The following is a 52791-nucleotide window of genomic DNA, read 5'->3' as shown; positions in this document are numbered from 1 at the left end:
GGCCTTACATCGTCCGATGACACGGCCGGTCGTTCGCGTTGACATTGAACCTAGCCAGACCCGAACGGCGCGGTCAAGCCTTGAAATAAGTGCCTTCCCAACCTGGCTGAAAAAGGAGGCCGGAGGGCGCGTATGCGGAAGCGTGATCCCGCTGCGCACGGGCCAGGTCACCCACCTGTGCGGAACGGCCCCTGAAGCGGGGACGTCAACGCGCGCTGACCTGAAAGATCACCGGCCAGGCCGGGGCCCGTCGCCGCTCGCGCAGGCTGTCCTGCTGCCCGTCATCACCACGCGCTCCGCCCATGTAGACCAGCTGCAGCTCGCGGACCTGGTGGCGGCCGCGACCACCGCCCTCATAGCTGGCGCGCACCCGGAGAAAGGGTGCATTCGACCGCCTGGGTAGGGTCCGCGCCGGCCACGTCCGAACCCATCGGGTGCCCGCCTGATAGGTCAGCGCCGTTCAGGCTCGCGCCCGTCAAGTTCGCGCGGGAGAGGTCCGCGCCGAACAAGCACACGCCGGACAAGTTGGCGCCCGTCAGATACCCATCGACGCCTGCGCCCAACACCGGCGGAATCCTTCTCCTTCGACCGCCAGGGCGACCTGCTGGCCACCGCGGCCGACGACAACACGGTCAGCCTGTTCGGCGTACGGAATCCGGCCAGGCCGAGTTCCGTGGCGCGGATCGTCCTGCCCGGTGGCGGCGACCCAGTCCGATCTCGAGGACGTCCTCCAGCACGTCTGGGTCGCCGGCCCTGGCAGCCCCAGCCCCGGTGAAGTCCTCACCGAGCCGACCACCCCGCTCACCCGCGAGCAGGCCCAGGCCCTCGCCATCGATCTGTCCCGCCGCAGCACCCCCGCCGAGGGCGGCTTCTGCACCTTCCAGCCCGTCGTCGACGGCGGCGCCTGCCCCTGGAACCTCGACTGCCACAACTGCGACAAGTTCGTCCTCTCCGGCGCCGACCTCCTCTACTGGCGGCGCAAGCGCGAGCAGTGGCGGCTGCTGGCCGAGGGCGCCCCCGACGACGCGACCGCCGACTACCTGCACCGCTACTTCGAGCCCACTGCCCGTGCCATCGACGGCCTGGAGAGGCCCTGGCCGGCCTCAGCCTCCTCGAGGACGCCCTCGCCCTGGACCTGCGCAAACCCCAGGACTACTTCCACCGCGTGTGGTCCACGGCCTTCCGCGCCGCCGACCTCGCCGACGCGGGCGACGACGAGCAGAGCGAGTAAAGCGATACGTGCACAACCGACGGCGACGACCCCGAACAGGAACCTGCATGAACACCGCCACCGTTCCCGAACCCCGCACTGCGGCGGCCCAGGCCGCCCGCCGCCGCAAGACCGAAGCCGCCCTTGAGCGCGTCCACCAGGCCATCGCCCGACTTCGGCGTGAGAAGGCCCAGGTCGGTGTCGCCGCCGTTGCCCGTCGCGCGGACGTCTCGCGCACCTTCCTCTACGACAATCCCGACGCCAGAGTCGCCATCGCCACCGCGATGGCCGACGCCGGAGACCGCCGGACTCAGTTGCTCGCCGGCCAGGACGATGAGCGCGAGGCGACCTGGCGCGAACGCGCCCTGAACGCAGAGGACGCCCTCAAAGCGGCTCACGGCGAGATCATCGCCCAGCGGGCCCGCACTGGTGAACTCCTCGGCCAGGTCCGGGACTTGCAGGCCGAGTGGACAGAGGAAGCCATCCAGCGGATTACCACCGAGAACACCACACTCAAGCAGCGGGTCCGTCAGCTCACGGCCGACAACCGAACGCTCGACGAGCGGCTCAAGGCCGCCCGCTCCAACCTCCGCTTCCAGGACCGCCGCGTCGCCGACCTCGAGGCCCGCATCGCCGATCCGGGAACAGCGACCTGATCCTGTCCAGCCGAGGCCCGTGGATGTCAGTGCTGCGGGCCATACTCGTGCCGCGGCGCCGCCCGGGCGCCGCAGCACGAGGGGAGCGACATGGCTGAGGTGCTGGTCTTCCACCATGGACACGGGCTGACCGCCGGCGTTCGCGAGTTCGCCGAGCAGTTGCGACGGGCCGGACACACCGTCCACGCCCCAGACCTATACGAGGGGCAGGTATTCGACAGCCTCGAGGAGGGCGTCGGCTACGCCGAGAACGCCGGGTTCGACACGATCACCGCGCGCGGAACCGCCGCCGCCGAGGGGCTGCCTGCGGCGCTCGTCTATGTCGGCTTCTCGCTCGGCGTCCTGCCAGCACAGAAGCTGGTCCAGACCCGCCCCGGCGCAAAGGGCGCACTGCTGCTCGAGGCATGCGTCCCGATCTCGGAGTTCGGCGGCGCCTGGCCCCAGGGAGTCCCGGTCCAGATCCACGGCATGGACACAGATCCCTTCTTCGCCGGGGAGGGCGATGTGGACGCCGCCCGCGCGCTCGTCGAGACGGCGACGGATGCCGAGCTGTTCCTCTACCCCGGCGACAGCCACCTGTTCACCGACAGCAGCCTGCCGTCCTACGACGAACAGGCCGCAAAGCAGGTCAACCATCGGGTGCTCGGCTTCCTCGACCGCATCAAGTAGGGGCATCAACAACCTGCTCCTGTCCGGCTGACGACCTCGCCGCCCGTCCACCGTCCCGGTGGACGGGTCGTCCCACGAGACCACCCGGACGAGCTACAGCAACGATCCCAACTCGCCGTCACGGACATGTAGTCTATGAATCGTCGCAGTTCAGAGCCGGTATCCGAGCTCCTGCGGTCGGTAAAGCCGCGTTTACCGACCGCAGGTAGTGCCGCCCGTGATGTCCGCCTGGGCCTGTGACCAGGGCTTCGCGGGCTCGTTTACCGACCGTGTCCGGAGCGCCCGTCATGTTCCGGAGTCGGTACGGAGGACAAGTGGCGGCGAGTAGTGGTCGGGGACCTGAGGGTCCAACAGATCGACCGGAAGGACGGGCGGCGGTCGTGGACGATCGTGTGGCCCGAGGGCACAGTCCACAGTGAGGCGGACCGGTTCCTCCGCGAGCACGACGGCTCAGGGACCCAGAAGACCTACGCGTACTACCTGGTGGACCATCTGCGGTGGTTGGAGCGCGAGTGCCTGGCCTTCGAGAAGGTCGTCCTGCGGGACCTTGAGCGCTACATGGGCATCGTCGGCGCGGAGGTCCTCATGCCGCTCGGCGAGCCGTGGCGGATTGGCAAGCGCCCCTACGGCCGCTCCGCGCTGTCGACGGCGGCGGCCTGTCTGAAGGGCTTCTACCTGCACCAGTCCTCGCTCGGCGTCAACGGCGAGCTCGGCAGGAAGCTCGGCACCTCCCGGCTGCCCACCCGGGCCGACCGGCGCCGCGCGTTCCTGGGGCACGTGAAGTCGACGCTGCCCACGAACCCGCTCGCGCCGACGGGGCCGCACCGCCGGCACCCGAAGATGCTCCCAGACGGCGCGCGGGAGAAGCTCCTGGCGGTGGTGAACTCGGCTCGGGACCGGCTGGTGGTGACCTGGTTGGCCGACGGCGGGCTGCGGATCGGTGAGCTCTGCGGGCTGCATCTGGTGGACCTGCACCTGCGCGAGAATGCGGCCTGCGGCGAGTGCCGCACCCCGCATGTCCACGTCTGCCACCGTCCCGGCAACCCGAACCGGGCGGAGGCGAAGACCAAGCGCCCCTGGCGGGTCGAGCACGGCACCGTGACGGGTGGGCTGATCAAGCGGGTCAGTCCGGCGATGGTACACACCTACTTCGAGTACCTCACCGGCGGCGAGTATCCGCGCGGCACCGCCGGGCACAGCATGCTCCTGGTCCAACTGCACGGCCCCGGCACCGGCCAGCCCTGGGCGCCGGTCGGCGCCCGCCGGATGCTGGGCCGGGCGGGGAAACGCGCCGGCCTGGGCCTGGTGAAGCCCCACGCCTTTCGCCACAACTTCACGAGCGCGGTTCTCGACGCCTCGGACGGCAACCTGCTGATCGCCCGGGACGCCGGCGGCTGGGCGTCGGCCGCGATGGTCGACGAGGTCTACGGGCACGTCGACGTCCACGACCCGGCCTTTGACGCCGCGCTCCGCGCGGTCTGGGGTGAGGTCCGGTGAAGCGCACCAACTACCTTCGCCCGCTCTACGCCGAGCGCCCCGAGCGCGAGGAGCGCGACCGCCTGGAGATCCTGTCCGCGCTGATCGGCGGCCCTTCGTTCGACCCGCTGTTTCGCGCCGACATCGTGCGGATCCCGCGCGGCCACGGCGTCTACCGGTGGGAGTGCACGGTCGGCGGCTGCGAGCGGGGCCGGGGCAGCGGCGACCTGTGCTCCATCCACCGGCAGGAATGGGCCCAGGCCATGGAGCGCGGGATCGGCAAGGCCGCGTTCATCGCCGCCGCCCATCCGGTGGGCGCGTTCGCCTCGCGGGTGGACGAGGTCTGCCGGATCTGTCCGCAGCGTCCCGCCGACCGCCATGACCTGCGGCTGTGTCAGCGGCACCGCAGGCGCTGGCATCTGCACCGCGAGGAGTGCGGCGGAGACGCCGACTTTCCGGGATGGGTGAGTGACCAGCAGCCCTACCCCGGCTACGGCTCCTGCCAGGTGGTGGTCTGCCCCTCGCTGGCAGACTCCCCGCTCGGACTGTGTCCCGGACACGAGGCCCACTACCGCAAGCAGAACCGCCCCGGCCGGGCCGAGCTGCCCGACAGCTGGTGGCAGCGCTTCGAGCACGCCGGACAGCCCGTCCCGCTGACCTTCGGCGACCGCGGACAGTTCCGTGCCTGGTGCACCGCCGAGACCGCGATGCCCTGGCCCGGCCAGCTCAACCTGCGCGGGCTGCGTCCACTGGTGCGGGCCGAGCTGCAGTGGGGGCTGTTCATGCACACCCAGCGGCCCCGGGCGACCCGCTGGAACCTGGGTTGGATCCAGAAACTGGTGACCACCTGCCGGGCGGGCGACGTGAACTCCCTGATCGACCTGGACCTGGACGGCTGCACCCAGTTCACCGGCGGCATCGCCAAGGAGATCCTGCACGACCTTCGGCTGGTCTACTTCACCCCGGACCAGGCCAAGGAGAGCGGGTTCCTGGAGACCGAGCACTTCGGCGTCCGCTTCCCGCACCGCAACAGCCACATCGACCTGACCGGAATCCCGCAGCGCTGGCTGCGCGACCTGGCCTGGGACCACCTCGCCGAACTACTGCGGGGGCCACGCTGCCCGCGCACCGCTGGCGTCCTGGACGACCTTCGCCGGGCCGCGCTCGAACTCGGCGTGTTCCTGAGCCTGGACGCACCCGGCGGCGGACACGACCCGGCCGTCCTGCGACGCGAACACACCCAGCGCTTCGTCGCCGACCAGCGCCACCGCGAACGCGACGGCCTGCCGTCCCTGGCGGTCAAACGACCCGGCGGGGCCGCGAGCATCATCACCGTCACTACCAGGACCATCATCTTCAACGCGGCCCGCCGGCTGCTGCGGGAGGCGATGGATTGCGGGACGGCGGAACGCATCGGCCTGGGGCGGGAGTTCATCACCGCCATGCCCGTCGCCGGACCGTCCCCGATGCGGGCCCGCCGCCCGTTCCCCGACGAGGTCGTCCGCGCGCTGGCAGATGAGGGCAACCTGGCCCGCCTGGCCGACAGCGACGCCCTGGACCTGGGGATGCGCGACATCTGGGAGGCCACCGTCATCACCGGACGGCGCATCGGCGAGGTCCTCAAGCTGCGGTGGGACTGCGTGGGCCGCTACGGCGGGCTGGCAATGTTCTGGCACGACCAGACCAAGGTCGGGAACTTCGATGCGGCGATCCGCATCCCGGAGCGGCTCCACGACATCCTGGCCGAGCGTCAGCGCAAGACCCTGGACCGCTTCACCGCCGAGCACGGCTACCGCCCGACCGGCGCCGAACGTGCCGCGCTGGCCCTGTTCCCCACCACCCACCGCAACCCCGACGGCACCGTCTCGCTGACCCACCAGTGGTTCTACAGCCGCTTCCGGCCCTGGGTCGACGATCTGGACCTCGGCCACTACGTCCCCCATCAGGCTCGCCACACGCTGGCCACCAGCCTGCTGCGGGCGGGTGCGACGCTGACCCACATCCGTCGTTACCTCGGTCAGGTTTCAGACCGCATGGCGGAGCATTACGTGCACCTGACCAGCACTGATCTGGAGAACGTGCTCCAGCACGTCTGGGTCGCCGGTCCCGGCACGGCCCAGCCGGGCGAACTCCTGGCCGGGGACGCCACCCCGCTCACCCGCGAGCAGGCGCAGGCCCTGGCGATCGACCTGTCGCGCCGCAGTACTCCGGCCGAGGGCGGGTTCTGCACCTTCCAGCCCGTCGTCGATGGCGGCGCCTGCCCCTGGAACCTGGACTGCCACAACTGCGACAAGTTCGTCCTCTCCGGCGCCGATCTCCTCTACTGGCGGCGCAAGCGCGAACAGTGGCGACTCTTGGCTGAAGGGGCCCCCGACGACGCCACCGCGGAGTACCTCCACCGCCACTTCGAACCCACCGCCCGTGCCATCGACGGCCTGGAGAGCGCCCTGGCCGGCCTCGGGCTCCTCGACGACGCCCTGGCCCTGGACCTGCGCAAGCCTCAGGACTACTTCCACCGCGTGTGGTCCACCGCCTTCCGCGCCGCCGACCTCGTCGAGGCAGCCGGCGACGAGCAGGACCGGGCCGACGACACCACCGACGAACAGGAGCAATGCGCGTGACCACCACCGTCCCCGACCCGCGCACGGCCGCCGCCCTGGCCGCCCGCCACCGCAGCACCGACGCCGCCCTCGGACGGGTCCGCGACGCCGTCACCTGGCTCCGCCGCGAGAGGACCCAGGTCAGCGTCGCCGCCGTCGCCCGCCGCGCGAACGTCTCCCGCACCTTCCTCTACGACCACCCCGACGCCAGAGCCGCGGTCACCGCTGCCATGGCCGAGGCTGGCGAACGCCGCACCCAGATGGTCACAGACCAGGACGAGGCACGCGAGGCGACCTGGCGCGAGCGAGCCCTGAACGCCGAGGACGCTCTCAAGGCCGCCCAAGCAGAGATCCTCACCCAGCGCACCCGCATCGGTGAACTCCTCGGCCAGGTCCGCGACTTGGAAGCCGAGTGGACGAAGGAGGCCATTCAGCGGATCACCACCGAGAACACCACCCTCAAGCAGCGCGTCCGCCAGCTCACCGCCGACAACCGGTCCTTCGACGAACGTCTGCAGGCCGCCCGCTCCAACCTGCGGTTCCAGGACCGCCGCGTCGCCGACCTCGCAGCTCAGATCGCGGCTCCAGCGGGCTGATTGACCGGTGGCCGTCGCACTCCCGGGGCGGCCACCGGCCGTGGACCGCCCGGAGCCAGGGCAGAGCAGGAAAATCACCTGCACCCGATGGCCGACCCGCTTATCCTCCCGTCCATGCACCCAGACGACGATCAAGCCTTCGTTGCGCACGTCACGGACCGACTCGGCAGCCTCCCGGGTGTGAAGGCCGTCGCGTTGGGAGGCTCGCGGGCCACGGGCACGCATCGACCCGACAGCGACTGGGACTTCGCCGTCTACTACCGGGGCGGATTCTGCCCCGAGAGCCTGCGCGCCCTCGGCTGGCCCGGAGAGGTCTCCGAGGTCGGCGGGTGGGGCGGCGGGGTGTTCAACGGGGGAGCATGGCTCCAGATCGGCACCCGGCACATCGACGTGCACTACCGCGATCTCGACGACGTCGAGCACCAGCTCTCCGAGGCCCGCCAGGGCCGGTTCGGCATCGAAAGGCTCATGTTCCACCTGGCCGGCATTCCGACCTACCTGGTCGTCGCCGAACTGGCCCTCAACCAGGTACTCCACGGAGAACTGCCGCGCCCCGAATATCCCGAGGCATTGCGACGCCACGCACCTGAGCAGTGGTGGGGCACGGCCCAGCTGACCCTCAGTTATGCCCGCACCGCCCCTGCCGAGCACGGACACCTCACCGATTGCGCCGGGGCAATCGCCACCGCCACCTGCCAGACGGCACACGCGGTCATGGCAGCGCGGGGACAGTGGGTCACCAACGAGAAGAAGCTGCTCGACCGTGCAGGACTGCGAAGCATCGACCGAGTCCTGGCCAATCTGGCCCCCGAGCCACAGGTACTCACTACCGCCATCGACGAGACGGTGTCCTTGCTGAAACAGACCCTCGAAACAACATGACAGCAAGACCTGCCGTCGACGGTGAAGCGTCGGCGACGTCGGATGCGACCTTCGCCTGTCGCCAGCAGTCGAGCTCACCTGGCCCGCGCAGGTTCGCGCGAAGACGAGAACCGAGAACCACTCCAACGGGCGACATCGAAAAGGCGCGGCGCTTCGTCGCTGACATGTAGTCTATGCATTACCGCAGGTCAGAGCCGGAATCAGAGCTCCCGCGGTCGGTAAAGTCGATCCACAACATTTCGCAGACCACGCGGTCCGGCGCCGAAGTCTCCGACACCTTGAAGTACTTCTCCGGGCGTTATCTTGAGCCCGCCGATCTAGCAGGTTCCTGACCTGGTGTGTTTTGTGGAGGACAGCGTTCTCGACGGTCTCGTCAGCAGGGTCCGATGGCGGCGGAAGACTTCTTTCTCGGCGTGTCGTCGCGGCGGCCTGGCAAGTCGGCGGTGCGTCGTTCCCCGAGCGCGAGGGCGAGGGCCTCGCGCGACTCCCGGTTCTCGGCCTCCAGTTGTCGGTTGCGTTCGGTGGCCGCCTCCAAGCGCCGTAGAAGGGAGGCGTCGGAGGCTCGTTGCCGGTCGGGAACCGGCCGGGCCGCGGGGATCGACCTGCGGCGGGCGCGGAGTCTCTCGATCTCGGCTTTCAGGTCCGGGTGGTTGTAGAGCCAGGACCGGGAGACGCCTGCTTCGCGGGCGACGGTCTCGAAGGTGATCGCGATGCCGGTGGCATCCATCCGCCGCAGGGCTGCGGTCGCTCGTCGGCGGGTTGCCAGGGCTCGTTGCTGGGCTGCGGCGATGATCAGGTGGGAGTTGTCAACCGGCATTCTCAGTCTCCTGGTCGTCTTCCAGCTCGCCGATCATGCGGTCGAGGTTGTCGGCGACATGCTGGTTCATCTCGGTCATGCGGCTGTGACCGCAGCTCTTGGCGTTGTCGATCAGCGTCAGGGTGCGGGTGCGCTGTTCGCGGAGTTCCGGCAGGAACTCGGGTCCAGTGAGAAAAACTGGGCAGGTCAGGCAAGCGTTGGCGTGCGGGCAGGTCTTCTGAACGGGCAACCCGCAGTAGCCGTTGGGCAGGGTCTGGGTGGCGATGCCGTAACGCGTCTTGGCCCACTGGGCCTGGCCGAGCGGCCCGTCGGGATCGAGGATCACGCGTTCGCCCTTGATGTTGACCTTGGTTGCCTGTTCCCAGTGCCGCCGCACCGTCTGGTCGGTGATCTTGGCGTAATGCGAGGTCATCTTGTGTGAATCGTGGTCCAGGAGGACGCGGACGACCTCTTGCGGGACATCTCGGTTGATGAGTCGGCAAGCGAAGGTGTGCCTTGTGTCCGCAGAGGCCGTGTGCGGGTGACTTCGTGTGGCCATTGAGCAGGTCTGCTGTCGGAACCGCGTTCGCGACGGTGACAGCGGCGCGTGTTGCATTCCAGCACCGCTGGTGTGACGAAGCTCACTGCCGGTGTCTTGATGGTGGAAGCGCCGGGCCGTGCGCGTCCGCTGTGGCAGGGTCGGACCATGCCCTTTGATCACAACGACCACTATCACCGTCTGCTGTTGCGCCAGGTGCCGCGGAATTGCGGTGCGGCCCTGGACGTCGGCTGTGGGACCGGCCGGTTCGCTCGTCGGCTCGCTCACCTGGGCATAGAGGTCGATGCGATCGACCCGTCGGAGGAGGCCATCGCGGAGGCCCGCGCGCTGTCGGGACGGATAGCCGGTGACCGGAGCCCACGCTTCCAGCACGCGAACGCCACCGAAATCGAACTGCCCAAGGCGCACTACGACTTCATCTCGTGCCTCGCCAGCATCCATCACATGCCGTTCGACACCGTCGCCGCACTGCGTGACGCCCTCGCGCCCGGCGGCGTCCTCGTGATCTTGGGATGCTATCCGGAGAAGACCCGGCTCGACTGGGCTTGGAGCCTGGCGACCGTGCCCGTCAACGCCGTCGCCAGACTGACCGCCGCGGTGGCGGACAAGCTTCGCCCTGTCGGTGCGACCGGTCGAGAACTGGTGAAAGCGCCAGTCAGTCAGCCGACCATGCCCCTGGTCCAGATCCGTCGGGAGGCTGCGGTCCTGCTGCCTGGATGCGGCATCCGCAGGCTCCTCTTCTGGCGCTATCTGCTCGTCTTCCGCAACGGCGGCTGACGGGACTACTGCCCGCGCCCGTCTCAACTGCAGGTCCCGATCACTGTGGTTCGCGGTGCTGGGAGGCGGCTGACTCGGCTTGTTCCGGCGGCGGCCTCGCGGAGCCGGACGATCTCCTCGTGCTGTGCGGCGAGCCGGGCCAGGGCCTGGGTGCGAAACTCCGAGAGCTCGTCGTTCCTCTGTTCTGACTGGGCCAGCCGTTCCTTGAGCCTGTTGTTCTCTGCCTTGAGCCGGGCGATCTGGGCCTCGCGAGGGTCGGGGATCTCGCCGGCGCCTTGAAGTGCCTGGAGGCGGCGTTCGAACTCGACGCGGAGGTGCGCGTAGGGGCGAGTGCCGTAGAACGCGGTGCGGTCGACGGCGGCCTCGTTGGCGAGAGTCTTGATGTCGCACTTTCCGCCGGGCGGCATCTCGCCGCGAAGGAGCCGGTCCATGGCGGCTCGGATGCGGTTCTCGTTCTCGGTCCGCTGGGCTGCGGAGATTCTCATGCGGATTCCTCGTCCATGGTGCTGACAGCGTCGATCTCGGCGACGACGCGGAGGGCTCGGTCGTAGTCGGCCTGGAGCCGGGTGCGCTCGGTCTTGCGTGTGGTGCCGAGCTGGCCGAGGAAGATCTCGGTGCGTTCGGCGTGTTCGGCCCAGACTGGACGGTGGCAGGGGTGGTGGGTGGCCTGCGGGCAGCGGGCTGAGTCACACATCCCGATCAGCGGACGGTCGGCGGTAGGGGTGCCGGCCAGCTTGAGGCAGAGGGCCCGGGAGGGGTCGGTGAACCAGCAGTAGTTCGCGGGCCCGAGGTGAAGGACCTTGGCGCGTTTGGTCAGCAGGTTGAGGACGTCGCGGTCACTGCGCTGGGTCTTGGGTGCTGGTGCGGTTGTCGGGTCGAGCTTTTCGTCGATGCTGGAGAAGAACTCGGTGAGGCTCCGGGCGCCGGGAGGATGCCCTGCTGGTAGTTCCGGAACTCGGTCAGGACCAGGGTGAGGTTCCGGTCGCTCTCGTGCTTGTTGACCTCGGCCAGCAGCTCGGCCTGAGCTCCGCCGGGGCGGGAGGCATACCCTTCTGTAGTGGCCACTGCAATATGTTTCAGGTGCAACTTGGAGGCCAGCACGCCGCCCGGCCGGTAGGCCATTTCCAGGGCCAATCTGCGACGTAGCCGCCTCAGATTGACCTGTCCATCAGGGATGGGAGCGAGGCTGAGGCGGCGGCCTGCCGGGGAGTTGGTCCAGTTGCGGAACCACTTGTAGCGGACGGAGAAGGCGAACCGTCCGAAGAGCAGAGCGCCCTCTTGCCGGTCGTCATGGAGGTCTTCGGCGAGTTCGACGGCGCGATAGACGGGCTCGATGACGACCCATTCGTCGTCGATGCCGCCCAGCGGCTGCCCTTTGACGACCTTGCTGGCAAGGCGGTAGCGGGTGAGCCCGGGGGCGGGCTCTTCGAGGGGGCGTCGGCAGCCGATACGAAGCTCCATCAACTCGCTCGCGCGCATGCCGGAGGCCGCGGCCAGCACGATCATCGCGGCGGTGCGGACGATGCCGACCAGGGCGACGGCCTGGAGCCGGTGCAGCGGCTCCGTCCAGGGCAATACGGACGAGGTGTCCGCCATGGTGATCTCGGCGGCGTCTCGGGCGAAGACCTCCTTGACCCCGACCGACGCGACAGCGTTCTCCAGCGGGCCGCGGAGATGGTGCATCCATCGGGCCTCGAACTGGGTGATCCCGGCCTGACGGGCCAGCACTCCTGTGGCCACCGCCAGGAGGGGGTCATCGGCGGACCAGCCGCTCGCGAGCCGGTCGGCGACGTGGTGGTCGGCGAGCATCGGCAGAGGTGTGCACGTATCTCTGTACTCGTTCAGCAGCTCGGTGAACTCGGTCACCGGGGCCACGTGGACGGCCCGGAGCCCTGGGGCTTTGCGGGTGGAGAGCTTGTCAGTTTCCCGGATCTGCCGGCCGAGTTCAACGGCATGCGGCCCCAGGGACGACATGAGGAACAGGGCGGCGGCGAGCATCGGCTGCATGACAGCGTCGTCGACGGGCTGAGTCTTGTTCTCGGTCCGGCCGCAGGGCATTTCCGCGATGGCGGAGGCAGTCGCCCCGCCCCAGGGCCGCAGATCGGCAGGGACACGGTCAGCGGTGAACAATTCGCGGTAGTTGACCAGGTCGACCACGACCTGTGCGGCCCTGCGCCGGGTTCCCGGGCTGTTCTCGCCGACGACTTCGCCGTACTCGTCGAGGACGTAACGCCGGTGGGCCATGTAGGCGTCGCAGATGCGGGTGTCGATCTGCGCGAGGCTCGACACCTCGCCCGCGGAGAGCCATCGGCAGAATCGTATGAGCTCCTCCAAGCGGCCCGCGCAACTGCGCAGGTGCAGGGCGGTGCGATGGGCCCGGGGCAGCGGAGCGACCGTCGGGTGCCGCGGGGCGAGCATGGCCAGGACGAGTTCCTTGCCGACCAGCCGCCACCGTTCATCGGTGATCTCGATGAAGTCGAAGCGGCGGCTGCAGAGGGCGAGCTGGACGGGCAGGCCGACGACATCGGTGAAGTCCCAGATGTCGTCCTCGAACACCGGACGGACAGTCCCCTGAGGGAGAGTGAATCCGGCTTCGCGGCAGACATCGGCGCCGGCGAAGACCGCGGACCTGCCATCGAAGGCGGCGGCAGTGGTGAGGGCAGTCGTCACGCGGTCATCTCCTCGGCCCGCAGCAGCAGTTCATCGTCCTGGTCCTCGACGTGATGGGCCGCCGTGGCGATGACGGCAGGGTCGAAGCGGTCCAGGACCTGCTGAATGCGGGGGGCATAAGGGCCGAAGACAGCCATGAAGTGGGCGGCGGGCATCTGCTGCCACTGCCGGGAGAAGAACGCCTTGAGTCGCAGCAGGTTGCCCGCGTGCCGGGGAGCGAACACGGCCAGCGGGCAGAGCAGGCAGACCCAGGGCCGGGCCGGACAGGGCTTCCCCTTCGGTCCGTGCAGCCCGGAAAGCTGGTCCCCGCAGGCGGCGGTGAACACATCGCGCTGTCCGCCCACCAGCTCGGCGATCACGACATCGTCCAGGTTCAACTCCGCAACCAGGTGCGGGTAGCCATCCGCCAGCGCGGCCGCTTCCTCATCGGTGATCACCGTGGGCGGGTGAGCCCGGCGGAGCACGTCGTGCTGGGCGTCCTCAATGACCGTCTCGACGACGTGCCGCTGGGCCGGGGTGGTGGCGGTGAGGTAGTGATCGCCTTCGACGTCCGGGGTGTGGTTCGGATCGATCGTCGCCCGCCCGCTGCCCGTCCAGGTGCTTTTGTCCCGCATGGCCTCGTGGGTGGTACGAATCCGGGAACGATGAATGTTGAGAGGCAGTCCGTCGTTGCCGACGACCGCATGGCGAATAGCCCACCGTTGGACGGCGACCCGGTCGACCTTGCGGACCCGGCGATCGCCGCCGGCTCGGCTCACTGCCACCCAGAGTTTGCGGCGTTCCTCCGAAGTCACGAACGTCCGCAGCAGCGCGGAGTGCGCGAGCCACTGTTCCAGCAGGCGGACCGCGCGGCGGGGCAGATTCAGGCTCTCCGCCGCGGTGCGGCGTTTGATGTAGGAGAGCAGGACCGTCGACTCGCCGGCACAGTCGACGTCCTCGAGAACCAAGTCGGCGATGCCGTCGGGGACGATGCCGGAGTAGATGCCGAACAGCAGCCGGTAGGCGATCAGCACGTCCAGGTGCGGGAAGACCGCCTGGATCGCATCGTGGAAACCACCGCGGTTGCGGACCACCGCCGCCGAGATATCCAGGTGCCCGCCGAACTCGCCGATGCGAGTGGATCAGGGGGAGTTCGCCGCAGTGGTCGAGCCAGGGGCCGCGGGCGGTCAGGCGGGGGTGCATCCGGTGCCAGGCGAGGGTTTCTGCCATGCCGTAGCGGGTGGTGTCGCAGGAAGTGGCCTGGTCGGGAGCGTGCCAGGAGTCGGGCTTGGAGAAGGTGAGGACACCGCCGTGCTTGCGGGGCTGCCCGCCGCGCGGGGTGGAGCGCCTGGGGCCGGCGTCGCGAAGCATCACCCGGTCCGAGCGCAGCCGGCCGACCAACTCCACCGGAAGGTCAGCCAGGACGTACGCGAGGCGCGTGACGTCGTAGCCGGCGTCCATGACGATCAGGATGTCCGGGTCACCGACCTTCCACTGGCCGGCTCGCAGAAGGCGGGTGAAGACATCGCGGAGCTGGGCGGCGGTCACCGCCGTGGCGTCGTCGGCCGGGCCCAGCCGGACCGCGTCCAGCATGGCGGTCCACGATGTGCGCCCGGTTTCCAGGGCAGCGACAAAGGAGTAGGGCCAGCCGGGGATGAACTGGTCAGCACTGCGGCCCCGCCCGTAGACATGGCAGAAGAGCAGGTCCGGGCTGGTCGGGGCGTCGGGCCGCAGCCAGTTACTCACATCGACTGCCAGCACGATCCGCCCGTCGGCAGCACGGGGCAGCGGCGTGGATGCCAGCAATCTGCGCAGGCGACGTGGTTCCACCCAGCCGTGGTTGACCGCGTCGTACATCGCTCCGTGCCCACGCCGGTGCTCGGCCGTGAGGGTCAACTCGACGAGAGATTTCACCGGACCATCCGCGCAGAGGACCGCGTCGGTGAGCTCGAAGAGCGCATCCGCCCGGGTGTAGAGGCAGTCGTAGAACTGGACACGAAAGTGGGACAGCACGTCCAGCGCAGCATCAGCGGGACCTGCAGAGGCCAGACTCTTCACCAGCGGCCGTTCCTTCACGCGACGTTGCTTGACACCTCGAAGCGTGAAGAAACGGCCGTCCTGCTGTCTCGCAAAGGGACCAAGATCAGCAGGTCAGGTGACTCGGCGCGGTTAAACACCAAGCTCAGGATCATGAGCGCTGACAGTAGAAACACCACACAGCTCAGCGCAATGCACAAACTCCCAGGCCACCAGCCCAGTTGAACCCAATCGCCACACGGAAACTAAGCGGAGACAATGTGCCGCCATTGATGGGGTGTCAGGTGCACTGGCAGGCCGTGTTCGTCACGGATCTCGCAGGTCTTCAGCCAGCGGCCGAGCATCCGCCGGTAAGTGCCGTCCGCCAGCGGGAGGTTCCCCGAGACGTTGGCGCGTTGGCGGGGGAACAGGCAGGCCGTCCCGTCCGGCCACTGGTCCAGCACCCGGCGTTGTTGCTCGCGGATGGCTGCTTCGAGTTCCTCATCGATGGGCACGGCCGCCTCGCGCCTCATCTTGGTGTTGAAGTAGCGCAGGTAGGGGGCGTCCTGGCCGTCGTGGAGGAGGCAGTCGAAGTCGAGGGCCAGAGCGCTGGAGATGCGCAGTCCGCAGCGGGTGAGGATGAGGGTGACCAGTCGGCCCGCCGTGTCGGGCCAGCGGTCCAGATTGCCGGGTGCCTCGATCTGGGTCATGACGTACTCGGCGAGGCGGCGGTCGACTTGCTCGGGGACCGGCGGGACGTCGCCGACGTAGAAGGCTGCGGTGCCGGACAGGGTGTCCTCCCAGCCGTACTGCCGGATGTTCTGGAAGAACAGGTTGAGCGAACCGATCCTCGTCTTCTTCATGCCGTGCCCGCCGGCCTGTGACATCACGTGGGCGAGGTAGCGCTCCAGCAGCGGCCGGTCCACCTCCGCGAGCGCATCGACGCCGACGAACGCGAGGAAACCGCCGAAGCAGATGAGCGCGTCCACCCCGGCGCGGGCCGCGCCGATGCTCAGCCCGGACGTCAGCCGCAGCCGGGTCCATCGTTTGCCCAGCTCACGGAGCCAGAACTGGGGGATGTGGTCGAACCGCAGCCGGGCTCGCGGGCAGGGTCGCCCGGCCGGGGTGGTGATGCCGGGCAGCTTGTGGAGCCGCCACACATCTCTGGGGTACTCGATCTCCCAGCCAGTTCCGTCCCGCAGGGCCTCCAGCCCGTCACGGGCATCGAGGAGGAACAGGGCCGACTCGTCGGCCTGGGCCCCGACTTTCTGGCGCCACTGCTGTTCCGACAGGTCCAGCAGCGAGGTGACCCCGAGTGCCTTCACGCGTCGGACGGCCGGCATGACCAGGCGAGGGGCGGCGGTGCGGGAGCGGGCGTCGTGGCGGCATTGCAGCGCGTGCTGGATCTCCAGTTTCAGCTGCGGGGCCAGGTCTCGCAGATCGATGCTGGCGGTTCCGACCAGTTCGCAATCGGCGACGAAGTGGTCGAGGTCGGGGCGGCCGTGGCGGTGCCATCGATCTTCGTGTCCGGTGCAGAAGAGCTTGGTGGGATTGGCGATCCAGAGGTTGCAGAACGGCAGACAGCACTCGGACGTCACTGTGTCGCTTGGGGCCAGGTCGGGGGCATCCCAGGTGGCCAGGTCGGGTTTGCCCGCCCGGCTCCACCGGTCGCGGTGCTTGGAGCACAGGCCGTTCCTGGCTCCGCGTCCGTAGCGGCAGCCGTCGATGGCGCAGGCGGCGAGCGATCTGCGGCCCCGGACCGGTGGGCCGGGATCGGCGAGGAAGTCCGTCATCGGCGGGCAGCCGCGCTTGCGGAACCGGATGGCGTGGGCGTTGCAGAGTCCGCGCCGGGTCGAGGCCGCTGTCCGGTCGCAGTCCGTGACCGAGCACTCGTCGGCGATGAAGACGGGGTCGTCCGGAGCGGGGATGTAGATCTCGGTGCGGAATTCGGGGCGGACGACGGCCATGAGCTGCTCAAGCAGCCTCGTCCGTCCCAGTGGCCTCTCAGCGGGGACAGCCACAGCCGGACCTCCCGGCCGGTGAACCAGCCTGCGGCCTCCAGCGTCCGCCGGGCCGAAGACGTAGTCGGAGTCCAGGGCGCCGTACTCGCGGTGCAAGTAGTGCGAGTACAGACGCAATCAGCTCCGCGCTCGCCGGAATGCTGCGGGACCGGCCGGCCTTCGCGCGGGCGCGGTTGTCGTTCTGCCGCGGCACCACGGTCACCTGCCGTTCGGCGATCGCAATGTCGTCGTGCCGCAGGCCCAGGGCCTCGCCGATGCGGACCCCGGTGTCCAACAGCAGGGCGAACAGCAGCCGGTCCCGCAGGTGTTCGCAGGAGTCCAGGATCTTCTGGACCTGGGCGACGGTCAGGACGCGCGGGTGCTTCCGACCGTTCTTGAGCTTGATCGTCCTCGTCCGCTCGGGCTTGCCGGAGGCGATGTGCTGCAAGAACGGCTTGTAGGAGGTGGCCGCCGATCGATGAGGTCCGACCGGGCGCATCGTCACCAGCAGGTCGGCGACCGCGACGCCGCTGCGGGCGTGGAACTCGTAGAACGTGCTGACCGCGGCGAGCTTGCGGTTCACGCTGGAGGCCGTGCAGTGGTGCTCGACCGTCGGCAGCACCGCCACCGTCCCGTTCCGGGCCGGCGGCGGCAACCGCAGCCAGGCCACGAAGGTGGCCACTGCCTCCAAGTCCACTGCTTTCCAGTCCAGACCGCGGCCGTCGAGGTAGTACCACCATCGCCGTCAGGTAGGCCAGGAACGACTCGACCGGATCGACCGGCCGCAGATCGTCCCCCAGCAGCGTCCACGAGTCCGTCGTCGACCCGGGTGCCAGCACCCTCTGTACGCGCATCGCGCATCCACCCCTTCCGTGTTGGACGGCGGCAGATAACCGCATCCACGACGGGAGTTGGGGGAACTTCAGAGTGCTTCACACACATGAAGGACACGCTCGTGCGGGCTCAAGATAACGAGCGCATTCCCGCGACGTTCGTCTACGCGGGCATCGCTGTCGAGGACAGCGAGCTGATGGCCAGCACCCGCGGGGCCCAGATCGCGGGCCGCTTCACCCTCGTCCCCACTCGCCCGTTCCCTTACGGCACCGAGTGGAAAGGGCTGGTGGCAACCCTGGAGAACACTCTACTGCTGCACGATCACCCGCCCGGCAGCTTGGTCAAGCTCGACCGTTACCTCCACAACCGGACCGACGGCATGATCGGAGCCCTGTCCCACGCGATCCGAGGGGCCGCGATCGACGCGATCCTCAGCGGCACCGAACGCGTGACGAAGGCCGCTATCGACTCGATCCCGCTGGATCACGCCGCAGAGACTGCGGCCTCTCCGCTGAAGAAGACGGTCGGCGGGTGACCGAGGCCCAGGAACACCGGCTGCACCGGCTTCCCGTCCAGGTCAGGCCACGTCCTGGGGAACCAACCGACGCCTACATCCGGCGCCTGGCTCGCGCCAACCACCTCAAACCCAGCTACCTGCACGGTTTCCTCACCGGCTCACCGAACTGGTTCGGGAAACCCCGGCTCGAACGACTCGCAGCACTAACCGGACGCCCGCCTGAACTGCTGGAACAAGTCCTGGCCGATACCCACTCACCTCGCCGACGGCGCAAGCCGGGCCCGAATCCCACCCCGTCCAAGAAGATCGGCAAGAGAGAACTCTACCAACGTCTCCGACACGACGCTGAGGCGGAAGGGCTCTCGACAAGAGCCCTGGTCAGACGGCACAACGTCACCTGGCGGACCGTCCGAGCTGCCTTGGACGGCCTCGAACCCCGCCCACGCAAACCTCTCCCTCGCAGACAGACCGCCATCGATCCCGTTCAGCACCTCATCGACTCCATGATCGAATCCGGTCACGGCCGCCCCAGAGACATCTGGATGAAGCTCATGGACGAGCACGAGACCTCGATCTCCTACGCCATCATCAGACGCTACGTCCAAGATCGCACACCGCCCCGCCGTGGTCAGCGACCTCCCGTCTCAACCAATCAAGTCCGCCCAGGTCAAAAGCTTCCAGCCGACTAACTTCACTGCGACAGGTCAGCGGCGCCACTCAGGGGTGAACCACGGGTCGGGGTGGCGTTTGCCGGGTTCCGGTGGGGAATGGATGGGGTCTCTGGTGTCTTGTGAGGAAGGGTTGAGCTGTGGGGCGTGCGTTGATCGTTGTTGATGTGCAGAAGGATTTCTGCGAGGGCGGGAGCGTTCCGGTCAAGCGGGCCAGGCGGCGGCTATCGCCGATCTGGTCAGGCGCCAGGCAGGCAGTCGGTATGCGCACGTCGTGGCCACCCGTGACCACCACATCGATCCCGGCGGTCACTTCTCGGACCATCCGGACTTCAAGGAATCCTTCCCCGTCCACTGCGTGGTCGGCAGCGACGGAGGCACCTTCCACCCCGATTTCGCGCCGGTGGTCTCCAGCAGCGTCGACGAGGTCTTCTTCAAGGGAGCGCACTCCGCGTCCAAGAGCGGCTTCGAGGGTTCGGCGCAGGACGGCACGTCGCTGGCGTCCTGACTGCAGGCGCGTTCGGTCACCGATGTCGACGTGGTCGGTATCGCCACCGACCACTGCGTGAAGGCCACCGCGCTGGACGGGGTCCGGGCGGGCTTTTCCGTCCGTGTCCTGCTCGGCTACACCGCCGGCGTCGCGGCCGACAGCACCAAGGCCGCCCTGACCGAACTGCGCAGCGCGGGCGTCACCCTGACCGGCAAACCAGTCGTCCTGGCCTGAACTGGCTGGCGTGGGCGGACTCACGTGGGTCTGCAAAGCTGACACGGTCTTCTTCATAGGGCGCACGCTCGCGCTGGATCCGTGCCTCAGCGCTTGCGTTCAGGCACGGATTGTGAGTGTCCGTGAACGGGCGCGCAGGGTTCTCCTCTCCTGCCGCCGGCCCTTGACCTGCTGCCCAAGGGCCGACATCGCCGCAAACATCGAGCGGGTCAGCCGACGGCCGCCGACCGGAGAAGCACCTCCGTCCCGGCCGCCGACCGCCTTCCAGAACTTCCTGGACCAGCACGGGATCCCCCGGCCGAGGTCTTGGCGGTCCGCCAGAGACTGAACAGACCACAAAGATCCCCGACAGAGTCAAGCTGAGTGGATCCTGCCTGTGGCTGCTGCGTCGGCCCGTCGATTCGGTGGCCGCTACGCCGGCGCCGCCTGCAGGGCGATGTCACGGGCCAGGGTGAGGGCGCCCATGAGTTCGGCGCGCGGGCCCAGTGCGGCCCTGAGTACGTGGACCCGGTCGTCGAAGCCTGGTTGGGCCAGGCGTCCGATGGAGTCGCGGATGCCGTCGATGAAGGGGTCGGCCAGGCTCATCTCTCCGCCGATGACGACGGTCGCGGGGTCGAGCAGCGCGCACAGGTTGGCCAGGACCCGGCCGAGGGTTCGGCCCGACTCGGCGAAGATCTTGCGAGCCACCGGGTGGCCGGCGAACTCGTGCAGTCGTAGCGGCGGCCCGCACTCGCCGGGGCGCAGGTGGGCCAACTGCTGGAGTACCTGCTGGGTGGAGACGATCGTTTCCAGGCAGCCGCGGTTGCCGCAGCGGCACCAGGCCCCGTCCTGCGTGATCTGGGTGTGCCCGATCTCGCCCGCCGCGCCTGAACTGCCGTGTGCCGGGGCTCCGTTGATGATCAGTCCGGCGCCGACGCCGTCGGATGCCTTGACATAGATGATGTTGTCGTGGTTGCGGGCGGCGCCGTGCCGGTGCTCGGCCAGGGCGCCGAGGTTGGCGTCGTTGTCGAGGAAGACCTTCAGTCCGGTGCGCTCGCTCAGTTCGCCGGCCAAATCTAGACCCGACCAGTTGGCCAGGATGGTGGGGGATGCCATGGCCCGCCGCGATGCGTTCAGGGGGCCTGGCACCCCGGCGACGCACGTGGTCACGGGCCCGGTGGCGGCGCCTTGTGCTGTGGCGTCGGCCTGGACCTTGTCCAAAAGCTGGCGGATCAGGCGTGCAGCGGTGTCCAGGGCGGCGACGGGGTCGCCGTCGACGTCCGCCGCGCACCGCTCCTCGGCTTGGATGGTCAGGTCGAATGTGGCGACGGCGACCCCCAGATGCCGGTGGCCGAGGTCAAGCCCTACGACGGCGCCCGGGGAGTACTGAGGCAGCAGCCGACGGCCCGGGCGGCCGCGGCCGTTGCCCACTCCTTGCTGCTCGGTCAGCAGTCCGCTGTCGAGGAGTTCCTGCGCGACCGCGGCGATCGCCTGGCGGCCCATGCCCAGCTCAGCCTCCAACTCCGCGCGGGAGGCGCTCCCTTGCCGCCGGACATGGCCGAGCACCTCGTCCCGCATGGCACGCCTCACCCGATCCGCCGTGGTGTCGTGTGCCACCTCGCCCGCCCCTTCTTGTCGACGTAAAGCAATTATGTCGTGAAGGTACAAAAATAGAAGGGTTGACGTGCCGATATTTGCATTCCTAGCCTGATCCAGTCGGCGATCCCGGCTCCTCCCACGCGGCTCCTCCACGCGCAGCTCCCTGCAGTTATGCTCCGATGCCCCGTCAGTGACCCTCCTCCGGATGAGGTTGCCACGCGCACGACTGAATTCTGGCCACCAACCTCATTATTCGTCGCACGCATCGTCCACACACGCCGCTGCCTCTCCATCGAGTCCATCGAGCCGTCTCCATCAAGCTGAAGGAGCCGCCACGCACTTGATGCGAAGGCCCGTCGGGCTCGCCGTGGGGGGTGTCGCGCCGCCGGCAACCCTTGTCGCACTCACCCGATCCCAGCCGTTCTGCGGAGAACCCGAGGGGCCCCAGTGACTCAACCTCCTGCCACCACCAAACCGCAGCCGGCTCCCCGAGCCTGCCGACGCGAAGGCGGCACTGCTGACGGGCACCGGCTGACCGCCCCTCAATTCCGGTAGGACATCGCCACGTTCAAGGTCCCGTGAAGGACGACTCGACGTATGGCTACCGCTACCGGTCGGCGCCGCCGCGACCTTACTTCGCGGTGGCCTGCCCCCCTCCCCGCCCCCGGACCATGGTTGCCGTCATGGCTCGCCGGGTCGCTCCCCGAGCGGCACCGGCCGGCCGCGAGGCGCACCCACGTGTCCCCACCCTCGAAGAGGTGGCGTTCCGATGAATGAGCACGGCGAAGCCGTAACCGACACAGGAGTGATACGTGGTGCCCCGCACTGCAGACCGGCCTGGGCCCGGATCTCGGCCACGATCACCACCGAAGTACCGAAGACGATCCGTCTGGGCAACATCGCCGGATCCGGCGACGCGGGCCGCTTCCGCACCCGCACGCGGCCGGCGACCGTTCGTAGGCGGACCCGCGCACGTCGAATCACCGGCAAGGCCTGGATCGCGCCAGCGCTCGGGTGCCTGCTCCTGGGCGTGATAGCGGCGCCCGCCTCGTCCACGCCGCCCCCGAGAGACGGCGGCGACAGCTGGGTGATGAGCACGACCGACACGTCGAAGAACTACTCCCCGACATTCGTCGGCAACGGCTACCTCGCCGCGCGGGTTTCCGCCGCCGGCGAGGGCTTCAGCAGCACGCCCATCACGACCCAGTCAGAGCTCGCCGGCTTCTACGCCTCCACCGATTCGGGCAAGAACGAGGAGCGGGCCGCGCTGCCGACCTGGACGACACTCGGCTTCGGCCGCAGCGGCGGTGTCTACGGAATCGGGAAGTGGTCCTGCAAGTTCGGCCAGCTGTGCCCGGCCGCGTATGGGCAGATCTCCGGCGGAGCGTTCGTCGAGAACTCCCATTCAGGTGGCATCGTCGGCGGCTATCTGGCAGGCCTGAACAACGGCGGTCAGCCGACGGTCGGCGGTACCGACGTCATCCCGATCAGCAACGCGCCGGCCGGCCAGGCAACACTGGCCGTCCGGTACGCAAACGGGAGTGGCGGCCCGCAGACATTCCACCTCGACGTGAACGGCACACTCCAGCAACTGAGTGTGCCCGACACGGGCGGTTGGGACAGCTGGGGGGTGATGAACGTGCCGGTGACGCTGAACGGTGGTGCGAACACACTCAAGATCGTCGTCGAGCAGGGTGACGAGGCGCGGGTGAACGTCGACTACCTCGCCCTGTACCCCGACGGCTCCCAGCCGCCGACGGCGATCGCCCCCGCCACCGTCGGCACCAGCAGCAAGTACAAGCAGTCGCTGGACGTGCGCACCGGGGTGCTGAGCACATCGTTCGACTGGACCTCACCCGACGGCGACACGACCAGCTTGGACTACGAGGTCAACGCCAACCGCGCGGACGGCCACCTCGGCACGGTGAGCGTGCGAGCCGTACCGCACTGGAGCGGGACGGCCACCGTCACGGACGAGTTCGACGGCCGCGGCCTGAACCGCGCCTCCACCAGCAACCCAGGCGTCGACGGCAAGACCGCCACGCTTTCCGCGAACGTCGTCACCGACGGGAAACTGGTCACCGCCGGGCTGAACTCCGTGCTGCGCATCAACGACGAAGCCGTGCCGACCAAGGCGGTCTCCGCCACGGATGACGGCACCGTCGGGCAGAGCGCGGACTTCGCCGTCACGACCGGCCAGACGTACGAGATCACCAAGTACGTGGGCGTTGCCTCCAGCGTCGACACCGACCGGCAACTGCAGGCCGCGACCCCGCAGCAGTACGCCGCGGACACCGCGGCCCGCGCCGCCGGGAACGGCTACCAGCAGGCGCGCGCCCGCAACGACAAGGCGATGTCGCGCCTGTGGCAGTCGGATATCTCGATCCCGGGTGACAGCGCCATGACGGCGGAGATCCGGGCATCGATGTACTATCTGCTGGCGAGCATGCGCGCCGGGGTCGACTGGAGCACCAGCCCGGGCGGGCTGTCCTCGGACGGCTACAGCGGCCACGTGTTCTGGGACATGGAGACGTGGATGTACCCCGCTCTCCTCGCCCAGTACCCCGACATCGCCAGGGGCGCGGACACCTACCGGCAGAAGCTGCTGTCCGCCGCCAAGGCCGAAGCCGCGAAGATGTCCACGGCCGAGCACCCGATCAACGGCGCGAAGTACCCGTGGCAGAGCGCGCTGACCGGCAAGGAGACGACCCCGGACTGGGCCACCGAGGGCAAGCAGGAGATCCACATCAGTGCGGATGTGGCCCTGGCACAGTGGCAGTACTACCAGGCCAGCGGCGACACCGCGTGGCTGCGGGACAAGGCATGGCCGGTCCTGAAGAACATCGCCGACTACTGGGCCACCCGAGCCGTGCCCGATGCGGCCGGCGGCTATGACATCAACGACGTCAAGGGCCCGGACGAGTACCACGACAACGTCAACAACAGCGTGACCACCAACGCCGGAGCGCAAACCTCGCTGCGGATCGCGGTGCAGGCCGCCGGTATCCTCGGCCAGACCGCCGACCCGGACTGGAGCAAGGTCGCCGACGGCCTGAAGATCCCGGTGGACACCACCGCCGGCATCCACCCCGAGTACGACGGCTACAACGGGCAGACCATTAAGCAGGCCGACGTCACCCTGCTGCAGTACCCCTGGGCGGTGCCGATGTTGTCGAGCCTGGCTCAGAGCGACCTCGACTACTACACGGCGCACACCGACCCGAACGGGCCGTCCATGACGGACGCGATCGCGGCCATCGACGGCGCGTCCTTGGGATCGCCGGGCTGCCAGGTCTACAGCTACATGCAGAACAGCGCGAAGCCGTACCTGGCCGCACCGTTCAACCAGTGGTACGAGACCCGCAGCGGCGGAGCGTTCACCTTCACAACCGGCGAAGGCGGCTACCTGCAGGAGTTCCTCTACGGGTTCACCGGACTGCGCTGGGGAACCGACGCGGTCACCGTCAACCCCTTCCTGCCGCCCCAACTGCCCGGGGTCAACCTCACCGGCGTGAAGTGGCACGGCCGCACGTTCGACATCTCCGTCGGCCAGCAGACCACCCAGCTGACCCTGCGCTCCGGCCCGCCGCTCCCGGTACGCGTCGGCAGCAGTGGCGTGCGCCAGGTCGCGCCCGGCTCGGCGCTGCAGATCCCGACCCGGCACCCGGCCTCGACGGCCCAGCCCTCCAGCTGCGCCGGACCGATCACCTCGGCCGCCGCGAGCAGCCGCTGCGCGGACATCCACTGGGGCGACAGCAGCGACGGTACCCCGCTCGACCTCTACGACTGCAACGGAACCGCCGCGCAGAGCTGGACGCGCCCGGGCAACGGCACCGTCACGGCCATGGGCAAGTGCATGGACGTGAGCGGCGGATCCAGCGCCGACGGGACACCCGTGCAGATCTACACCTGCAACGGCAGCGCATCACAGCAGTGGACGTACGACCAGAGCACCGGTGAGCTGCAAGCCCTCGGCAAGTGCCTGGCCACCTCGGGCGGCGGCACGAGCAACGGCACCTCACTCGTGATCGACACCTGTGATGGCAGTACCAGCCAACAGTGGCACCTGCCATCCTGACACTCCAGCCATGACTCTGCGGCACCCCGACCCGGGTGCCGCACAGTCGTGTGTGCGGTTCGGCTCCGGGATACGTGAGCGGACGGCAGCGTACGTCTCCCCCGGTGTCGGACGACGCAACCCGCCGCGTGGCGCTGAGCAGTGCGAACAGCGCCACGCGGCATTGCCGGTCACCCCGGATCCGGAACTTTCAGACGCTTGGATGGCGGGGGTGTGACTTCGGCGCTGCACTGCTGGGTCGTGAAGGGGTTCGGGTGCTGAATACTCGCGCCGGTGCTCTTTCGGCTTGTCCGGCGCAGTAGCGGCGCCCTGGGCTGGTTGCCGGGGGCGTTTTGGGCTTCCCTCCAAGGTCGCGGCCGCGGCCTGGTACCCGCTCGCACGCACCGCGTGCGGGCCAGAGGGAGGGGCGCTCGACGGACACGTTCGCCGCGGACCTCGCCCGGGCGGGGCACGGTGAGTACCCGGCCGCCACTGTGGAGCAGATCGTGATGGGCTGGTGGGTGCCGCAGTACATCGCCCAGTCCCACCCGCAGCTGGGCCGACCCGGCCCGGTGCGCCCGTACATGCCCGCCTCCCTGCGCCGCGGACTGACGGTGGCCGTCGGACGGCTGGGATGCCGGCAACATGCGGGCGGTGCAGGACCTGGCGCGGGACGCGCTGAACGGACACTGAGCTTGATCTTTATCTACCAGAATCTTCCAGGCTTGCCGATGGCCTTGAGGGTCTCGGGGCGTTTGACGGTCTTGCCGACGTCGTAGCGGGGTACGCGGTGATTGTTTCTTGGCGCCGGGTGGCCGTCCGGGGCCGGTGCCGGTGGGTTTGGGAAGACGGGGCGGGCAAGCGAGATGAGCGCGTATGTTCCTGAACCCTCGGCGGACCCGGATCCGGGCCAGGGTGAGGCGGTCGGAGGCGGTGGGTTCCTCCCACGGCTGCGGAGGTCCTCGGTGAGCGGCCGGGCAAGTCGGAGTTGGGTATGGCGACGATCAGAATCCAGGTCCAGTGGTCCGCGGCCTCAGGGGTGCGGTGTTTCGGGGTGGTCCAGCCCAGGGTCTGCTTGGCGAAGCGGAAGGCGTGTTCCAGATCGCAGCGGCGGAGAAATGCCCGCCAGCAGCGGCCCACATCGACGGGGGCGGCGCCGGTCTTCGAGGACCACAACCACACCGGCGGCGCATCCCGTTCCTTGGACAGGTGCTCGACCTTCAGCCTGATCAACGTTCCCTCCACCAAGGGAGGTTCGCCCTCGTGGTCGAGCCAGGCCGAGCGGTGGGTGAGCCGGGGACGGACCCGGTCCCACGATTGGGCCTCGGCCTTGCCGTAGTTGCCCGTGTCGGTGGCTGTGGTGATCGCGGGCTCGGGCCAGGTCTCCTGCTTGGTGGAGCGGAACTCCGGTCCGTGCTTGGGCAGCCGACCCTTGACGCCGTGAATCCGCGGTGGCCTCGGCAGACGCATGACGCGGTCGGAGCGGACGCGACCGACCATCTCGACACGTGCAACACCATCGGCACAGCGGCGCAATGGTCGTGCAAGTGCTCCGTGACGGCTCGGAAATCGGGCCAACTCACAGTGGTGTAGTTCCGGCTCAGGAAGGACAGCCTATGACCGCGAAAATGATGCGAGACCCGCTCTACCCCGTCGACGAAGACGTCGTCGTCGTACACGGCATCGTCGAGCATGGTGACGGGCGTGGTCGCCGGCTCGGTTTCCCGACCGCGAACATCCGCGGCATCGACAACGTTCGACGGGACGGCGTCTACGCAGGCACCGTCCAGGTCGGTCCCGCGGGCGACGGGCCGACGTACGTCTCGGCGGTCTCCGTCGGTCACCGGCCGACGTATTACGGCAAGGACGGGCTACGCCTCCTCGAGGCTAACCTGCTCGACTTCACCGGCGACCTCTACGATCACGAGGTGCGCATCGAGCTGCACGTGCGACTGCGCCCCCAACACAAGTACGTCGACACCCCCACGCTGGTGCGGCAGCTCCGCCTCGACGTGGGGGCCACCCGGGCGTGGGCGCTGAGCAACGGCCTGCAGCACCTGCTGGCCGACGAACCCACAGGGCCGGACAAGCCGAATCGGTCGCGCGCTCGCCACCGGGTGACCCGAGCCGCCGTCGGCGACCACCGGGCCAAGGCCCGCGCTCGGGCGGCGCGGCGCACTGAGCTGATCGCCCAAGCAGTCCTCGACGCCCAGCCACACCAGCTCACCCACCAGTGGGTCGCGCTGTGCACCGGTATTCCCGTGGGCTACCTGACCTGGCACTTCCCCACGGTCGATGACCTGATCGCCCTGGCGCGCCAGTAGTCGACCCGGTGGCCGAGCCGGCGCCTGACCAGCGCTGCGGACTGTCGGCCCCAGCGGCATCCGGAGCGACAGCGCGGCATCACGCCCCGTGGCGGCCGATGGACCTGCTCTCCCCGCCCTGTTACAGCGGCGCAATGGGTCGGGAACCTCGCGGAAGCCGATGCGTGATTTCGATCGGCTCTCGTATTCCCCGTGACACAAGCAACGCGCTCCACGACCTCAGGCAGATTCCTCTCCCTCATGGCGGCAGCCGGGTGCACGATGAGCCTCACGGCCCCGTTGGAGGTCCTGTTCGCCGAGGACATCGGCTACGGACCGCTGCTCATCGTCGGCTTCATGCTGACCTCCTCATTCGGCGTGATCGTGATCGACATCTTCGGCACGCACTGTGTCCCGGCGCTGGACGCCCGGCTGACCCTGACAGCCGCTCTCGCCTTGTTCGGCCTCGCCTGCATCGGGATGGCCGTCGCCTGGACGGTGCCGATCATGATGGGCGTGCGACTGCTGCAGGGGTTCGGTGGCGGGATGATGCTCGGCGGCGGACTGCAGGCCGCCGTACGCGTACCTCAAGGCCCGCAGGGACCCCGGAACCCGGCCCGTGCGCTGGGACGCTTCAACGCGGCGTTCCTCTTCGGCGGGGCGGTCGGGTCGCCGGTCGGCCTGATCATCGCGGGCGTCGTCCATGGTGTGACCGGCTACCGGATCGCCTTCGGCATCACGGGCACACTGGCCCTGCTCATCGCCACCGGCGTGCTGTTCACGCTCCCCAGCCTGGCGGCCCCGGCGGGTTTTGACCGGCCCCGCATCGGCCTGCCGCGGTTCGACAAGGTGCCCGGCACGCTGTCGGCGCTGTTGCTGGCGATGGTCGGCGACTTCCTGCGTGGGGGCGTGCTGTTCACCGCGCTCCCGCTCGCGGGAGCCGCCCGCGGCTTCCCGATCCTCGGGATCGGGGTGGCCATCGGCCTGATGTCCTTCGTCGAGATCGTGATGCTGACCGTCGCCTACAGGCTGCTCGCGCGGCTCGGGCTGGCGGGACTCCTGCTCTCCGCCCTGGGGCTCGGTCTGGCGTGTGCGACCGTGCTCGCCGTGGACGAATCGCCGCTCGCATACCTCGCTGTCTCCGCCCTCTTCGGCTGCGTCCTCGCCGGTACGACAATCGGCCTGCCGCTCGTCGTGGTCGGGCTGGTCGGCGACTCGTCAGCGGGCCTGGCGCGGTTCCGGATATCGGCCGGCCTGGGGATGCTGGCGGGCTCGGCCGGGTGTGCCACGCTCGGCACCGCAGTCGGGGCCGCTCCCTTGTTCTGGGTGGTCACGGCCGTGCTTCTCGGCGGATTGGCCCTGGCCTACGACCTCGGCCGCATTCTCCACGTCGCCGAACCGGTTCAGGATGTGAGGCGAGTCGTTTGAGGATCTCGTCGGCGGTCTTGGCCGGCCCGGCACCGAGGCACCGGCCTGTCGCGTACCAGCTCGCGGAGATCTCCTCGCTCTCCGAGATCAGTTCCGCGGACTTCGACCTCAACAAGCCGCCGCCCGCCGACATAGGCATCAACGGTGAGTGGGACTCACCCGGGAGTTTCCTCGCCCGCGGCGACAGACAGAAGCCCGAGCCCCCGCAGACGTCGTCCACGCACCAGATGCTGCGCACAACCTGCGGGACTTCTGATGGCCTCCTGTGGCACAGGTCACTCGACCTGCGCCACAGGGGACGTTTCCAGCCGAAACTTTTGGCTGGTTTTATAGTAGCCAGTTCCTCCCATTCCGGCCCGATAGGGGGTCATCGTGACACTTCACGAACGCATCGAACCCGAGACCTCTGGGGGTGGGCAGTGAGACCCCAACCAGTGCGACCCGAAACGCTGTATCAGCGGAACCGGCAAACACCGGACCGCCTGAACAACTCGCTGCGCCGGACCTACGACCTGCTGCGCTCCACGCTGCAGAACGGTGAGAGAAGCGTGTCCTTGGTCGAGGGCGAGCTCACCGACGCACTCTCAGCCAGTCGCAACACAGTTCGGGCGGTGCTCCAGCAACTCGCCCGCGACGGGCTTGTCACGCGCAGCCCGAAGCGTGGCACGCGCTCCGAGCGCCAGTTCCTGCTCAAGATCAACGCCATCGGGCCCGTGAAGGACTACGGGAACCCCGACGAGCAGATCCACACGCAGCTGCGGACCCTGGAATACCAGACGCTCGGCTGCCCGCAGATGGTGCGCGAGCGGCTCCGCCTGCCGACGGACTGGTCGGTCCTGATGATCGAGAACCTCCTGGCCCAGGAGGACGCGCCGCTCGGGTTGACGGTGAGCTACATCGCGCTCGGTCCTGGCCTGTCGCGGGACATCGTGGTCGACGAGCCCGACCCGATCCTGTTCCTCGAGAAGCATTTCGGGGTGAGGATCGTGGGGAGTACGACGACGATCGGCGCGACCGCGGCCGATGCCCAGTCGGCCAAGCTCGTGGGCGTGGAGCTCGGGGCCCCGATGATCTTTTTGGAGGACATCCTCGAGGACGAGGCCGGCCGCCCGTGGGCGCTGTCCCAGTGCCGGATGCGGAGTGACCGGGTCGCCTTCTCGGCCTGCGCGCAGCGCAAGCAGACCGCCTGACCCCGACACGGACACATGTCGGCCGGCCCCCCGTTCGGGAGCCGGCCAACCGTCATCTCGCTACTCGTGCGCAACGGCGATGGACACCATCGCCGACCACAGAGCGGCGTACGGACCCCCCTGCGCGACCAAGTCGTCATGCCTCCCGTCTTCCACGATCGCGCCGTTGTCGACGACCAGGATCCGGTGTGACGCGCGAGCGGTCTGCAGACGATGGGCGATCAGGATCGTCGTCCGGCCCATCGCCACCTGGCCCATCGCGCGCTGCACCCGTGCCTCGGTCGCCAGGTCGAGGTTGGCCGTGGCCTCGTCGAGCAGGAGGATCGCGGGGTCGACCAGCAACGCGCGTGCCAGGCTCAGCAGCTGGCGCTGACCGGCCGACAGCGACCGTCCCTGTTCGCTCACCGGCGTGTGGTAACCCGCCGGCAGCTCCGCGATGAAGGCATGGGCGCCCACCGCTCGAGCCGCCCGCTCCACGAGCAGGTCCGGGGCCTCCGGTCGGCCGTAGGCGATGTTCGACCGGATCGTCCCGGAGAACAGGAACGGTTCCTGCGGAACGTAGCCGAGCTGGTGGCGGTAGGCCGACACGTCGAGGTCCTTGATCGGGATGCCGTCGATCCGGACCGTGCCGGCGATCGCGTCGTAGAACCGGGCGACCAGCTTCACCAGCGTCGACTTCCCGGCTCCCGTCGTACCGACCAGGGCGACGACCTGCCCTGCCGGGATGGTGAGGCTGACGTCGTCCATCGCGACCAGGCCGGTGCTCTCGTAGGCGAAGGTGACATCGTCCAGGCCGATTTCGCCGACGAGGCGGTCCGGGACAATCGCTCGCTCGGCCGCCGGTGTCCCCGTCGGCGTCTGGAGGAGCTCACGCAATTGGTCGACGGCCACCCGCGCCTGGAGCCACTGGTCGAAGACCATGGACAGTTGCTGGATCGGCGTGAAGAACTGGTCCAGGTAGAGCAGGAATGCGATCAGCAGACCGTAGCTCAGGTCCCCGTGCATCACCCGGGGTGCTCCGACCGCGAGGACGACGGCCTTCGCGATCGTGCTGAGCAGCTGGAGGAACGGGAAGAACCGGGCGATCAGCTCGACGGAGCGCTCCCGCGCCTCGCAGTAGGAGTCGGCGAGGAACCGGAACCGCTCGACGTTCGCGGGCTGCTGGCCGTATGCCTGACTCACCGCGACTCCGGCGAGGCTCTCCTGCATGTCGGCGTAGAGCACCGAGACGCGATGCCGCGCGGTCAGGTAGGTGGCACCGGAGGCACGTCGGAACCACAGCGTCGAGCCGATCAGGAAGGGCAGTACGACGGCGGCGGCCAGCGCGAGCCCTGGGTCCAGGAAGACCAGGGCGACTGCGATCCCGCCGCAGGAGAGCAGGCTGACCATCGCGGTCAGCAGGCCCTGCTGCAGAAGCTGGGCGAATGCCTCCACGTCGGAGGTCATCCGGGTCATGATCTTGCCAGCCATGTGCTGCTCGTAGTAGTTCAGCGACAGACGCTGGAGGTGGGCGAAGGTACGCACCCGCAGGCCGAAAAGCATCCCCTCGGCCGTGCGCTGGGTGAAGAAGATCATGACACGGCTGTTCACCCAGATCACAACCTGGACGGTCAGCAGCGCCAGGCAGGCCGTCACCAGGACGTGCGAGGCTCCCACCATGACGCCGTGGTCGATACCGTAGCGGATCAGGATCGGCGCTGCGATCCACGAGACGGCGTCCACCGCGACCATGAGGCCCGCGAGCATCAACGGCTTCGCGTAGGGCCGGAAGACGCTCGCCATCGTGAACTCGTCATGCGGGGCCATCGCCTCCGCGAGGTCGACGTCCGGGTCACCGGCCAGGGGTGGCAGGGCGTCGACAGCCTCGATCAGCTTGGGCGAGACGGTGGCGAGGCCGGCGAGAGTCGACGTGTCGCCGCTCATCCCCGGACCGTGTGCGCCCGACGCCGCCCGGGTCGCCGCCTCGCTGGTGTGGCTGCTGACCTTCGGCGCACCGGCTCGGTCGACGTCCTCCGGCCAGGCGTACGGGTCCAGCTCGCAGACCGTCGGTTCGGTGTCCGCCTCGAAGTCCGCGGTAGGTCCAGTGAGGAGCTCGCGGAACAGCTCGGACCGGGCGAGCAGCTCGTCGGTCGTGCCACTGTCCACGATGCGGCCGTGGTCGAGCACGATCACCCGGTCCGCCAGCAGCAGTGTGGAGTGGCGGTGGGCGATCATCACCGTCGTACGGCGCGCGAGCACCTCGTTGAGGGAGCGGTGAATGGCGTGCTCGGTCCGCGCGTCGATGGCGGACGTCGCGTCGTCGAGGAGGAGCACCTGCGGGTCGGTCAACGCCGCACGTGCCAACGCCAGACGTTGCCGCTGACCACCGGACAGCGTGAAACCATGCTCACCGACGAGAGTCCCGTAACCCTCCGGCAACCCCGAAATGAAGCCGTGCGCGTGCGCGGCGACCGCGGCGTGCTTGACCTCGTCGTCGGTCGCGCTCGGACGCCCGAAGGCGATGTTGTCGCGGATCGTCGTGGCGAACTGGAAGCCCGTCTCGAAGACGATGCCGACGGCCGCGCGCATCGAGGACAGCGTGTAGTCGCGGAGGTCGCGGCCGTCCACGCGCACGGACCCCGACGTCGGGTCATAAAACCGCGCAAGCAGATGGGCGAGGGTCGACTTGCCCGATCCCGATGCACCGACGACAGCGACATGCTCCCCCGGCTCGATGCGTAGCGTGACATCGTGCAGGACAGTTTCCCCGCCCGAATAGGCGAAGTCGACGTGGTCGAATTCCACCAGTCCCACCGCCCGCTCGAGCTCCACCGCATCCGGCGACTCCTGCACCAGCGACTCGATCGACAACAGCTCGGCGATGCGCTGCGCGCCGGCCCGCGCCTGCTGACTGGTCACCATCAGGCCGGACAGGAACCTGACCGGAGCGACGAGCTGGAGGATGTAACTGGCGAACGCGAGGAAGACACCGAGCGAGATGTGATGCCTCATCACCAGCCATCCCCCCAGCGCCAGTACCGCCAGCTGGGTGAGACCCGGAATCGCGTCGAGGGCGGCACCGAAGGCCGCTGAGATGCGTGCCGTCCGCAGGCGTGACTGGAATAGCTTGCGCGCCTCGCTGTTCAGCGCCTCCTGCTCCTGGTGCTCCTGGCCGAACGCCTTGACGACGCGCACACCGGTGACGGCTTCCTCGACCACGCCGGCCACCGAGCCCTGGAACCGTTGGTCCATCCAGCTCGCTGGGAACGATCGGCCGCGGAACCGCATCGCGACCAGCAGGAAGACCGTCACCGACACGGCCATGACCAGCGCCAGGAGCGGCGAGAGGAAGACCGTCACGACCAGCGAGACGGCGAGAAGGGTGACGTTGCCGTACGCGACGCCGAGTTGTTGGAGGAACATCTGGATCAAGGTGAGGTCCGAGGTGGCGCGCGACATGATGTCGCCGGTCCGCAGCTCGTCGCGCCGGGAGGCATCCAGGTACTGCAGGTGGGCATGAACTCTGCACTGCAACTCCCGTTGCGCGCGTACGGCGGCACGGCCACCGATCCTTCTCCGCAGGTAGTTCCCGAGGAAGCTGGCCACACCCGCGACGACCAGCAGCGTGATCCACATCCGGCGGGACCGGTGATGGGTGAGGATCGTGTCGTCGACGATGACGCGCTGGATCAGCGGGATCAGGCCGAGCAGCGCCATCGCGACGACGGCCCAGCCGACTCCCCACCAGATGCCCAGGCGGATCCGCGGGTCGAGCACTGGCGCGAGCAACCGCATGGTCCCGGTCGCTGACGCATCCACCCGCTCGGAAGGTGGCCTCTCCTCGCCCTCGGGACGCAGCTCTTCCGGTTGGCGGAGACCAATTGGACTTGTCATGCCGCCCATCAGAGGCCCGGCGCAATTCTTCGGGAATTCAGCCGGGTTGCCGCCCGATTGCGCCTGGAGGACCGGTGAAGATCTCGCCGAGGGGCCGTCTGCCAGGTGGCCGGGCGGCCCCCTTGACCATACGGCGGCCCATTCCCCGTCGCCACGAAGAGCGGTCCGGCCTCGCCGCACACGCGGCGGGGCCGGACCCCAAGATCTTCAGCAAACTCCTGCACAACGGCCGACATCCGTTGAGCTCAGGCTGCGACCCGTGGATCAGCGGCAGCTTGCAACAAGTCGACCACGATGTTCGCCAGCACGTAGAGAAGGCCGATCACCAGCGTGACACCCGCGATCGTGTTGAAGTCACCTTGTCCGATGGCCTGCGAGATGTAGAGCCCGATCCCTGGCCGGGCGAAGATCATCTCCACCACGATGCTGTTGCCGATCATGCTCGCCAACTGGAGGCCGAGCAGTGCCAGTACCGGCCCCAGCGCGTTGCGCAAGGCGTGCTTGATCAGAATCGTCTTCTCGCCCAGCCCCTTCGCCCGAGCCGTCCGGGTGTACTCCGACTTCAACGTCGTCTCCAGACTGCTGCGCAGCACGCGGCCGACCGAGACGGCCGGGGTGATGGAGATACAGAACGCCGGCAGGATCAGGTGCTTGAGGTCGTCGAAGAACAGATCGGGCCGCCCGCTGAGCCAACTGTCGATCATCAGGAAGCCGGTTGGACCGGTGGGCGCGTCGTACGACGCTGTCTGTCCGGTGACCGGCAGCACGTTCAGCCAGCGGTAGAAGATCAGCATGCCGAGCAGGCAGGCCAGGAAGACGGGGACCGAGGCGCCCGAGATCATCACGATCCGCAGGATCCCGGAACCGCGCCACCTCTGCGCCGTGGCCAGGCCCATGAAGAACCCGATCACGATGATCAGGATGAACGCCATGAAGACCAGCTCGAGAGTGACCGGGAGGAACTTCATCATGTCGCTGGAGACCGGCGTGCGAGTGACGGTGGACGAACCAAGGTCACCGCGCACGGCATGCCCGATGTAGTGCAGGAACTGGATCGGCACCGGCTTGTCCAGGCCGAGCTTGTGCCGGGCTGCCTGGTAGACCGCGGGAGACGCCTTGTCTCCGACGAGCGCGACGACCGGGTCGACCGGCGCCACCTTCTGAAGGGTGAATACCACGAGCACCAGGGCGAAGAGGACGGGGATCGCGCCGACAACGCGGCGGCCGAGGACCAACAGCATGGTCTGCTCCAATCTCGTTCGACGGCAGTCAGCGGTCGCGGATCCGGTCGCGGAGTGCTTCGCCGGCGAAGTTGCTGACGATGGCGATCGCCGAGACGGCCGCTGCCGGGAAGATCGGGATCCACCACGAGGTGAAGATATTCGTCATCCCTTGGGCGGCCATCGCGCCGAGCTCCGGGGCGGGCTGAGGTGCCCCTAGGCCGAGGAAGGACAGGCTCGACAGCATCAGCACCAGTGCGGAGATGTCGAGGCTGGCCGTGATGATGGTGACGGGGACCGCGCCCGGCAGCAGGTGCCGGCTCAACTGCCTCCACCAGCCTGCACCGGCGAGCCGGGCCGCCTCCATGTGCGGCGAAGCGCGGAGCTTGCGGATCTCTGCGCGGACGATGCGCGTGTAGAGCGGCCACCATACGATGGAGATGCCGACAAGCGTGTGGAAGTACGACGGCCCCATGGCCGCGACGACCGCCACCGCGAGGATGGGGCCGGGAAGCGCCAGGAACACATCCGTCACGCGCATCAGGACGCTGTCGACGATGCCACCCCAGGCTCCCGCTATGAGACCGATGAGTCCGCCGAAGATGACGCCCCAGGCCACCACGGCGAGCGCCCCCCACCAGCTGGTCGACATCCCGACCACGACGCGGCTGAAGACATCCCGACCGACGGTGTCGGTCCCGAACCAGTTCGACACGCTCGGCCCGGTCAGGGGTGTGCCGACCGGGACCAGGGGGTCGTGGGGCGCAATGAGCTTGGCGAAGATCGCGATGAGGAACATGAGTCCGAGGGCACCGAACGCGATCCAGCTCGACACGGACGTGCCCTGGAAGTACTGCCGGAGCGCGGCCCGGGCCTTGCCTCCGCGCGACGGCGCCAGGCCACTGGCGGCATAGGGTTCTGCGACTGCCATCAGGTCTCCTCGATACATGTCGAGCCGCGTTGCAGTACACGGTCAGTGCACACAGCCGCGGTGTCACCGGCACATCGCGGACGTTGCTTGTTCATTGCGCGATGGACTCGTGGATTTCGTGCGCCGCACTTCATTCTCGCCGCCGCGGCTGGCCCGCCCAGCGGAAAGCCGGTGATCGCGAGCCCATCAAACGACACCCGCGGCTGGATCGGTTCCAGGAACCCCAACCCCACGCCGTTCACCTGGACCAGGACCGCCGACGAAATCCTCGACTCCCTCACCGAATACCTCACCGAGATCAACCCGACCGCCAGCGACAGGCAGGGCTCCGTCAAGTTCCGTGAGTGTGCGTTGCGTTGGTGATCGCGCCTGGTAGGGGCGGGTAGCAGTACAGGTACGGGAGTTCGTGATCATTGTGGTGACTAAGCGAGATGATCATGAGGGTGTCCCGTGCCTGCCGTTGCATCTTCCCCCATCCCTGCCGTGTTGGCGAAGCTGGGTCCGCTGGACGCCGACCGGATCGCTGACCTGCGCCCCTACCTCGAATCGGTGCCCGATCCGCGCGCACGCCGGGGCCGCTGGTACTCACTGACGGCGATCTTGCTGGTGTGCGCCTGGGCGGTCATCGGTGGCGCGAAGAGCATCGACGAGATCGCCGAGGCCGGCGAGCGGGCGTCGATCGCACTGCTGACGGCCCTCGGGATCCGCCGTCACCTGCTCGGCTGGCGGCGCAGCCCGAAGCCGGTCACCATCGGACGCGTCCTTCAGGCGCTGGACGGCGACGCCCTGGACCAGGCGTTGGGCGCCTATCTCACCGACCGGCACCGCAAGGCCGCGTCAGCCGGCCCACCCGCGGCCCCGCTCCGGCGGGTCATCGCCGTGGACGGCAAAGCGCTGAAGGGCTCGGCCCGTCTGGATGCGCCGCGCCGTCACCTGCTCTCGGCGGTCACGCACGCACCCGTCGCCACCCTCGCCCAGGTCGAGGTCGGGGCGAAGACGAACGAGACGCGGCACTTCAAGCCGCTGCTGGCGCCACTCGACCTCGCGGACACCGTGGTCACCTTCGATGCCCTGCACTCGGTGAAAGCCAACATCACCTGGCTGGTCGAGACGAAGAAGGCCCACTACATCGCGGTCATCCAGACCAACCAGCCCACCGCGTATGCCCAGCTCAACGCACTGCCCTGGACATCGATCAAGGTTCAGCACACCGCCTCCCACACCGCCCACGGACGGCGCGAGTCCCGGTCGATCAAAACCTGTTCCATCGCCGGCAACCTCGGCGGGATCGCCTTCCCCCACGCGGCCCTGGCCATCCGGGTGCACCGCCGCCGCAAGCCCGCTGGCAAGCCCGAGAGCCGCGAAAGCGTCTACGCCGTCACCAGCCTCGACAGCCACCAGGCCGGCCCCGCCGACCTCGCCGCCGCCATTCGCGGACACTGGGGAATCGAAAATTCCTCCCACCACATCCGAGATGTCACCTTCGCCGAAGACGCCTCAACCGTTCACGCAGGGAACGCGCCCCGAGCCATGGCCAGCTTCCGCAACCTCGCCATCGGCACCCTGAAGCTCCTCGGAGCCGACAACGTAGCCAAGACCACCCGCGCCATCCACCACGAACCCGAACACGCACTCACGATCCTGGGCATCACCAACAACCCCCGCACCTGAGGAACTTGAAGGAGCCCTGAGCGACAGGAGCACCGACTAACGCGTGGGAATTCAGGCGCAGGACACCAGCAGGCCGGGGCCGGGCTCAGAACTCGTGCAGGGTCTCGCGCAGGGTCGACTTGGTGTACTCGGTCCTCACCAGGCCACGCCGCTGCAGCTCGGGCACCAGGCCATCGCAGATATCAATGATGTACTTCCGGTTCATGTCCCAGCCCGGTTTCATGATCAGGAAGCCGTCACCGCCGATCTCCTCCATCGCCTCGGCCATCTGGTCGGCGACCTGCGCCGGTGTGCCGACCATCTCGATGCCCTGCTTGGCCATGTTCAGCGCGAGCTCCCGCAGGGTCTTCTTGCCGGGGGTGCCGTCGCCGCGCATGAACCACTCCAGCGAGCCGCGCTCGCCGTTGGTCGTCAGACCCTCCGGCAGCGGCTCGTCGAGCGGGAACTTCCTGAAGTCGATCTCGGTGTTCGAGGAGATGCTGACCAGCATCTTCTCGACGTACCGGTCCGACGAGGTCAGTCGCTCGACTTCGGCCCTGGCTTCGGCCTGCGTCGGGCCGATCGTCGGCGAGATGCAGAACATCAGCTTGATGTCGTCGGGGTTGCGGCCCATCGCCGCCGCGCGGGCGCGGATGTCGTCGCGGTACTCCTTCATCCCTGCCACACCCGTGCCGACCGCCACGATCGCGTCGGCCGCCTTGGCCGCGAACGCACGTCCCCGCGGCGAGGCACCCGCCTGCAGGATGGTCGGCTTGTGCTGCGGGCTCGGGACAGTGTTCAGCGGACCGCGGGACTTGAAGTACTTGCCCTCGAAGTCGATCGTGCGGACCTTCTCGAAGTCCGCGTAGGTGTGGGTCCCGCGGTCCATCACGACCGCGTCCTTGTCCCAGGACTGCCACAGTTGGTTGACGACCTCGTAGTACTCGTCGGCCATCGCGTAGCGCTCGTCGTGCTCGTAGAGCCGGTCGAGACCGAAGTTCTGCGCGGCCCGGTCCTCCGCGGAGGAGACGATGTTCCAACCGAACCGGCCCTCGGCGATCGAGTCCGCGGTCGAGCAGGCCCGCGCCAGCAGGTACGGCGGGTAGAAGCTGGTCGACAGGGTGGCAACGACACCCATCTTCGAGGTGTTAGCGGCCACCTTGATCGCCAACGGGAGCGGGTCGTGCTTGGGCGCGAAGATCGAGTTCTTGAGTGAGCCCTCCATGGTGCCGCCGTACGCGTCGGCCACCATCACCGTGTCCTCGATCATCATGAAGTCGAACCCGGCGCGCTCCATGCTCTTGGCCATGTCGACGTAGAAGTTGCCGTTCGCCCACTTCGCGACATCCGGCGACGCGTAGTCGGTATCCCACTCCGGCGGGATGAAGTTCATGAACCAACCCAGGTGGAACTTCGTCATGGCAGCTGATCCCTCTCAGAATTCGCGCAGGGTCTCGCGCAGGGTGGACTTCGTGTACTCCGTGCGGACCAGGCCCATCCGCTGCAGCTCGGGCATCAGTCCGTCGCAGATCGAGGTGATGTAGTTGCGGGACAGGTCCCAACCGGGCTTCGAGATCAGGAAGCCGTCGCCACCGACCTCCTCCATCGCGTCTGCCAAGTGCTGGGCCACCTGCGCCGGCGTGCCAACCAGCTCGAGACCACGCTTGGCTCGCTGCATCACCAGCTCCCGCAGCGTCTTCTTGCCGGGCGTCCCGTCACCGCGCAGGAAGTGCTCCAGCGATCCGCGTTCGCCGTTGGTCGTCAGACCCTCCGGCAACGGCTCGTCCAGGTCGAACTGCCTGAAGTCGATCTCGGTGTTGGAGGACAGGTTGACCAGCGACTTCTCGATGTACGACGGGTGGTTCAGGACCCGGTCGACCTCGGCCCGCGCGTCGGCCGCGGTTGCCCCGACGGTCGGGGAGACGACGAAGAGCAGCTTGATGTCGTCGGGGTTTCGCCCGATATCGGCGGCACGGCGCCGGATGTCGTCGCGGTACTCCTTCATGCCCTCCACGCCGGTGCCGACCGCGATGATCGCGTCGGCGGCGCCGGAGGCGAACGCGCGGCCCTTCGGGGAGGCTCCGGCCTGCAGGAACGTGGGCCGGAGCTGCGGGCTGGGGACGGTGTTGAGCGGACCGCGGGACGTGAAGTACTGCCCCTCGAAGTCGATCGTGCGCACCTTGGTGAAGTCCGCGTACGTGTGCGTCGACCGGTCCATGACCACCGCGTCGGCGTCCCAGGAGTCCCAGAGCCTGGTGACGACCTCGAAGTACTCCTGGGCCACGTTGTACCGCTCGTCGTGTTCCGGCAGACCGGCCAGACCGAAGTTCTGCGCGGCCCGGTCCTCCGCCGAGGACACGATGTTCCACCCGAACCGGCCCTCCGCGATCGAGTCGACCGTCGAGCAGGCCCGCGCCAGCAGGTACGGCGGATAGAAGCTCGTCGACATGGTCGCGACGACACCCATCTTCGAGGTGTTGGCGATCAGCTTGACGGCCAAAGGCAGCGGGTCGTGCTTGGGCGCGAACGCCGAGTGCTTGAGCGCGCCCTCCATGGTGCCGCCGTACGCGTCGGCCACCATCACCGTGTCCTCGATCATGATCAGGTCGAAGCCGGCCCGTTCCATCGACTGGGCCATGTCGACGTAGAAGTCACCATTGGGCCACAGCGCCACGTCGGGTGAGGCCAGGTCGGTGTCCCACTCCGGTGGAATGAAGTTCATGAACCATCCCATGTGGAACTTCTTCGGCATGGTGTGCTCCTAGTCGTTCGTTGTCGTTGCGTCGTGCGAAGGGCGGCGCGCGGCAGCGGACCGGGGGTGCGGCCAGGGCCCGCGCAACGTCGTCAGAACTCGCGCAGGGTCTCTCGCAGGGTCGGCTTGGTGTACTCCGTTCGGGTCAAACCGCGACGCTGCAGTTCGGGCACCAGCCCGTCGCAGATCGACGCGATGTAGTCCCTGGTCAGACCACGACGGTGGATGAGCCAGCCGTCACCGCCGATCTCGTCCATCGCCAGCTCCATCCGGTCGGCGACGGAGGCCGGCGTACCGATCAGCTCCATGCCGAACGAGGAGGCTGCGACTGCGAGTTGCCGCAGGGTCTGGTCCGGACCGCTCCCGTCGCCGCGCATGAAGTGCAGCAGCGAACCGAGTTCACCGTTGGTGGTCAGGTCCTGCGGCAGCGGCTTGTCGAGGTCGAACTGCTTGAAGTCGATCTCGGTGTTCGACGAGATCCCGACCAGCGCCTTCTCCACGAAGCGGTCGTTGTCGCCGAAGCGGGCGTGCGCAGCCCTGGCCTCCTCCTCTGTGGCGGCCACGGTCGGGGACACGACGAAGAACACCTTGATGTCGTCGGGGTTGCGGCCGGCCGCCTCGGCACGGGCGCGGATGTCGTCGCGGTACTCCTTCATCCCCTCGACGCCGGTGCCGATCGCGATGATCGCGTCCGCGGCACCCGCCGCGAACTGACGCCCCTTGGGCGAGGCACCGGCCTGCAGGAACGTCGGCTTGTGCTGCGGGCTGGGGATCGTGTTCAGCGGGCCGCGGGACGTGAAGTACTTCCCGTCGAAGTCGATCGTGTGCACCTTGTTGAAGTCGGCATACGTGTGGGTCCCGCGGTCCATCACGACCGCGTCCGCCTCCCAGGACTCCCACAGTTGGTTGACAACGTCGAAGTACTCCTCGGCCACGTTGTACCGCTCGTCATGCTCGGGAAGCGCGTCGAGACCGAAGTTCTGCGCGGCCCGGTCCTCCGCCGACGACACGATGTTCCACCCGAACCGGCCACCAGCGATCGAGTCGATCGTCGAGGCCACCCGCGCCAGCAGGTACGGCGGATAGAAGCTCGTCGACATCGTCGCGACGACACCCATCTTCGACGTGTTCGCGGCGACCAGCACAGCCAGCGGGACGGGGTCCTGCTTGGGCGCGAAGATCGCGTTCTTGAGCGAGCCCTCCATGGAGCCGCCATACGCGTCAGCGACCATCACCGTGTCCTCGATCATCATGAAGTCGAAGCCCGCGCGCTCCATCGCCTTCGCCATGTCGACGTGGAACCGGCCGGCCGGCCAGTCGGCAACATCCGGCGAGGCCCATTGCGACTCCCAGTCCGGCGGGGTGAAGTTCATGAACCAACCGAGGTGGAACTTCTTCGTCATCAGTCTCTTCCTCAGCCCGGCTCAGAACTCGCGCAGCGTCTCGCGCAGCGTGGATGTGGTGTACTCCGTTCGCGTCAGCCCCTGGCGCTGCAGCTCCGGCACGAGTGCGTCGGTCACGTCACGGATGTACTGCCGTGACAGTTCACGTCCCTGTTTGCTGATCAGGAAGCCGTCACCGCCGACCTCCTCCATGATCTCGCCCATCTTCTTGGCGACCTGCTGCGGAGTGCCGATCAGCTCGGCGCCGCGCTTGATCCGGTGCTCGACCAGCTGCCGCAGGGTCTGGTCCGGGCCGCTGCCGTCGCCGCGCATGAAGTGCTCCAGCGAGCCGCGCTCACCGTTGGTGGTCAGGTCCTGTGGCAGCGGCTTGTCGAGGTCGAACTGCTTGAAGTCGATCTCGGTGTTCGACGAGATCCCGACCAGCGCCTTCTCCACGAAGTAGGGGGCGTCCACCAGCCGGGCCGCCTTCTCCCGCGCCTCGGCCTCGGTGGACGCGATGGTCGGGGACACCACGAAGAGCAGCTTCAGGTCGTCGGGGTTGCGGCCGGCCGCCTCGGCACGGGCGCGGATGTCGTCGCGGTACTCCTTCATCCCCTCGACGCCGGTGCCGATCGCGATGATCGCGTCCGCGGCACCCGCCGCGAACTGACGCCCCTTGGGCGAGGCACCGGCCTGCAGGAACGTCGGCTTGTGCTGCGGGCTGGGGATCGTGTTCAGCGGGCCGCGGGACGTGAAGTACTTCCCGTCGAAGTCGATCGTGTGCACCTTGTTGAAGTCGGCATACGTGTGGGTCCCGCGGTCCATCACGACCGCGTCCGCCTCCCAGGACTCCCACAGTTGGTTGACAACGTCGAAGTACTCCTCGGCCACGTTGTACCGCTCGTCATGCTCGGGAAGCGCGTCGAGACCGAAGTTCTGCGCGGCCCGGTCCTCCGCCGACGACACGATGTTCCACCCGAACCGGCCACCAGCGATCGAGTCGATCGTCGAGGCCACCCGCGCCAGCAGGTACGGCGGATAGAAGCTCGTCGACATCGTCGCGACGACACCGAGGTGAGAGGTCTTGGCAGCGATCAGCGTGGCGAGCGGCACCGGGTCCTGTTTCGGCGCGAACACCGCGTGCTTGAGCGAGCCCTCCATGGAGCCGCCGTACGCGTCGGCGACCATCACCGTGTCCTCGATCATGATCAGGTCGAAGCAGGCCCGTTCGAGGTCACGCGCCATGTCGACGTAGAACTGCCCGGTTGCCCAGTCCTTCGCGTCCGGCGAAGCCCATTCCGACTCCCAGTCCGGCGGGGTGAAGTTCATGAACCAGCCGAGGTGGATCTTCTTCGTCATGGCTGCTCCTTCGTCGTCCGAGTGGTGTCCAGCGAGGCCCGTCAGCGATCCGGCCCGGCCCGTATGACCATCAGACCGTGTCCGTATGTCACGTCCGATGCGCCGCCGTGGCACAGGCATTGCGCCGCTATTGCGAGGCCCGGGTCGCCCCTCGCCAGGGACTTCGCAACGACGACGGCGGGGGTGTTCGTCACCGGCGAATCCGGCGACGAACACCCCCGCCACGGTCAGGGCGAGCGGACTGAGTCAGACTGCGAAGCTCTGCTCCGTCGAGGTCATGGTGAGCAGGCATCGCGCCGCGCGCATGCCACTGCCGTCGATCGAGTAGAGGACCGGCTCCTCGGAGGAACAGCGTTCGATCCGTTCCGCACAACGCGGGTGGAACGAGCAGCCGGACGGCAGGGCGAGCGGGCTGGCCGGCTCACCTGCGAGCCGCACCGGCGCGGTGCCCGGCGCCGGGACCGCCGCGATCAGTGCCTTGGTGTAGGGGTGCTTCGGCTTGCTGATGATCTCCTCGGTCGGTCCGACCTCGACGATCTGCCCCAGATACATCACCGCCGTACGGTCGGAAATGAACCGCGCCGCAGCCAGGTCGTGCGTCACGAACATGACCGCCATCCCGAGCTCGCGACGCAGGTCCTGGAGCAGGTTGAGCACGGAGGCCGCGAGCGACGCGTCGAGCGCCGAGGTGGGCTCGTCGCACAGTAGGAGCGTGGGCGGAACGATGATGGCCCGCGCGAAGGCAACACGCTGCCGCTGGCCTCCGGACAGCAGGCCGACCTTGACGCTGGCCACATCGGGAGGCAGACCCACCTGGCGCAGCGCCTGGTCGACCCGTTCGCGACCTTCCGAGCGGCCGGTGGTCCGGCGAAGCCGCTCCCCCACGATCTCGCCGACCGTGAGCCAGGGCGTCAGTGAGGCACCGGCATCCTGGAACACCATCTGCGGGCGGCCACCCCCACGTTCCACGTCACCGCTGGTCGGCCCCATCAGGCCCGCGACAACACGCAGCAGCGTCGACTTGCCGGAGCCCGACTCGCCCACGACCGCCACCGACTCGCCCGGCTGGATGTCGAGGATGACATTGCGCAGGGCGTGCAGCTTGTCCTTCTTCAGCAGACCGCGCCTGACGTCGAACTGCTTGTCAACGCTGTTGACAACCAGCGCGGGCTTCGGCTCCGTCGGCTGGGCCATGGGCGCGAAGGCAGGCGTCGACTCCGTGGCGACGATCGCGTCGATCGCGTTCGGGACGATGCAGGCAGCCGTGCCGTCGTGGGTCGCCGCCGGCTCGAGCACGGGCACCGTCTCGGTGCAGGCCTCCGTGGCCGCCGCACACCTCGGGGCGAACGCGCAGCCCGGCGGGTGCGCCCGGGGGTCCGGCGGTTCGCCCGGCAGTGACGGGATCCGGTGCCCGATGGGCAGCTTCATGCTGAGACGCGCGTTGAGCAGCCCTGCCGTGTAGGGGTGGGTCGGCGCCCGGAGCACGTCTGCCATCGTCCCGACCTCGACCAGGCGGCCGCCGTACATGACGGCGACGCGGTCGGCGATCTGGGAGGCGACACCCATGTCGTGGGTGACGAGGATGAACGAGGTGCCGAGCTCGTCGCACAGGTCGCGGATCAGCGCGAGCACCTGCGCCTGGACCGTGACGTCCAGTGCCGTGGTCGGCTCGTCGGCGATGACCAGGTCCGGCCGGCCCGCCACGGCCATCGCGATCATCACGCGCTGGCGCAGGCCGCCGGACAGTTCGTGCGGATAGGCCTTCATCCGGCGCACCGGGTCGGGAACGCCGACCAGCTCCAGCAGACGCAGCGCCTCCTCCTCGGTCCCAGCCGCCTCAGTGACCTGCCGGCCAGCCCGCATCGTCGGGTTGAGCGACGTCATCGGGTCCTGGAAGATCGCCCCGAGGTGTGCCTTGCGTGCCGCTCGGCGCATCTCGGGCACGGCCGACACCATGTCGATCCCGCAGACTTCCGCCTTCCCGGTGACGACCGGCATCGGCTCGCCGGCCAGCAGGCCGAGCAGGGCCAGCCCCATCACGCTCTTGCCGGAACCGGACTCGCCGACGACCGCGAGGATCTCGCCGGCGTTGACATCCAGCGTGACCCCGCGCAGCGAGTTGACGGGCACGCCACGGCGCTGGAACGTGACCGAGAGATCCTCGATGTGAGCACGCGGGACCGCGGTGGCAAGCGGCACGACTGTCGCGGTATCCTCACTGGTGGTCATGACATCACACCCTCTTCATCTTGTTTCACGGGTCTCTTGGAACGCAGGAGTCGCGCTGGTGGGGCAACCGGGGTACGCGCGACCACCTCTTCGCCGCCCGTAGGCAGCCCGGTCGCCCTCGATGGGGGGGTGCCTACGATAAAAGCCCCCCACCGTGACACGGGTGCGTCGATGTGGTGCCTTGCTGATTGCGCCGTCTTTCACCCGCCGCACCGGCAGTCGTGCGTCACACCCTCTTGATCTTGTCCGCGTCGAAGATCTCGGGGATGTAGGAGTCGAGCGCGAGGCCGGTGATGTCCTTGCGCATCACAAGGTTGTACGGAGTGCGGCACAGCGGCACCCAGAGCGCCTCGTCCTCAATGGTCTTGGTGATGGCGAGGTATGCCTCGTTCATCGCGTCGGCGGTGGGCAGCGTGATCGCGTGATCCATGGCCTTGTCCAGCGCCGGGCTGCTGTATCCGAAGAAGTTCAGCGGTTTGGCACCCGTGCGCAGGAAGATCCGCAGGGCGGTGTCGAGGTGAAGCGCATCCCCACCGATGCCGGCTACCATCAGGTCCGGCCGCTTCGAGGGCGGCTGGTTGCACAGGTCGAACTCCTCGGCCGAGGGCATCGCCCGGATCGTGATGTCCAGCCCCGTGGGAGCAAGCTGGGTCTGCACGAGCTCCGCGACCAGCTGCGCCGGCGCGCCGTACGACGTCACCCAGGCCAAGTCGATCTTCCTGCTCGGCAGCGACGGGACCTTCGCCTTGAGCGGGCCCAGGTCGAAGCTCGTCGAGAACGGCGCCATCCCGTCGGGGAACATGTCCTCCGGCCAGAAGTTGGTCGCCACCTTGGTCAGGCCGTGGAACGCCGTGCTCACGATCGTGGCACGGTCCAGGGCGGTCATCATCGCCTGGCGCACGGTCTTGTCCGCGAAGATGCCACCACTGATGTTCATCCACACGACCAGCACCGAGGCCCCGAAGACCGTGTCGACCGTGAACGCCGTGTTCTGCTTGTACTTCAGGACATCGGGGATCGCGAAGCCCTTGGTGACGATGTCGAACGCCCCATGGTCCAGTTGCAGCTTCTGGGTGGCGATCGACGGCGTGATCCCGATCTGGATCGTCTTGAAATACGGCTTCTCGCCCCAGTAGTCCGGGAACGCCTCCAGCGTGTAGTGCGAGCCGGGCACGAACTCCTTCATCACGTAGGGCCCCGTGCCCGCGTCGTGGGTCTTGAGCCACTCCTGCGCAAGGTCGCCGCCCTTGGCGTTCTTCGCCACCGCGTCCGGGCTGGTGGCGTACATCTGCCACGGGCAGGCCGCATAGTGCAGGAACGCGTTGTTCGGCTCCTTGAGCTTCACCACCAGCGTGTTCGGGTCGGGGGCCGCCGCCTTCGCGATTCCCGTCACCATGTACGCCGGGCCCTGGTTCACCTTCACCCGGCGCTCGAAACTCTTGATCCACGCGGTCGCGTCGGCGACTGTCCCGTCGTGGAACTTCACGCCGGGCGTCAGCTTGAACGTGTACGTCAGGCCGTCCGGGGACATGCTCCACGACTTCGCCAGGCCCGGCACGAACTCGGAGGTTCCGGGCTTGTAATTGATCAGGCCCTCGTAGCAGGCGCGCATCACCTGCACGCCCTCCCCCTCGTACATGATGTCCGGGTCCGGCACCTGCATGTCCTGCAGGAACGGCATCGCCAGCGTCAGATTGCCTGCGCCCCCCTTGGTAGTAGCGCCTCCGGCCCCGCAAGCCGCCAGGAGCGACCCCAGGCTGAGTCCGCCGATGGTGATGCCGCTCGCCTTGAGGAAGGTACGGCGATCGAGGGCGACCGGCCGTGGGGCCGGAGGCGTGGTCGTCTCTTGTCTTCGGGACACAGGGTGCCTCCTGGTACACGCCGGGCACTCGGGCCACGGCGTTTGGGTTTTCGGAAACCGGTCCGGCGATGACTCAGGCCCGGTGTTGAGATGCGATGAAACCCACTGGCAGTGACACCTGAGCGTCAAGGCCGTGCTTTTCTCATTGCGCCACGCTCTAGGCGTGGGCCGCCTTTGTTACGCCGGGACCCACCTGCAGCACCGGAACTCCGAGCCACCAGCTCGGGGAGCCGGAAGACGATCCCGCACAGCGCGACGAGACCGGCGACCGAGGACGTGGTCAGCGCCGCGCGGGTGCCGAGCAGTTCGGCGAGCAGGCCGATGGTTACCATCCCGACCGGCAGCGCACCGATGGCCGTACTCAGCACGCCGAGCGCAACGCCACGCTCCGAGTCCCCGGCCGACTCGATCGCCAGCAGGCTCTGCATGGAGCCGAAGCCGGACTGTCCCACACCGGAGACGAGCAGCGCCGAGAACGCGACGCCGTACGCCGACGACGCCGAGAACGCCAGGAGGCCGGTGAGCCCGACCGCCGAGCCGCAGACGAAGACGAGACCGTGCCGTGAAGGCTGCCGCACGGTGAGGACGAGGCCGCACACGATCTGGCCGATTCCCGGCGCTGCCGCCAACAGACCGACCAGGGCGGCGGTGTGGGCGTAGGGCTGGGCCACCACGGGCACCAGCGGGGTGTACCCGAACATGCACAGGTTCATCACGACGGTCACGAGCAGCATCGCGACCAGCCGACGGCTTCGTCGTACCAGCGCTCGACCCGCGGCGATCTGGTCGCGAACCGTCACCGGGGATCCGGTGCCGCGGGCTGCGGCATACCTCGGTGCGGGCACGAGACGGAGAAGGACCAGTGAGACGCACAGCAGGATACCCATGCCGGCGAAGCCCGCTCCCATCCCGATGCGGTCGATCAACGCGCCGCCGACCAGGGTGCCGACCATGGCGGAACCTGCTTGTGCGGTGGACTCGATCGTCATCGCCGGGCCAGCCAGCGCAGGCCCGACCGTCTCGTAGATGAGCGGTCGCTGCGCCGTCATGTTGACCAGACCGCCGATGCCCAGAACGAACATGAACGGGAAGGTCATCCAGACCTCCACCGTCCTGCTCTGCACGAGGCCGAACATCAGGAACTCGACCGGGATCAGCGTCGTCTGGACGGCCAGGATGAGCTTGCGCCGCTCGATCCGGTCACTGATCGCACCGGCGAGGAATCCACCGAACAGCATCGGGGCGAAGATGAGCGCGCCGGCGATCTGGTTGGTCATCGGCGAGTTCGCCAGCCGGGTCAGCAGGTAGCTTGTCGTGAAGAGTCCACCCCACCGGGTGGTGTGCCACATGAACGAGCTGGCGCAGAGGTAGGGGTAGCCGGGCACGCTGAAGAGCGCGCGCAGACGCCCGCCGCGGTCCGCCGCGACGGGGACCGCCAGGGTTTCTTCCGCGGTCATTCCGCTGCCACCACCGTCATCGCCGCGTCCCGGCGGCCCTGTGACAGCACACCGATCAGCACCGGCACGGTGAGCACCGCGCCGCCGACCGCCAGCGCAGCGAACCCGACCCAGTCCATCAAGAACCCGCAGAGAACGCCTGCGCTGCCACCGCACACTGCCGTGGTGAGGTCGGCGGCTCCCTGGACTGAGACGCGATAGCTCGACGGGATATTGTCGATCAGCAGGCTGGAACCGCCGATGAGCGCCAGCGTCCACCCCAGGCCGAGCGCCCACATCGCCACGAACATCATCGGGACGTTGTCCGCGGCCACCCCGGAGAGCGCACAGGCGATCATGAGGACGACGCCTCCGGCACGCAGCGCGGCCAGCCGCCCCTTCTTGTCCGCGTAGCGGCCCACCAGCGGGCTGAACGCGAACATCCCCGCGATGTGCACGGAGACGACGTACGGGCTGACCGTCTCGTGCCCGTTCATCTTCATGTCGATCGGGGTCATCGCCATCACTCCGACCATCACGGCCTGGGCCACCACCATGGCGGACAGCGCCAGGCGGGCGGCCGGCGAGGCGAGCACTGCGCGAATGCAGTCCGTGAACCGGATCTTGGCGTGCTCCTCGACGCCGCCGTTCTCGGCCGCCCAGATCAGGAGTGGGTCGGGTCGGAGCCGGAAGAAGATGTTGAGCCCGGCGCCTGCGAAGAAGAGGGAGCTGAACAGCCAGGGTCCCGCATACCGGGCCAGGCCGAACCAAACGGTCCCGAAGTGTTCGGCGGGCTGGACGAGCAGCGGCCCGAAGACCGACCCGAAGGTCGACGCGAACAGGATCGTTCCCATCGCACCGCTGCGATGCTCCGGCTCGGCAAGATCCGTGGCGGCGTAGCGCGCCTGCAGGTTGGTGGCCGACCCGGCGCCGTACAGGAAGAGGCCGGCGAGGAAGACGGGCAGGAACGAGAGCTGCACGCCGACGCACGAGATCACGCCGCCGACGACCGCGAGCCCATAGCCCAGCGCCATCCCGGGCCGACGGCCGCGCTTGCGCATGACCTGAGAGAGTATCTGGGCCATGAATCCCGAGCCGACGGTGACCCCGGCGGTGGAGAGGCCGACCCAGGGGGTGTTCACCCCGACAATGTCCTCGACGACATAGCCGCCGACGGTGATCGCCGCGCCGAGCGCGGCCGCGCCAACGATCTGACCCACCGTCAGAATCCGCAGGGTTCTGCGTTGGAGCGCGGCGCGCTCCCCACGGGTGAGCAACAGGTTGCCCGTCTGGGATGACACCTCAGAACTCGAGCAGGTTGTCGCGGAACATCTCGTGGGTGTACGAGGTGCGGGTCAAGCCACGTTTCTGCAGTTCGGGGACGAGCCCGTCGGTGATCTCACTGATCGAGCGGCGGGTGAGCACGTCCTGGGTTATCAGGAATCCGTCGCCACCGACGGCAGACATGATCTCGTCCATCTGCTCGGCGACCTCCGACGGCGTCCCGAGCAGCCGCACTCGCTGCGCGGAGCCGGTCGCCGACACCGAAGCGACCTCGCGCAACGTCCGCTCGGAGTTCTGCCGGACGAAGAACTCCAGCGAGCTCTGGTGGCCGTTGGTGACCATCTGGCCGGCGAGGTCCTTGATCGGGGTGTCGAGGTCGAAGACCGAGAAGTCGATGTCCGTGGCGTAGCCCATGCCGGCCAGCCGGGTGACAGGGTTCGCCGCGGCGTCGGCCTGGGCCACCGCCTCGCGCTCCAGCGCGGCCTGACGGGTCTCGCCCATGATTGGCGAGGTGAGGAACAGCACCTTCACGTCGTCGGGGTTGCGGCCGTGGTCGGCGGCTCGGTCGCGGACGTCGTCGCGGTACTGCTTCATCTGGTCGATGCTCGTCGCGGAGGCGATGATCGAGTCGGCCCACCGGGAGGCGTAGGCACGGCCCTTCTCGGAACCGCCGGCCTGGACGATGACCGAGCGGCCCTGTGGGGACCGGGCGGTGTTGATCGGGCCCCGTGACCTGTAGAACCTGCCCTTGAAGTCGACCGGGTGGACCTTGCTCGGGTCGGCGAAGATGCCCTCCTGGTCGACCACCATCGAGCCCGGCTCCCACGACTCCCACAGCTTGACGACCAGGTCGGTGAATTCGGCCGCCATGTCGTAGCGCACGTCGTGATCCGGCTGGGCGTCGTGTCCGTAGTTCTGTGCCGCGCGGTCGGAGCTGGCCGTGACCATGTTCCAGCCCGCCCGGCCGTTCGAGACGTGGTCCATCGTGGAGACCAGCCGAGCAAGCAGGTACGGCGGGTACTCGGTGATCGCCAGCGTGCAGACCACACCGAGACGGCTGGTGTTCTGGGTGAGGATCGAGGCGAGCACGGCGGGGTCGAATTTCGGTACGGCGTACGCGTTCTCGATGTAGAAGTCGTGCTTCCCCTGCCACGCGTCCGGTACGAACGAGGAGTCCTCGAGGATGAAGTAGTCGAAGCATGCCCGCTCCAGGGACCGGGCCATGTCGACGTAGAAGTCCGGCTTCATTCCCTCGGCCTTGTGAGTGCCGATCCACTGGTCGCGCCAGCCATGGACCCGGTATCCGTTCATGAACCAGCCCAAGTGGAACTTCTTCGCCGCCATTAACCGGCCTCCTGACTCGATGCGTCATCACGGATCCACACGCTTCGTCCGCGGAGCATGGGCAAACTAGCCAGACCTGGTGACGTCGGCAGATCTGAGCGATATCACGCCGATTGCGCGGGGAGGGACGGCTCGACGCAGCGGCCGGGCGGCGCAATCGAAGGTTTACCCCGGGACCGGTGCCGGGAAATCCGCCGCATCTTGGCTTTGGGAAGACCATTTCTACGCCTGTCTCGGAAAGGCTTTTCCCATGACCGTCGTCGTCGTCGGCAACCCCAAGCCCATGTCACGCACCCGAGCCGCCGCGGAGCTCATCGCCACGCGTCTGACCGGCTCCGCTCCCACTGCCGTGATCGACGTCGTCGACCTCGGCGCCGGTCTGCTCGGCTGGGGCGATCCCGCGGTCGCGGCGGCCAAGAAGACGGTCATCGAGGCAGATTCGCTGGTGGTCGCCTCGCCGACGTTCAAGGCGACGTACACCGGGCTGCTCAAGCTCTTCTTGGACCAGTTCGGACAGGGCGAGCTGGGCGGCATCCCGACTTTTCCGGTCATGCTCGGGGGTGCCTACAACCACGCGCTCGCTCCCGAACTGACCCTGCGCCCCGTGCTCGTCGAGATCGGCGCGAGTTGCCCGGCGCCGAGCCTGTACCTCATCGACTCGGAGTTCGAGACCTCCCCGGATCTCGACAACTGGCTGGAGATCGCGAAGAAGTTCGCGCCGACGGTGGTGGCCCCGTGATTCCGGCGACCGACGAGCAGTTCGACCAGGTGCTTCTGCGCCAGGCCTTCGGCTGCTTCCCCAGCGGCGTGACCGCGTTCGGCGGGATGATCGAGGGCGTACCGGAGGGCATCGCGGCCAGTTCGTTCACCTCGGTCTCGATCGACCCCGCGCTCGTCTCGGTCTGCGTCGCGAACACGTCCAGCACATGGCCGAAGCTGGCGGCACTCGGCCGGCTCGGGCTGAGCGTGCTCTCCAGCGAGCACGGCACCGTCGCGCGCTCCCTGGCGTCCAGGAATGGCGACCGGTTCGGCTCGGTGGACTGGGTGGCGACCGATGGCGGTGCGGTCTTCGTGCACGGCGCCACGCTGTGGCTCGACTGCGCGCCGTACAAGGTCGTCGAGGCCGGTGACCACCAGATCGTGGTGCTCCGGATCGAGGCGCTGGCGATGTACCCCGACGTCGCACCGATGGTGTTCCACAGGAGCAACTTCCACGAGCTCGCGCCGAGCGCATAGCCCGCACGACACGTCGTACACAATGGAGGAAGGCCCGGGGATGATCCCC

41 protein-coding genes and 3 pseudogenes are annotated in these 52791 nt (G+C 68.2%); 19 read left to right on the top strand and 25 right to left on the bottom strand.

Translation table 11 applies throughout. The features are described 5' to 3' along the window. Positions 1–205: 205 nt before the first annotated feature. Positions 206–370, bottom strand: a complete 165-nt coding sequence (locus AB0M29_RS37530) for a hypothetical protein (RefSeq protein ID WP_365391240.1) — start codon at positions 368–370, stop codon at positions 206–208. Continuing rightward, the gene (locus AB0M29_RS37525) at positions 354–566 is read right to left on the bottom strand and encodes a pentapeptide repeat-containing protein (protein ID WP_365391238.1); all 213 of its coding nucleotides are present in this window, start codon (positions 564–566) and stop codon (positions 354–356) included. Before AB0M29_RS37525 ends, AB0M29_RS37530 begins: the two co-directional genes overlap by 17 nt. Positions 567–695: 129 nt before the next feature. On the opposite strand from AB0M29_RS37525, the gene AB0M29_RS37520 reads away from it, so the two are divergent. The 7 genes from AB0M29_RS37520 to AB0M29_RS37490 all read left to right on the top strand — a co-directional run bounded on the left by AB0M29_RS37520 (position 696) and on the right by AB0M29_RS37490 (position 8089). Next, positions 696–1358, top strand: coding sequence for a hypothetical protein (locus AB0M29_RS37520; RefSeq protein WP_365391236.1), 663 nt, complete (start codon positions 696–698; stop codon positions 1356–1358). Next, the gene (locus tag AB0M29_RS37515) at positions 1279–1866 is read left to right on the top strand and encodes a DUF6262 family protein (protein WP_365391235.1); all 588 of its coding nucleotides are present in this window, start codon (positions 1279–1281) and stop codon (positions 1864–1866) included. The genes AB0M29_RS37520 and AB0M29_RS37515 overlap by 80 nt, the downstream gene beginning before the upstream one ends. A gap of 90 nt (positions 1867–1956) precedes the next feature. Next, positions 1957–2535 carry a dienelactone hydrolase family protein gene (locus tag AB0M29_RS37510; RefSeq protein WP_365391233.1) on the top strand — a complete coding sequence of 193 codons (579 nt, stop codon included), beginning with the start codon at positions 1957–1959 and terminating at the stop codon, positions 2533–2535. Between the two features lie 327 nt (positions 2536–2862). Further along, positions 2863–4032, top strand: a complete 1170-nt coding sequence (locus AB0M29_RS37505; protein ID WP_365391231.1) for a tyrosine-type recombinase/integrase — start codon at positions 2863–2865, stop codon at positions 4030–4032. Then, the gene (locus AB0M29_RS37500; protein ID WP_365391229.1) at positions 4029–6632 is read left to right on the top strand and encodes a tyrosine-type recombinase/integrase; all 2604 of its coding nucleotides are present in this window, start codon (positions 4029–4031) and stop codon (positions 6630–6632) included. Before AB0M29_RS37505 ends, AB0M29_RS37500 begins: the two co-directional genes overlap by 4 nt. After that, the gene (locus tag AB0M29_RS37495; protein ID WP_365391227.1) at positions 6629–7207 is read left to right on the top strand and encodes a DUF6262 family protein; all 579 of its coding nucleotides are present in this window, start codon (positions 6629–6631) and stop codon (positions 7205–7207) included. The genes AB0M29_RS37500 and AB0M29_RS37495 overlap by 4 nt, the downstream gene beginning before the upstream one ends. A gap of 114 nt (positions 7208–7321) precedes the next feature. Beyond that, positions 7322–8089 (top strand): nucleotidyltransferase domain-containing protein, encoded by a 768-nt coding sequence (locus AB0M29_RS37490; RefSeq protein ID WP_365391225.1) that lies wholly within the window; start codon positions 7322–7324, stop codon positions 8087–8089. A gap of 373 nt (positions 8090–8462) precedes the next feature. Here the strand turns inward: AB0M29_RS37490 and AB0M29_RS37485 are convergent, their stop codons facing one another. Next, complete coding sequence (locus tag AB0M29_RS37485) at positions 8463–8906, bottom strand: DUF6262 family protein (protein WP_365391223.1); 444 nt, start codon at positions 8904–8906, stop codon at positions 8463–8465. Continuing rightward, positions 8896–9444 carry a tyrosine-type recombinase/integrase gene (locus AB0M29_RS37480; RefSeq protein WP_365391221.1) on the bottom strand — a complete coding sequence of 183 codons (549 nt, stop codon included), beginning with the start codon at positions 9442–9444 and terminating at the stop codon, positions 8896–8898. Before AB0M29_RS37480 ends, AB0M29_RS37485 begins: the two co-directional genes overlap by 11 nt. Before the next feature lie 147 nt (positions 9445–9591). Between AB0M29_RS37480 and AB0M29_RS37475 the strand changes: the two genes are divergently transcribed. Next, positions 9592–10221, top strand: a complete 630-nt coding sequence (locus AB0M29_RS37475) for a class I SAM-dependent methyltransferase (RefSeq protein ID WP_365391244.1) — start codon at positions 9592–9594, stop codon at positions 10219–10221. Between the two features lie 23 nt (positions 10222–10244). On the opposite strand, the gene AB0M29_RS37470 is transcribed toward AB0M29_RS37475, so the two are convergent. From AB0M29_RS37470 to AB0M29_RS37440, 7 genes and pseudogenes are all read right to left on the bottom strand, one after another. Continuing rightward, positions 10245–10706 (bottom strand): hypothetical protein, encoded by a 462-nt coding sequence (locus AB0M29_RS37470; RefSeq protein WP_365391219.1) that lies wholly within the window; start codon positions 10704–10706, stop codon positions 10245–10247. Next, the gene (locus AB0M29_RS37465; RefSeq protein WP_365391217.1) at positions 10703–10915 is read right to left on the bottom strand and encodes a hypothetical protein; all 213 of its coding nucleotides are present in this window, start codon (positions 10913–10915) and stop codon (positions 10703–10705) included. Before AB0M29_RS37465 ends, AB0M29_RS37470 begins: the two co-directional genes overlap by 4 nt. A 119-nt stretch (positions 10916–11034) precedes the next feature. Beyond that, complete coding sequence (locus tag AB0M29_RS37460; protein WP_365391215.1) at positions 11035–12777, bottom strand: site-specific integrase; 1743 nt, start codon at positions 12775–12777, stop codon at positions 11035–11037. 110 nt (positions 12778–12887) lie between these two features. Next, positions 12888–13964, bottom strand: coding sequence for a hypothetical protein (locus AB0M29_RS37455; protein WP_365391245.1), 1077 nt, complete (start codon positions 13962–13964; stop codon positions 12888–12890). 46 nt (positions 13965–14010) lie between these two features. Beyond that, a pseudogene (locus tag AB0M29_RS37450) lies at positions 14011–14889 on the bottom strand (transposase); the annotation flags it as partial. 263 nt (positions 14890–15152) lie between these two features. Beyond that, entirely contained in the window at positions 15153–16853 is a 1701-nt protein-coding gene (locus AB0M29_RS37445; protein ID WP_365391213.1) for a tyrosine-type recombinase/integrase, read from the bottom strand. Positions 16854–16890: 37 nt separating this feature from the next. After that, positions 16891–17583 (bottom strand): tyrosine-type recombinase/integrase, encoded by a 693-nt coding sequence (locus tag AB0M29_RS37440; RefSeq protein ID WP_365391211.1) that lies wholly within the window; start codon positions 17581–17583, stop codon positions 16891–16893. A 243-nt stretch (positions 17584–17826) separates the two neighbouring features. On the opposite strand from AB0M29_RS37440, the gene AB0M29_RS37435 reads away from it, so the two are divergent. Beyond that, positions 17827–18255, top strand: coding sequence for a hypothetical protein (locus AB0M29_RS37435; RefSeq protein WP_365391209.1), 429 nt, complete (start codon positions 17827–17829; stop codon positions 18253–18255). A 790-nt stretch (positions 18256–19045) separates the two neighbouring features. After that, positions 19046–19629, top strand: a pseudogene (locus AB0M29_RS37430) (isochorismatase family protein). A gap of 411 nt (positions 19630–20040) precedes the next feature. On the opposite strand, the gene AB0M29_RS37425 reads toward AB0M29_RS37430, so the two are convergent. Continuing rightward, complete coding sequence (locus tag AB0M29_RS37425; RefSeq protein ID WP_365391207.1) at positions 20041–21225, bottom strand: ROK family transcriptional regulator; 1185 nt, start codon at positions 21223–21225, stop codon at positions 20041–20043. 1072 nt (positions 21226–22297) lie between these two features. Between AB0M29_RS37425 and AB0M29_RS37420 the strand changes: the two genes are divergently transcribed. Both AB0M29_RS37420 and AB0M29_RS37415 read left to right on the top strand, forming a co-directional pair. Then, positions 22298–25285 carry a ricin-type beta-trefoil lectin domain protein gene (locus tag AB0M29_RS37420; protein WP_365391205.1) on the top strand — a complete coding sequence of 996 codons (2988 nt, stop codon included), beginning with the start codon at positions 22298–22300 and terminating at the stop codon, positions 25283–25285. A 488-nt stretch (positions 25286–25773) separates the two neighbouring features. After that, on the top strand, positions 25774–26043 hold the full coding sequence (locus tag AB0M29_RS37415) for a DUF6875 domain-containing protein (RefSeq protein WP_365391242.1): 270 nt from the start codon (positions 25774–25776) through the stop codon (positions 26041–26043). Here AB0M29_RS37415 and AB0M29_RS37410 read toward each other — a convergent pair. Further along, positions 25971–26770, bottom strand: a pseudogene (locus tag AB0M29_RS37410) (transposase); the annotation flags it as partial. The gene AB0M29_RS37415 and the pseudogene AB0M29_RS37410 overlap by 73 nt on opposite strands. Positions 26771–26880: 110 nt before the next feature. Between AB0M29_RS37410 and AB0M29_RS37405 the strand changes: the two are divergent. From AB0M29_RS37405 to AB0M29_RS37395, 3 genes are all read left to right on the top strand, one after another. Beyond that, positions 26881–27588 (top strand): riboflavin kinase, encoded by a 708-nt coding sequence (locus AB0M29_RS37405; RefSeq protein WP_365391203.1) that lies wholly within the window; start codon positions 26881–26883, stop codon positions 27586–27588. 240 nt (positions 27589–27828) lie between these two features. Continuing rightward, a complete protein-coding gene (locus tag AB0M29_RS37400) occupies positions 27829–28995 on the top strand; it encodes an MFS transporter (RefSeq protein ID WP_365391201.1) in 1167 nt (388 codons plus the stop codon). A gap of 434 nt (positions 28996–29429) precedes the next feature. Further along, positions 29430–30185, top strand: coding sequence for a GntR family transcriptional regulator (locus AB0M29_RS37395; RefSeq protein WP_365391199.1), 756 nt, complete (start codon positions 29430–29432; stop codon positions 30183–30185). A gap of 60 nt (positions 30186–30245) precedes the next feature. Here the strand turns inward: AB0M29_RS37395 and AB0M29_RS37390 are convergent, their stop codons facing one another. From AB0M29_RS37390 to AB0M29_RS37380, 3 genes are all read right to left on the bottom strand, one after another. Continuing rightward, positions 30246–34067 carry an ABC transporter ATP-binding protein gene (locus tag AB0M29_RS37390; protein WP_365391198.1) on the bottom strand — a complete coding sequence of 1274 codons (3822 nt, stop codon included), beginning with the start codon at positions 34065–34067 and terminating at the stop codon, positions 30246–30248. A gap of 236 nt (positions 34068–34303) precedes the next feature. Continuing rightward, the gene (locus AB0M29_RS37385) at positions 34304–35293 is read right to left on the bottom strand and encodes an ABC transporter permease (protein ID WP_365391196.1); all 990 of its coding nucleotides are present in this window, start codon (positions 35291–35293) and stop codon (positions 34304–34306) included. Positions 35294–35327: 34 nt separating this feature from the next. Beyond that, positions 35328–36209: an ABC transporter permease gene (locus AB0M29_RS37380; protein ID WP_365391194.1), complete on the bottom strand. Its 882-nt coding sequence runs from the start codon at positions 36207–36209 to the stop codon at positions 35328–35330. Between the two features lie 87 nt (positions 36210–36296). On the opposite strand from AB0M29_RS37380, the gene AB0M29_RS37375 reads away from it, so the two are divergent. Continuing rightward, positions 36297–36572, top strand: coding sequence for a hypothetical protein (locus tag AB0M29_RS37375; RefSeq protein WP_365391193.1), 276 nt, complete (start codon positions 36297–36299; stop codon positions 36570–36572). A gap of 120 nt (positions 36573–36692) precedes the next feature. After that, a complete protein-coding gene (locus tag AB0M29_RS37370) occupies positions 36693–37880 on the top strand; it encodes an ISAs1 family transposase (protein ID WP_365391191.1) in 1188 nt (395 codons plus the stop codon). Between the two features lie 85 nt (positions 37881–37965). On the opposite strand, the gene AB0M29_RS37365 is transcribed toward AB0M29_RS37370, so the two are convergent. The 9 genes from AB0M29_RS37365 to AB0M29_RS37325 form a co-directional block, all read right to left on the bottom strand. Beyond that, positions 37966–39279 (bottom strand): NtaA/DmoA family FMN-dependent monooxygenase, encoded by a 1314-nt coding sequence (locus AB0M29_RS37365; protein WP_365391189.1) that lies wholly within the window; start codon positions 39277–39279, stop codon positions 37966–37968. 15 nt (positions 39280–39294) lie between these two features. Beyond that, positions 39295–40611 carry an NtaA/DmoA family FMN-dependent monooxygenase gene (locus tag AB0M29_RS37360; RefSeq protein ID WP_365391187.1) on the bottom strand — a complete coding sequence of 439 codons (1317 nt, stop codon included), beginning with the start codon at positions 40609–40611 and terminating at the stop codon, positions 39295–39297. 92 nt (positions 40612–40703) lie between these two features. After that, entirely contained in the window at positions 40704–42014 is a 1311-nt protein-coding gene (locus AB0M29_RS37355; RefSeq protein ID WP_365391185.1) for an NtaA/DmoA family FMN-dependent monooxygenase, read from the bottom strand. Between the two features lie 21 nt (positions 42015–42035). Then, on the bottom strand, positions 42036–43352 hold the full coding sequence (locus AB0M29_RS37350; protein ID WP_365391183.1) for an NtaA/DmoA family FMN-dependent monooxygenase: 1317 nt from the start codon (positions 43350–43352) through the stop codon (positions 42036–42038). A 246-nt stretch (positions 43353–43598) separates the two neighbouring features. Beyond that, positions 43599–45581 carry an ABC transporter ATP-binding protein gene (locus AB0M29_RS37345; protein WP_365391181.1) on the bottom strand — a complete coding sequence of 661 codons (1983 nt, stop codon included), beginning with the start codon at positions 45579–45581 and terminating at the stop codon, positions 43599–43601. A 226-nt stretch (positions 45582–45807) separates the two neighbouring features. Then, positions 45808–47442: an ABC transporter substrate-binding protein gene (locus AB0M29_RS37340; RefSeq protein ID WP_365391179.1), complete on the bottom strand. Its 1635-nt coding sequence runs from the start codon at positions 47440–47442 to the stop codon at positions 45808–45810. Positions 47443–47567: 125 nt separating this feature from the next. Then, positions 47568–48827, bottom strand: coding sequence for an MFS transporter (locus tag AB0M29_RS37335; protein ID WP_365391177.1), 1260 nt, complete (start codon positions 48825–48827; stop codon positions 47568–47570). A 68-nt stretch (positions 48828–48895) separates the two neighbouring features. Beyond that, the gene (locus AB0M29_RS37330) at positions 48896–50179 is read right to left on the bottom strand and encodes an MFS transporter (RefSeq protein WP_365391175.1); all 1284 of its coding nucleotides are present in this window, start codon (positions 50177–50179) and stop codon (positions 48896–48898) included. 1 nt (position 50180) lies between these two features. After that, entirely contained in the window at positions 50181–51506 is a 1326-nt protein-coding gene (locus AB0M29_RS37325; RefSeq protein ID WP_365391173.1) for an NtaA/DmoA family FMN-dependent monooxygenase, read from the bottom strand. Positions 51507–51756: 250 nt separating this feature from the next. Here AB0M29_RS37325 and AB0M29_RS37320 point away from each other — a divergent pair, with 250 nt between their 5' ends. Together AB0M29_RS37320 and AB0M29_RS37315 are read left to right on the top strand one after the other, a co-directional pair. Continuing rightward, entirely contained in the window at positions 51757–52245 is a 489-nt protein-coding gene (locus tag AB0M29_RS37320) for an NAD(P)H-dependent oxidoreductase (protein ID WP_365391172.1), read from the top strand. After that, positions 52242–52742, top strand: a complete 501-nt coding sequence (locus AB0M29_RS37315) for a flavin reductase family protein (RefSeq protein WP_365391170.1) — start codon at positions 52242–52244, stop codon at positions 52740–52742. Before AB0M29_RS37320 ends, AB0M29_RS37315 begins: the two co-directional genes overlap by 4 nt. The last annotated feature ends 49 nt before the right edge of the window (positions 52743–52791 follow it).

The organism is Streptomyces sp. NPDC051976 (genome assembly GCF_040680795.1).
GTDB lineage: Bacteria > Actinomycetota > Actinomycetes > Streptomycetales > Streptomycetaceae > Actinacidiphila.
This window is presented reverse-complemented; position numbering and strand designations above follow the sequence as displayed.

What these genes read in the sequence shown, in the direction of transcription:
- AB0M29_RS37380 (WP_365391194.1), bottom strand. Translation starts at nt 36,209, where the DNA reads ATGGCAGTCGCAGAACCCTATGCCGCCAGTGGCCTGGCGCCGTCGCGC.
- AB0M29_RS37465 (WP_365391217.1), bottom strand. Translation starts at nt 10,915, where the DNA reads ATGTGTGACTCAGCCCGCTGCCCGCAGGCCACCCACCACCCCTGCCAC.
- AB0M29_RS37355 (WP_365391185.1), bottom strand. Translation starts at nt 42,014, where the DNA reads ATGACGAAGAAGTTCCACCTCGGTTGGTTCATGAACTTCACCCCGCCG.
- AB0M29_RS37420 (WP_365391205.1), top strand. Translation starts at nt 22,298, where the DNA reads ATGAGCACGACCGACACGTCGAAGAACTACTCCCCGACATTCGTCGGC.
- AB0M29_RS37400 (WP_365391201.1), top strand. Translation starts at nt 27,829, where the DNA reads ATGGCGGCAGCCGGGTGCACGATGAGCCTCACGGCCCCGTTGGAGGTC.
- AB0M29_RS37475 (WP_365391244.1), top strand. Translation starts at nt 9,592, where the DNA reads ATGCCCTTTGATCACAACGACCACTATCACCGTCTGCTGTTGCGCCAG.
- AB0M29_RS37480 (WP_365391221.1), bottom strand. Translation starts at nt 9,444, where the DNA reads ATGGCCACACGAAGTCACCCGCACACGGCCTCTGCGGACACAAGGCAC.
- AB0M29_RS37350 (WP_365391183.1), bottom strand. Translation starts at nt 43,352, where the DNA reads ATGACGAAGAAGATCCACCTCGGCTGGTTCATGAACTTCACCCCGCCG.
- AB0M29_RS37510 (WP_365391233.1), top strand. Translation starts at nt 1,957, where the DNA reads ATGGCTGAGGTGCTGGTCTTCCACCATGGACACGGGCTGACCGCCGGC.
- AB0M29_RS37490 (WP_365391225.1), top strand. Translation starts at nt 7,322, where the DNA reads ATGCACCCAGACGACGATCAAGCCTTCGTTGCGCACGTCACGGACCGA.
- AB0M29_RS37345 (WP_365391181.1), bottom strand. Translation starts at nt 45,581, where the DNA reads ATGACCACCAGTGAGGATACCGCGACAGTCGTGCCGCTTGCCACCGCG.
- AB0M29_RS37415 (WP_365391242.1), top strand. Translation starts at nt 25,774, where the DNA reads ATGGGCTGGTGGGTGCCGCAGTACATCGCCCAGTCCCACCCGCAGCTG.
- AB0M29_RS37485 (WP_365391223.1), bottom strand. Translation starts at nt 8,906, where the DNA reads ATGCCGGTTGACAACTCCCACCTGATCATCGCCGCAGCCCAGCAACGA.
- AB0M29_RS37470 (WP_365391219.1), bottom strand. Translation starts at nt 10,706, where the DNA reads ATGAGAATCTCCGCAGCCCAGCGGACCGAGAACGAGAACCGCATCCGA.
- AB0M29_RS37405 (WP_365391203.1), top strand. Translation starts at nt 26,881, where the DNA reads ATGACCGCGAAAATGATGCGAGACCCGCTCTACCCCGTCGACGAAGAC.
- AB0M29_RS37445 (WP_365391213.1), bottom strand. Translation starts at nt 16,853, where the DNA reads ATGGCCGTCGTCCGCCCCGAATTCCGCACCGAGATCTACATCCCCGCT.
- AB0M29_RS37435 (WP_365391209.1), top strand. Translation starts at nt 17,827, where the DNA reads ATGAAGGACACGCTCGTGCGGGCTCAAGATAACGAGCGCATTCCCGCG.
- AB0M29_RS37515 (WP_365391235.1), top strand. Translation starts at nt 1,279, where the DNA reads ATGAACACCGCCACCGTTCCCGAACCCCGCACTGCGGCGGCCCAGGCC.
- AB0M29_RS37360 (WP_365391187.1), bottom strand. Translation starts at nt 40,611, where the DNA reads ATGCCGAAGAAGTTCCACATGGGATGGTTCATGAACTTCATTCCACCG.
- AB0M29_RS37365 (WP_365391189.1), bottom strand. Translation starts at nt 39,279, where the DNA reads ATGACGAAGTTCCACCTGGGTTGGTTCATGAACTTCATCCCGCCGGAG.
- AB0M29_RS37325 (WP_365391173.1), bottom strand. Translation starts at nt 51,506, where the DNA reads ATGGCGGCGAAGAAGTTCCACTTGGGCTGGTTCATGAACGGATACCGG.
- AB0M29_RS37320 (WP_365391172.1), top strand. Translation starts at nt 51,757, where the DNA reads ATGACCGTCGTCGTCGTCGGCAACCCCAAGCCCATGTCACGCACCCGA.
- AB0M29_RS37390 (WP_365391198.1), bottom strand. Translation starts at nt 34,067, where the DNA reads ATGGGCGGCATGACAAGTCCAATTGGTCTCCGCCAACCGGAAGAGCTG.